56 protein-coding genes and 1 pseudogene are annotated in these 56,892 nt (G+C 60.6%); 17 read left to right on the plus strand and 40 right to left on the minus strand.

Annotation, left to right across the window (positions count from 1 at the left end; translation table 11 throughout):
- Positions 1-115: 115 nt before the first annotated feature.
- Together LB533_RS30155 and LB533_RS14910 are read right to left on the minus strand one after the other, a co-directional pair.
- Positions 116-769: pseudogene (locus LB533_RS30155) on the minus strand (MFS transporter); the annotation flags it as partial.
- Positions 770-900: 131 nt separating this feature from the next.
- The gene (locus tag LB533_RS14910; protein WP_224677535.1) at positions 901-1,305 is read right to left on the minus strand and encodes a YybH family protein; all 405 of its coding nucleotides are present in this window, start codon (positions 1,303-1,305) and stop codon (positions 901-903) included.
- A gap of 493 nt (positions 1,306-1,798) precedes the next feature.
- Here LB533_RS14910 and LB533_RS14915 point away from each other — a divergent pair, with 493 nt between their 5' ends.
- A complete protein-coding gene (locus LB533_RS14915) occupies positions 1,799-3,328 on the plus strand; it encodes a cation:proton antiporter (protein ID WP_224677536.1) in 1,530 nt (509 codons plus the stop codon).
- Positions 3,329-3,657: 329 nt separating this feature from the next.
- On the opposite strand, the gene LB533_RS14920 is transcribed toward LB533_RS14915, so the two are convergent.
- Both LB533_RS14920 and LB533_RS14925 read right to left on the minus strand, forming a co-directional pair.
- Positions 3,658-3,975, minus strand: a complete 318-nt coding sequence (locus LB533_RS14920; protein WP_224677537.1) for a c-type cytochrome — start codon at positions 3,973-3,975, stop codon at positions 3,658-3,660.
- Positions 3,976-4,086: 111 nt separating this feature from the next.
- Positions 4,087-4,317: a hypothetical protein gene (locus tag LB533_RS14925; RefSeq protein WP_224677538.1), complete on the minus strand. Its 231-nt coding sequence runs from the start codon at positions 4,315-4,317 to the stop codon at positions 4,087-4,089.
- Positions 4,318-5,140: 823 nt separating this feature from the next.
- On the opposite strand from LB533_RS14925, the gene ileS reads away from it, so the two are divergent.
- Positions 5,141-8,053, plus strand: a complete 2,913-nt coding sequence (gene ileS / locus LB533_RS14930) for an isoleucine--tRNA ligase (protein WP_224677539.1) — start codon at positions 5,141-5,143, stop codon at positions 8,051-8,053.
- A gap of 17 nt (positions 8,054-8,070) precedes the next feature.
- Here ileS and LB533_RS14935 read toward each other — a convergent pair whose 3' ends face one another.
- Positions 8,071-8,259, minus strand: coding sequence for a hypothetical protein (locus tag LB533_RS14935; RefSeq protein ID WP_224677540.1), 189 nt, complete (start codon positions 8,257-8,259; stop codon positions 8,071-8,073).
- 256 nt (positions 8,260-8,515) lie between these two features.
- Between LB533_RS14935 and LB533_RS14940 the strand changes: the two genes are divergently transcribed.
- Positions 8,516-9,469, plus strand: a complete 954-nt coding sequence (locus LB533_RS14940) for an AraC family transcriptional regulator (RefSeq protein WP_224677541.1) — start codon at positions 8,516-8,518, stop codon at positions 9,467-9,469.
- 188 nt (positions 9,470-9,657) lie between these two features.
- Here LB533_RS14940 and LB533_RS14945 read toward each other — a convergent pair whose 3' ends face one another.
- From LB533_RS14945 to msrB, 4 genes are all read right to left on the minus strand, one after another.
- Positions 9,658-10,686 carry a transaldolase gene (locus LB533_RS14945; RefSeq protein ID WP_224677542.1) on the minus strand — a complete coding sequence of 343 codons (1,029 nt, stop codon included), beginning with the start codon at positions 10,684-10,686 and terminating at the stop codon, positions 9,658-9,660.
- Between the two features lie 124 nt (positions 10,687-10,810).
- Positions 10,811-11,065: a DUF2171 domain-containing protein gene (locus LB533_RS14950; RefSeq protein ID WP_224672362.1), complete on the minus strand. Its 255-nt coding sequence runs from the start codon at positions 11,063-11,065 to the stop codon at positions 10,811-10,813.
- Positions 11,066-11,201: 136 nt separating this feature from the next.
- Complete coding sequence (gene msrA, locus LB533_RS14955; protein ID WP_224677543.1) at positions 11,202-11,714, minus strand: peptide-methionine (S)-S-oxide reductase MsrA; 513 nt, start codon at positions 11,712-11,714, stop codon at positions 11,202-11,204.
- Between the two features lie 2 nt (positions 11,715-11,716).
- Complete coding sequence (gene msrB / locus LB533_RS14960; protein ID WP_224677544.1) at positions 11,717-12,169, minus strand: peptide-methionine (R)-S-oxide reductase MsrB; 453 nt, start codon at positions 12,167-12,169, stop codon at positions 11,717-11,719.
- 157 nt (positions 12,170-12,326) lie between these two features.
- On the opposite strand from msrB, the gene LB533_RS14965 reads away from it, so the two are divergent.
- Entirely contained in the window at positions 12,327-12,602 is a 276-nt protein-coding gene (locus LB533_RS14965; RefSeq protein WP_224677545.1) for a hypothetical protein, read from the plus strand.
- A gap of 58 nt (positions 12,603-12,660) precedes the next feature.
- On the opposite strand, the gene LB533_RS14970 is transcribed toward LB533_RS14965, so the two are convergent.
- The 4 genes from LB533_RS14970 to LB533_RS14985 all read right to left on the minus strand — a co-directional run bounded on the left by LB533_RS14970 (position 12,661) and on the right by LB533_RS14985 (position 16,187).
- On the minus strand, positions 12,661-13,323 hold the full coding sequence (locus LB533_RS14970; protein WP_224677546.1) for a peroxiredoxin-like family protein: 663 nt from the start codon (positions 13,321-13,323) through the stop codon (positions 12,661-12,663).
- 13 nt (positions 13,324-13,336) lie between these two features.
- A complete protein-coding gene (locus tag LB533_RS14975) occupies positions 13,337-14,281 on the minus strand; it encodes a LysR family transcriptional regulator (protein WP_224677548.1) in 945 nt (314 codons plus the stop codon).
- 175 nt (positions 14,282-14,456) lie between these two features.
- The gene (locus LB533_RS14980) at positions 14,457-15,110 is read right to left on the minus strand and encodes a peroxiredoxin-like family protein (RefSeq protein ID WP_224677549.1); all 654 of its coding nucleotides are present in this window, start codon (positions 15,108-15,110) and stop codon (positions 14,457-14,459) included.
- A gap of 129 nt (positions 15,111-15,239) precedes the next feature.
- On the minus strand, positions 15,240-16,187 hold the full coding sequence (locus tag LB533_RS14985; RefSeq protein WP_224677551.1) for a LysR family transcriptional regulator: 948 nt from the start codon (positions 16,185-16,187) through the stop codon (positions 15,240-15,242).
- A gap of 117 nt (positions 16,188-16,304) precedes the next feature.
- On the opposite strand from LB533_RS14985, the gene LB533_RS14990 reads away from it, so the two are divergent.
- Positions 16,305-16,850: a carboxymuconolactone decarboxylase family protein gene (locus tag LB533_RS14990; protein WP_224677552.1), complete on the plus strand. Its 546-nt coding sequence runs from the start codon at positions 16,305-16,307 to the stop codon at positions 16,848-16,850.
- Positions 16,851-16,973: 123 nt separating this feature from the next.
- Here the strand turns inward: LB533_RS14990 and LB533_RS14995 are convergent, their stop codons facing one another.
- From LB533_RS14995 to LB533_RS15025, 7 genes are all read right to left on the minus strand, one after another.
- Positions 16,974-17,471 carry an OsmC family protein gene (locus LB533_RS14995; RefSeq protein ID WP_224677553.1) on the minus strand — a complete coding sequence of 166 codons (498 nt, stop codon included), beginning with the start codon at positions 17,469-17,471 and terminating at the stop codon, positions 16,974-16,976.
- Between the two features lie 89 nt (positions 17,472-17,560).
- Positions 17,561-18,247 (minus strand): antibiotic biosynthesis monooxygenase family protein, encoded by a 687-nt coding sequence (locus LB533_RS15000; RefSeq protein ID WP_224677554.1) that lies wholly within the window; start codon positions 18,245-18,247, stop codon positions 17,561-17,563.
- A gap of 165 nt (positions 18,248-18,412) precedes the next feature.
- Positions 18,413-19,159 carry a ferredoxin reductase gene (locus LB533_RS15005; protein ID WP_224677555.1) on the minus strand — a complete coding sequence of 249 codons (747 nt, stop codon included), beginning with the start codon at positions 19,157-19,159 and terminating at the stop codon, positions 18,413-18,415.
- Positions 19,152-19,757: a sulfite oxidase-like oxidoreductase gene (locus LB533_RS15010; RefSeq protein ID WP_140551807.1), complete on the minus strand. Its 606-nt coding sequence runs from the start codon at positions 19,755-19,757 to the stop codon at positions 19,152-19,154. The genes LB533_RS15005 and LB533_RS15010 overlap by 8 nt, the downstream gene beginning before the upstream one ends.
- A 152-nt stretch (positions 19,758-19,909) precedes the next feature.
- Positions 19,910-20,464, minus strand: coding sequence for a DUF1003 domain-containing protein (locus LB533_RS15015; protein WP_224677556.1), 555 nt, complete (start codon positions 20,462-20,464; stop codon positions 19,910-19,912).
- A gap of 71 nt (positions 20,465-20,535) precedes the next feature.
- Positions 20,536-21,132, minus strand: a complete 597-nt coding sequence (gene wrbA, locus LB533_RS15020; RefSeq protein WP_224677557.1) for an NAD(P)H:quinone oxidoreductase — start codon at positions 21,130-21,132, stop codon at positions 20,536-20,538.
- Positions 21,133-21,352: 220 nt separating this feature from the next.
- Complete coding sequence (locus LB533_RS15025; RefSeq protein WP_224677558.1) at positions 21,353-22,237, minus strand: LysR family transcriptional regulator; 885 nt, start codon at positions 22,235-22,237, stop codon at positions 21,353-21,355.
- Between the two features lie 916 nt (positions 22,238-23,153).
- On the opposite strand from LB533_RS15025, the gene LB533_RS15030 reads away from it, so the two are divergent.
- Both LB533_RS15030 and LB533_RS15035 read left to right on the plus strand, forming a co-directional pair.
- Positions 23,154-24,011, plus strand: a complete 858-nt coding sequence (locus tag LB533_RS15030; protein ID WP_224677559.1) for a class I SAM-dependent methyltransferase — start codon at positions 23,154-23,156, stop codon at positions 24,009-24,011.
- A 533-nt stretch (positions 24,012-24,544) separates the two neighbouring features.
- Positions 24,545-27,166: an EAL domain-containing protein gene (locus LB533_RS15035; protein WP_224677560.1), complete on the plus strand. Its 2,622-nt coding sequence runs from the start codon at positions 24,545-24,547 to the stop codon at positions 27,164-27,166.
- Positions 27,167-28,204: 1,038 nt separating this feature from the next.
- Here LB533_RS15035 and LB533_RS15040 read toward each other — a convergent pair.
- From LB533_RS15040 to LB533_RS15050, 3 genes are all read right to left on the minus strand, one after another.
- Entirely contained in the window at positions 28,205-28,906 is a 702-nt protein-coding gene (locus tag LB533_RS15040; RefSeq protein WP_224677561.1) for a response regulator transcription factor, read from the minus strand.
- 135 nt (positions 28,907-29,041) lie between these two features.
- Positions 29,042-30,205, minus strand: a complete 1,164-nt coding sequence (locus tag LB533_RS15045) for a M24 family metallopeptidase (protein ID WP_224677562.1) — start codon at positions 30,203-30,205, stop codon at positions 29,042-29,044.
- A 57-nt stretch (positions 30,206-30,262) separates the two neighbouring features.
- Positions 30,263-31,006: a GntR family transcriptional regulator gene (locus tag LB533_RS15050; protein ID WP_224677563.1), complete on the minus strand. Its 744-nt coding sequence runs from the start codon at positions 31,004-31,006 to the stop codon at positions 30,263-30,265.
- 49 nt (positions 31,007-31,055) lie between these two features.
- Between LB533_RS15050 and ehuB the strand changes: the two genes are divergently transcribed.
- The 7 genes from ehuB (at position 31,056) to LB533_RS15085 (ending at position 37,251) form a co-directional block, all read left to right on the plus strand.
- Positions 31,056-32,057: an ectoine/hydroxyectoine ABC transporter substrate-binding protein EhuB gene (gene ehuB, locus LB533_RS15055; protein WP_224677564.1), complete on the plus strand. Its 1,002-nt coding sequence runs from the start codon at positions 31,056-31,058 to the stop codon at positions 32,055-32,057.
- Positions 32,058-32,180: 123 nt separating this feature from the next.
- On the plus strand, positions 32,181-32,840 hold the full coding sequence (locus tag LB533_RS15060; protein WP_224677565.1) for an amino acid ABC transporter permease: 660 nt from the start codon (positions 32,181-32,183) through the stop codon (positions 32,838-32,840).
- Positions 32,830-33,489: an amino acid ABC transporter permease gene (locus tag LB533_RS15065; RefSeq protein WP_224677566.1), complete on the plus strand. Its 660-nt coding sequence runs from the start codon at positions 32,830-32,832 to the stop codon at positions 33,487-33,489. Before LB533_RS15060 ends, LB533_RS15065 begins: the two co-directional genes overlap by 11 nt.
- On the plus strand, positions 33,486-34,301 hold the full coding sequence (locus LB533_RS15070; protein ID WP_224677567.1) for an amino acid ABC transporter ATP-binding protein: 816 nt from the start codon (positions 33,486-33,488) through the stop codon (positions 34,299-34,301). Before LB533_RS15065 ends, LB533_RS15070 begins: the two co-directional genes overlap by 4 nt.
- A 17-nt stretch (positions 34,302-34,318) precedes the next feature.
- Entirely contained in the window at positions 34,319-35,353 is a 1,035-nt protein-coding gene (locus LB533_RS15075; RefSeq protein ID WP_224677568.1) for a succinylglutamate desuccinylase/aspartoacylase family protein, read from the plus strand.
- 25 nt (positions 35,354-35,378) lie between these two features.
- Positions 35,379-36,512: a pyridoxal-phosphate dependent enzyme gene (locus LB533_RS15080; protein ID WP_224677569.1), complete on the plus strand. Its 1,134-nt coding sequence runs from the start codon at positions 35,379-35,381 to the stop codon at positions 36,510-36,512.
- 298 nt (positions 36,513-36,810) lie between these two features.
- Positions 36,811-37,251: a MucR family transcriptional regulator gene (locus LB533_RS15085; protein ID WP_140640732.1), complete on the plus strand. Its 441-nt coding sequence runs from the start codon at positions 36,811-36,813 to the stop codon at positions 37,249-37,251.
- 129 nt (positions 37,252-37,380) lie between these two features.
- Here LB533_RS15085 and LB533_RS15090 read toward each other — a convergent pair whose 3' ends face one another.
- From LB533_RS15090 to LB533_RS15115, 6 genes are all read right to left on the minus strand, one after another.
- Positions 37,381-38,727, minus strand: coding sequence for an MmgE/PrpD family protein (locus LB533_RS15090; RefSeq protein ID WP_224677570.1), 1,347 nt, complete (start codon positions 38,725-38,727; stop codon positions 37,381-37,383).
- 75 nt (positions 38,728-38,802) lie between these two features.
- Positions 38,803-39,420 (minus strand): GNAT family N-acetyltransferase, encoded by a 618-nt coding sequence (locus tag LB533_RS15095; RefSeq protein WP_224677571.1) that lies wholly within the window; start codon positions 39,418-39,420, stop codon positions 38,803-38,805.
- A complete protein-coding gene (locus LB533_RS15100) occupies positions 39,377-40,669 on the minus strand; it encodes an MFS transporter (protein ID WP_224677572.1) in 1,293 nt (430 codons plus the stop codon). Before LB533_RS15100 ends, LB533_RS15095 begins: the two co-directional genes overlap by 44 nt.
- A 136-nt stretch (positions 40,670-40,805) precedes the next feature.
- On the minus strand, positions 40,806-41,861 hold the full coding sequence (locus LB533_RS15105; RefSeq protein ID WP_224677573.1) for a pyridoxal-phosphate dependent enzyme: 1,056 nt from the start codon (positions 41,859-41,861) through the stop codon (positions 40,806-40,808).
- A gap of 25 nt (positions 41,862-41,886) precedes the next feature.
- Positions 41,887-42,744, minus strand: a complete 858-nt coding sequence (locus LB533_RS15110) for a GHMP kinase (protein ID WP_224677574.1) — start codon at positions 42,742-42,744, stop codon at positions 41,887-41,889.
- A 264-nt stretch (positions 42,745-43,008) separates the two neighbouring features.
- Complete coding sequence (locus LB533_RS15115) at positions 43,009-43,710, minus strand: response regulator transcription factor (protein ID WP_224677575.1); 702 nt, start codon at positions 43,708-43,710, stop codon at positions 43,009-43,011.
- Positions 43,711-44,017: 307 nt separating this feature from the next.
- Between LB533_RS15115 and LB533_RS15120 the strand changes: the two genes are divergently transcribed.
- Entirely contained in the window at positions 44,018-44,926 is a 909-nt protein-coding gene (locus tag LB533_RS15120; RefSeq protein WP_224677576.1) for a nucleotidyltransferase and HEPN domain-containing protein, read from the plus strand.
- 310 nt (positions 44,927-45,236) lie between these two features.
- Here the strand turns inward: LB533_RS15120 and LB533_RS15125 are convergent, their stop codons facing one another.
- The 11 genes from LB533_RS15125 to LB533_RS15175 form a co-directional block, all read right to left on the minus strand.
- Positions 45,237-46,070, minus strand: coding sequence for a MarR family transcriptional regulator (locus LB533_RS15125; protein WP_224677578.1), 834 nt, complete (start codon positions 46,068-46,070; stop codon positions 45,237-45,239).
- A complete protein-coding gene (locus LB533_RS15130; RefSeq protein ID WP_224677579.1) occupies positions 46,070-46,717 on the minus strand; it encodes a hypothetical protein in 648 nt (215 codons plus the stop codon). The genes LB533_RS15125 and LB533_RS15130 overlap by 1 nt, the downstream gene beginning before the upstream one ends.
- Positions 46,710-46,955, minus strand: a complete 246-nt coding sequence (locus tag LB533_RS15135; protein WP_224677580.1) for a hypothetical protein — start codon at positions 46,953-46,955, stop codon at positions 46,710-46,712. The genes LB533_RS15130 and LB533_RS15135 overlap by 8 nt, the downstream gene beginning before the upstream one ends.
- A gap of 33 nt (positions 46,956-46,988) precedes the next feature.
- The gene (locus LB533_RS15140; protein WP_224677581.1) at positions 46,989-47,765 is read right to left on the minus strand and encodes a hypothetical protein; all 777 of its coding nucleotides are present in this window, start codon (positions 47,763-47,765) and stop codon (positions 46,989-46,991) included.
- A complete protein-coding gene (locus tag LB533_RS15145) occupies positions 47,689-48,219 on the minus strand; it encodes a DUF488 family protein (RefSeq protein ID WP_224677582.1) in 531 nt (176 codons plus the stop codon). The genes LB533_RS15140 and LB533_RS15145 overlap by 77 nt, the downstream gene beginning before the upstream one ends.
- 153 nt (positions 48,220-48,372) lie before the next feature.
- A complete protein-coding gene (locus tag LB533_RS15150; protein WP_224677583.1) occupies positions 48,373-49,047 on the minus strand; it encodes a hypothetical protein in 675 nt (224 codons plus the stop codon).
- Positions 49,048-49,170: 123 nt separating this feature from the next.
- Positions 49,171-50,163: a hypothetical protein gene (locus tag LB533_RS15155; protein ID WP_224677584.1), complete on the minus strand. Its 993-nt coding sequence runs from the start codon at positions 50,161-50,163 to the stop codon at positions 49,171-49,173.
- 285 nt (positions 50,164-50,448) lie between these two features.
- A complete protein-coding gene (locus LB533_RS15160) occupies positions 50,449-51,861 on the minus strand; it encodes an argonaute/piwi family protein (RefSeq protein WP_224677585.1) in 1,413 nt (470 codons plus the stop codon).
- Positions 51,858-53,618: an SIR2 family protein gene (locus tag LB533_RS15165; RefSeq protein ID WP_224677586.1), complete on the minus strand. Its 1,761-nt coding sequence runs from the start codon at positions 53,616-53,618 to the stop codon at positions 51,858-51,860. The genes LB533_RS15160 and LB533_RS15165 overlap by 4 nt, the downstream gene beginning before the upstream one ends.
- A 222-nt stretch (positions 53,619-53,840) precedes the next feature.
- The gene (locus LB533_RS15170) at positions 53,841-54,575 is read right to left on the minus strand and encodes a reverse transcriptase domain-containing protein (RefSeq protein ID WP_224677587.1); all 735 of its coding nucleotides are present in this window, start codon (positions 54,573-54,575) and stop codon (positions 53,841-53,843) included.
- A complete protein-coding gene (locus LB533_RS15175) occupies positions 54,553-54,771 on the minus strand; it encodes a hypothetical protein (protein WP_224677588.1) in 219 nt (72 codons plus the stop codon). Before LB533_RS15175 ends, LB533_RS15170 begins: the two co-directional genes overlap by 23 nt.
- Before the next feature lie 586 nt (positions 54,772-55,357).
- On the opposite strand from LB533_RS15175, the gene LB533_RS15180 reads away from it, so the two are divergent.
- Both LB533_RS15180 and LB533_RS15190 read left to right on the plus strand, forming a co-directional pair.
- Positions 55,358-55,954, plus strand: coding sequence for a hypothetical protein (locus tag LB533_RS15180; RefSeq protein WP_224677589.1), 597 nt, complete (start codon positions 55,358-55,360; stop codon positions 55,952-55,954).
- 635 nt (positions 55,955-56,589) lie between these two features.
- Positions 56,590-56,775 carry a hypothetical protein gene (locus LB533_RS15190; protein WP_224677590.1) on the plus strand — a complete coding sequence of 62 codons (186 nt, stop codon included), beginning with the start codon at positions 56,590-56,592 and terminating at the stop codon, positions 56,773-56,775.
- Positions 56,776-56,892: the final 117 nt, after the last annotated feature.

A 56,892-nucleotide genomic window follows, 5' to 3' on the forward strand; every position in this document is an offset into this window, starting at 1 on the left:
GAGCGGGCTGCGGGTGTGGAGTTGATCTTCGACCAGCGCAGAAGGCTCCGGTCGCCCAGGTGGCCAGGAACACTGCTGCCGCGACAGGGAGCAGATGCCTGACCCGGGCCGGTACGTGGACCCGGGGCTGCAGCGATCGCCAAGCACCCGGCGTCGGAGTCGCTGTTTCGGGGCTGATGGCGATGAGTGCGGCAGCCAGTAACAGGAGGCCGATGCAAACCAGGTAGATGAGCTCGCGTGGCCAGGGGCCGAACTGGACCAGAGCGCCGGCGGCGATGGCGCCGACGGTGAGGCCGAGCATCGGTCCCTGGCTGGAGGCGACGGAGGCCAACCATTCTGGCCTGCTGGGCGCGGCGTCGACGATGTAGGAGGTCAGGCTGCTGCTGGCCAACCCGGTACCGACGCCCACCACGAGCCGACCGGCCAGCAGGGTGCCGATGTCATGCACATTCAGCAACAGCAGACAGCCCAGCAGGAGCAGGCCCAGGCTAGCGATCGCAGTGAGCCGTCGGCCCAGATGATTGGACAGTCGTCCCAGCACCAACAGCGCGGCGATCGTGCCGACGGCATAGGCGACGACGGCCATCGAAATGCCGGCGTTGGTGAACCCGTCCTCCGCTCGGTAGATGTTGTACAGGGGGATCGGCGCGGCCGCCGCGGCAAACGAGGCCACCACGGAGACTACCGCAGATAAGAATGCCAGCCGGAGCATTCCGTCCCGGTGAGCCTGGTTGATCACTGGTGCCACATTTTGCATCGAGCCTTGCATCTTTCGTCTCCCGGGAATTCGGGCTCACAGGTCCAAGATCTCCGACCAGGTAGTTTCACCAAGTTGCGGTAATCGTCGACGCCAGGCCCAAGAGTGGCTCCACCGCCGAGAGCTGCCGTGGCGATCCTATGTCAGGCGGGCTGTCGCACTGCCGTCCCTTGATTGTTGTCGATAATATAGCGCCAGAACCCATCCGCGCCGCGGCGCATGATGTCGCTCGCGGTGCCATGCAAGTGTACGTGCTTGCCGTCGGGACCTGTGCCATCAATTGACCAGTCCAACACGATCTGGGCGGTATCGCCGGCAACGAACACATGGCGCACATTTGCCTTCAGTGGCAGGCCGAGCCTGATATCGTGCTCGATTATGGCAGTGATCTCTGCGCGATCAGTGATGGTTCGCCCGTCGTTCGCAACGAACACGGCCTCCGGGGCGTACATGGCCATCTGATTGCTGACCTCGCCCGAGTTAAACCGCTTAACCAGCGACGGGATAATGTCTTCGGGTTCAGTTGGGAGTGGAAAGGTCTCGGACATCAGGGGTCTCCTGTTTTGAGCTGGGCGCTATTCGATGAGATTTGCGAATGTCGCAGTTGCTGATCGCAGCGTCGGACAAACTTTTCCAATAGCCGGCCCATATGGTTTCCATAGTAGTGGGGAATAGCGCGACGGAAGTCCTCGCTAGCCTTCGCAAATCAAGCCAGGTAACGCCGGCCGCCGCGTCACGCCGGGCGATAACAATCGTCTATCGGTTCAATGGCGAGAGGTGATTTCCTCGCCAAAGGTTCCACCTCCATGGTGTTTAAGCGTGCCGTGTGCAGTGCGGATAGTTCTATCGATGCTGTTCGGAATTCCAGGCAAAGCCGGGTTGGGTAAGCACGCTCGTAGAGATTCGGTGCGCGGTCGAATTGAGACGCGAGGATGATTTGCCGACGGCCGAGGTCTGGGGGAATGAGACGAGCCAATCTCCGTTGTTTAGCTCGCGCCTGGCACCTCGGCCCGGTCTCCGCGGCCAGTAGGGATAGTGTCAGTGGAGATTGCAGAAGCTATCTTTCCGATATTGGTGATACTGGCCCTGGGCATCGCGACCGCCGTCTTGTCGCGCATGGTCAAAGTGAACCCGATCGTTGGTTACCTGTTCCTCGGCATGGTCGTGTCCGCCGTTCGCCCCGAGCTTCTTTCGGCTGGAGGAACGGTTCACCTGCTCGCCGAGCTCGGAGTTGTTTTCCTGCTCTTCGATATCGGCCTTCATTTCTCTGCGGCGCACGTCCGCCGCGAGGCGGGCGACATTTTCGGATTCGGGCCGCTTCAGGTCGGTGCGTCGGCGATTCTCATCGGTGGCTGCGCATGGGCGCTCGGCTTGTCGGCGATCGCTGCGCTCGTTGTCGGCACTACACTGGCGCTTTCATCGACCGCGATCGTAGCGGGAGTCATTGCCGACCGTCGGCAGCAAAACTGTCCGGTCGCACTCACGGCTATAGCGATCCTGATCTTTCAGGATGTCGCCGCAATCTTTCTTCTCATCTTGACGTCGACGCCGGCGAATAGCTCCGCATTCCCGGCCATGCTCGCGGCCTTGGTGAAGACGGTTGTAGCGATCGCGGTGGCGCTGCTCTCGGCCCGCTTCATCGTCCGCCCGCTCTTCGCCATCCTCTCGCGGCACGGAGGCGAGGAGGTCTTCACCGCCACAGCCCTGCTGATCGCGCTCGCCGCCGGCTGGTCGGCTGCCATGGTCGGCCTGTCGATGACACTCGGCGCCTTCCTGGGTGGGATGATGGTGGCGGAGAGTCCGTTCAAGGCGAGCGTGCGCTCGGAAATCGGCCCTTTCCGAGGTCTCCTGGTCAGCTTCTTTTTCCTGTCGACCGGCGCTTCGCTGGATCGCGCCGTGATCACGAGCGCCTGGGCCGGGATCGTCGTCATGGCGGTCGGGATCATCGCGCTGAAGTCGGCCGGCAACATCCTCGCGAGCCTGGCCTTCCGATGGTCTGTGCCCGGCTCGATCCAATTGGGGGTATTGATGGCAGGCGGCTCGGAATTCGCGTTCGTGGTGTTTGCGATGCCCGGCGTTCGCGCGCGCGTCGGCGACGCTACGGTCGCGCAGCTCATCGCAGCCGTTGCTCTCACGCTCGCCGCAACCCCGGCGCTTGCCTATATCGGCCGGAACATTGCCGGACGTTTGCGGACGCGCGCGACACGCAAGATGCAAACCGAGATGGTACCACAGGGAAAGATCAACCCGGTCATCATCGTCGGCATGGGAGATGTCGGGCGGACGATCGCGGACGCGCTTGAGGAGTTTGACATCGGCTATGACGCTGTCGAACGCGATGGCCCCCGACTTCGCGACGCCATAGCCGACGGCTACAATGCTTCGTTCGGGGATGCGTCGGATGCGAGGCTTTGGCGTGCCTTCGACCTGGGCGGCCGACAGTTCAGCGTGATGACGGCCTCCTCGATCGCGGCTGCCCGGGACTGGACACCGTCGTCTCTGGCGCTCTACCCCGGACCTTCACCGGCTCTGGGTGACACGCACCGACGACGAGGCCGCGCAGCTCAATGAGCTTGGACTCGAAGCAGTGGTCTCGCCCGACGAATCTCACGGCCTTGAAGCGGCTCAAGCGCTGCTTACCGCGTTCGGAATCGCACCTGACGCCGTCTCCGCCTGGGCGGACCGGCAACGGGCCCGGATCGCGAGCCCCTTGGCCGCGTAATACGGGCGCTGCCGTCTATTCCACCGGCACGATCGGTCGTCTACTGCGGATGATGTGCCGAACTTGGTCCGCTGCCTCAAATCTTCGGCAAAGTACTGAGGACCAGATTCCGCGATCGGCTCGCTAGCGTCGATGGCGTGCTCTTCTGCACGATAATGTAATCGTGGGCTTCTCGCCGTTACTTCAACGTAGCAAGATAGGCAACGAGGTCCGCCCGATCCGTCGCGTTCTTCAGCCCTGCGTAGGGCATCCTGTTTCCGGGAACTACCTTCTGTGGCGATGCCAGATACGCATCGAGGATCTTCGCATCCCAGACCATCCCGAACGTCTTCATCGCGTTACTGTAACGGAAGCCGGGAACCGCACCCGCTTTCCTGCCGATGATTCCTCCCAGGCCCGGTCCGACGCGATTGGCATGATCCGTCGCATGGCATGCCGCGCAGGCTTTGAAGATGGTTTTTCCGTGCTCGGCGTCCTGCGCGTAGCCATGATTCACGGTTGCTCCTGCAAGAACGAGTACCGCGACAAACGCACCTATCTTTCCTGGGCCTTTCATTGGGAACGTCCTTTCTTTTAATCGCACTCAGAGGTGGCGCGGCCGCGGCGGTCAGTCCCGCGGGTGTGAGCGGCAATTGGTAGCCCAGTTGAGGCTTACCCTCTCGCCAGGGGCCGCGCGTATAAAGGCGCGCCCCCTTGCCGAAACCACCTGCCAGTTGTCGGTCGCCGCAAGGCCGCAATCGACGCCGCCGGGTGTCAGTGCATCCGCAGGACCCATCACGTTGATCAGGACCTCGACGAAGCCGGCTTCGTCCGGACCGAAGGACAGATAGCTGGACATGGGCGGCGGCAACTTGACGGCGATAGTACTCGCGGAAGCATCCACGGGGGAGGGGGCCGGTTCGGATGCTTCCGCGAGAGCCGCGGTCGTCGCGGTGGTTCCTACCAGGACAGCCGGTGCCAGCGAAGCAGCGCCCGTGGCAGCGGCAACGCCGAGAAAGCCTCGACGGCTCGGATGGAAGGTTTTGTCGCTCTGGTCATTGGTCATCGGAGTTGCAGTCCACTTTTTTGTCGCGCCATAATCGTGTGATCATTGATGCGCGGCGGCCCCTCCGCCCCGGCCGAAGCATTGATCGCTTCCTGCCGAGATCAGGATCGAACGCAGCGGACGAAATTAGAAATTCCCTTTGGACATGCATTCGATTGCCCGAAGTATCGTCGGAAAAAGCGCGCGCGCCGACGTCCCGTCAGCCTGCGGTCAGCCATAGAGGAGCGCGCCGCGCGCGGGGTGCCGGACGGCGTAGAAAGAACATGAAGGGGCACTTTGCGATCACTCTTTCCCGGTCGCGTTCGCAACGCTTCGCGGCCGTCTTCGACCTTTTGGCAGGCAACTGCGAGCACGCCGTCGCGGAAAGACATTTCAAGCCGGCTCATGGCTGGATTGTCCGGATAGAGCCGCGGCGAGCCCTGTGTCTGGACGAACGGCGACGGATTGTGGATTCGCGGTGCGATCCGCGGACTTACCTTTTCCGCTGCGGCGGCGTGCAGCCTGCGGCGCTCCCGTTTGGGCCTGGAACTCGTCGCCCTGGAATTGAGGGCCGTTGTCGGTTCAGATTTCGCGGATTCCGCGGCTGAAAATCCGGTGGGCACCACATGGCGAAACAATGACCAAGACCGCTGAGAAGATCGACTACTCCAAGACGCTTTACCTGCCGCAGACGGATTTCCCGATGCGTGCCGGTTTGCCCGAGAAGGAACCGGTGCTGGTCAAGCGCTGGCAGGAGATGGATCTCTACCGCAAGCTGCGCGAGGCCTCCGCCGGTCGCCCGAAATACGTGCTGCATGACGGTCCGCCCTATGCCAACGGCAACATCCATATCGGCCATGCGCTGAACAAGATCCTCAAGGACGTCATCAACCGCTCCTTCCAGATGCGCGGCCGCGACGCCAATTACGTGCCCGGCTGGGACTGCCACGGCCTGCCAATCGAATGGAAGATCGAGGAGCAGTACCGCGCCAAGGGCAAGAACAAGGATGAGGTGCCGGTCAACGAGTTCCGCAAGGAATGCCGGGATTTTGCGCAGCACTGGATCGATGTGCAGACGGAGGAGTTCAAGCGTCTCGGCATCGAGGGCGACTTCGACAATCCTTACGCGACAATGAACTTCCACGCTGAAGCGAGGATTGCCGGTGAGCTCCTGAAATTCGCCATGTCGGGCCAGCTCTATCGCGGCTCCAAGCCGGTGATGTGGAGCGTCGTCGAGCGCACCGGACTGGCCGAGGCCGAGGTCGAGTATCAGGACTATGAGAGCGATATGATTTGGGTGAAGTTTCCGGTGGCCGGCGAGACGGCGCAACTCGCCGACGCCTTTGTCGTCATCTGGACGACTACGCCGTGGACGATGCCTGGCAACCGCGCAATCTCTTATTCTGCCAAGATCAGCTACGGCCTTTACGAGGTCACCGGTGCCCAGAACGACTTTGGCCCGCAGCTCGGCGAGAAGATGATCTTCGCCGATACACTGGCCGAAGAGGCTTCGGCCAAGGCCAAAGTCACCTTGAATCGTCTTCGCAGCGTATCGGCGCAAGAGCTTGGAAGTCTTACGCTTTCGCATCCCTTCAAGGGTCTTGAAGGCGGCTATGAGTTTCCGGTGCCCATGCTTGCCGGCGACCATGTCACCGATGATGCGGGCACCGGGTTCGTTCACACGGCGCCGGGCCATGGCCGCGAGGATTTCGACGCCTGGATGGACGCGGCCCCGGACCTGCGCGCACGCGGCGTCGACACCGCCATCCCCTTCACTGTCGACGATGCCGGCTTCTTCACGTTGGAAGCGCCTGGCTTCGGTCCGGATCGACCGGGCGGCGCTGCGCGCGTCATCGACGACAACGGCAAGAAGGGCAATGCCAACAAGGCGGTTATCGACGCCCTGATCGAGAACAACATGCTCTTCGCACGGGGCCGGCTAAAGCATGCCTATCCGCATAGCTGGCGCTCGAAAAAGCCGGTGATCTTTCGCAACACGCCGCAATGGTTCATCTATATGGACAAGGAGCTGGGCGACGGCACAACGCTGCGTTCGCGCGCGCTCGCCGCGATCGAGGCCACGCGCTTCGTGCCGTCCGGGGGACACAATCGCCTGCGCGCCATGATAGAGGAGCGCCCGGATTGGGTCTTATCGCGCCAGCGCGCCTGGGGTGTGCCGATCTGCGTTTTCGCGGATGAGGACGGCAATGTCCTGAAGGACGAGGTGGTCAACGTCCGCATAGTCGAGGCCTTCGAGAAGGAAGGAGCCGACGCCTGGTTCGCCGAAGGCGCGCGCGAGCGCTTCCTTGGAAACCGCGCCAACGAGAACTGGGCGATGGTCAAGGACATCCTCGACGTGTGGTTCGATTCAGGCTCGACCCACACCTTCACGCTTGAAGACCGGCCGGACTTGAAATGGCCGGCCGATGTCTATCTCGAAGGCTCCGACCAGCATCGCGGCTGGTTCCAGTCCTCGCTGCTGGAAAGCTGCGGTACCAGGGGCAGGGCGCCTTACGACACCGTCGTCACCCATGGCTTCACCATAGACGAGGAGGGTCGCAAGATGTCGAAATCGCTCGGCAACACCGTCGTCCCGCAGGACGTGATCAAGCAGTCCGGCGCGGACATCCTGCGCCTGTGGGTGGTGACGACCGACTATTGGGAAGACCAGCGGCTCGGCAAGAACGTGCTGCAGACCAACATCGACGCCTACCGCAAGCTGCGCAACACCATCCGCTGGATGCTGGGCACGCTCGCCCATGACGATGGCGAGGAGGTGCCGCTGGAAGGGATGCCGGAGCTGGAACGGCTGATGCTGCATCGCCTCGCCGAACTCGATGAGGTGGTGCGCCAGGGCTACGATGCGTTCGAGTTCAAGCGCATCACCCGTGCGCTCCTCGATTTCATGGTGGTCGAGCTGTCGGCCTTCTATTTCGACATCCGCAAGGACGCGCTCTACTGCGATGCGCCGTCGAGCGCGAAGCGCAAGGCCTCGGTGCAGGTGGTGCGCCACCTGTTCGACTGCCTGGTGAGATGGCTGGCGCCGATGCTGCCCTTCACCATGGAGGAAGCCTGGCTGGAGCGTCATCCCGAGGCGGCGTCCGTCCATCTCGAGCAATTCCGGAGCGTTCCTGCAAAATGGCGCGACGAGAAGCTGGCGGAGAAGTGGCGGAAAGTGCGGCAGGTTCGACGCGTTGTGACGGCATCGCTGGAGATCGAGCGTGCAAAAAAGACGATAGGCTCCTCGCTGGAAGCGGCGCCCGTGGTCAACATCACCGATCTCGAGCTGCGCGCCGCGATTGAGGGCGTCGATATGGCCGAGATCTGCATCACCAGCGGCATCGACATCCGCGCCGAGGAGCCGCCCGCCGGCGCTTTCACGCTGGAGGACGTCAAGGGTGTCGCGGTCGTCTTCGCCAGGGCAAAAGGGCGAAGATGCGCCCGCTCCTGGCGCCATACCGACGATGTCGGCTCCGAGCCGGAATTTCCCGATGTCTCCGCGCGCGACGCGGCGGCCTTGCGGGAACTAAGGGAACTCGGGCGGCTATAAATCAGCCGCCTTTCAATTCACTCATGCAACTCGAACGGATTGACCACCGGCGCTCCAGTCGGCGCATAGTGCCTGATGTTGCGCGCCTCCCGTTCACGCGCGTCGGCCTGCGTTCGGGTGAATTCACAGAGCTTCGCCGGGTCGCTGAGACGCTCAGCCGGTTTATTCATGTTGCTGCTGAATTTATCAAATTCAGCAGCAACCACTACCCGATCGACCGCAACTGGGCGATTGTCCAGCGTCTTCAGTTGAAGGCTACGAAGACCGAACCGATCAAGAGCCCAGATCAGGTTGGAGTGCGCAAGGCCCCATCACCCAGTCGCGTAGGCTGGTCGCCTGCGTGAGATGGCATCGTCCCGCTGTCCCAAAGCCGAGCTGATGTGGGCCTGAGCACCATAAAGGCTTCTGGACGTGGCAGGCGAGCCGTTCCGGCGTATATCGCGACAAGACCTGGACAAATTGATGACCACCTTGGACGTCACATTCGTCAGGCTGTCGGAGTGCACGCTTGCGGCGGGCACGCATTTAGCGCTCGCCCGCACCGACGCCTCCACCATCTATTATTGTCTTCGAGGCGCCGGATTCATCCTCCTCGACAACGAAACACCTATACGCCTGACGCCGCACACGCTGGTGATCGTTCCGCCGAGGCGATCGATGACGATCGCCGCGACGCAGCGCGCGACCGCACCGCGGCACGCCAGTAACTACAACAATTGCGGCTTCACACCGGGGTCGTCGCAGCGGCACACCGTCGGCAACGGCGAGCCGGCGCTGGTGCTTGCGTGCGGGTCCTTTCGCGCCAACTACGGTCCAGCACTCGACTTGTTCGCCTCCCTTGCAACGCCCATCGTCGAGACGTTCGACGTGCACGACCAGCTCGACCGGGTGATGGCCTATGCAATGACCGAGCTCGCAGCCCAGGATGTCGGTGGAGGGCCGATGTCGGCGGCGCTGCTGAAACTCGTTGTGCTCGCATTGCTCCGGCGCTGCCTGGTCTCGACGAACGCGTGGGTGGAGCGGTTTTCGATCTTGAGCGATCCGCCGATCGCACGGGCTTTCGCCGAAATGGCCTCGCGCCCGTCCGTGCCGCACACCGTCCAGAGCCTGTCGCACGCCGTCGGTCTCAGCCGCTCGGCTTTCATGGCGCGGTTTGCCGCCGCCTTCGGAGAGTCTCCGATGTCGTTGCTCCGCCGGGTCAGGATGCGCCACGCAGCAGACCTGCTCGCCGCCAATGCGCTGTCTGTCGACCAGGTTGCCTTGAACGCCGGCTATCAGAGCCGGAGCAGCTTCACGCGCACTTTCCGCAGGTACTACGACAGCGACCCGTCGGAATACCGTGCCAGGGCGCGGCGCGACTCGTCTCACAGCGCCACGCCGACCGAAGACGCGATCGAGGAATCCAATGCAGCCTGACGCCGGCATTCACTCCGCGAGAGCATAGGCGCCGCTCGCGCGCGACCGTGGCAAGGCGTGCTGGACGCGACTGGAAAGGGTGCCTCAGGTTTCGAGGTTTGGACGGCGCGAACGGTCCGTCCACCGGCCTGCAACTCTGCGACGAAACTTGGCTGTGTTTGCTGTCGATCGTGGCGACGTCGCGGGACTCACTGGAGGCGTTCGGCGATCCTGTGGCGGAGCGTCTGGAGATCGTGGGCGAACACGCGGATGCCTTCGGCCAGCTTCTCGGTCGCCATCGCGTCCTCGTTCATGATCCACCGGAAGGTTGTCTCGTCGATCGGGTCGGCAGGGTCCGGGTGCTTTATGTCGACAGCGTCTTCGCTCACGAACCAATGGCAGATCCCGTCTTCGGCCGTTCGAAGGGAGCGTGGCTCCGCGGCGGCCGGAGCCAAGGCGCGTTTGAGCTCGCCCTCCTCGGAGGCAAGGGCGGCCATGAGCGCTGGCGCGATCGTAAGCCGATCGCATCCGGCCAGCGCCTCGATCTGGCCGGTGTTGCGGAACGACGCGCCCATGACGATCGTCTGTATCCCATTCGACTTGTAGTACCCGTAGATGTCCCGCACGGAGCGGACGCCGGGATCCTCGTGGGCGGCGAATTCCTTTCCAGTGGACTTTTTATGCCAGTCGTAGATGCGGCCTACAAAGGGTGAGATCAGGAAGGCGCCAGCCTCAGCGCTCGCGACCGCCTGGGCCCTGTTCAGCAGCAACGTCATGTTGCACTTCACGCCCTCGCGTTGGAGGATCTCTGCAGCGCGTATTCCCTCCCACGTCGAAGCGAGTTTGATGAGCACGCGCTCGGGCGGGATGCCTCGCTGCTTATAGGCGTCGATAATCTGCCGCGCTCGCGCGACCGATGCTCGGATGTTGAAGGACAGGTTGGCGTCCACCTCGGTGGAAACATACCCTGGCACGAGTCGCAAGAGCTCGACCCCGAGGGAGATTGCGAGCCGGTCTGCCGTCGCGGCGGCGACGCGTACATCATCGCCGCTCTGTTTGCGTCCCCATGCCAACGCCTCGTCTACGACATCCCTGTACTCGGGAGTGTCGACCGCCTTCAGGATGAGCGTGGGATTCGTCGTGCAGTCCACCGGTTTGAAACGCGCCAGCGCTGCGGGATCGCCGGTGTCCGCCACGATCGTAGTCATTGCGCGTAGTTGATCCAGCTTCGACGCCAAGGCCTTTTCCTCTTGATGTCGGCCACGCCCCTTTATGCGGCACGGGGTGCGAGCCTGCCTTCTTGTCGCCGGCTCGCACTGTTCTATGCCTTGCGCGTGGTCAGGGTCATCGGACCGTCCTTCTTCAGACGGGCTTTCCCGACTGCTCTTCCTCGAATGTCACCGCCACAGCCGCGTTCGCGGAAAGGCGAACCCTCTGCCCCTCGACGTCGGCGACCAGTCCAAGAGCGATGAAGTGCGCGTGGCCCTTGTGCTGGCCCTCGCCGCTGTCGCGCTTCGCGAGCTTGATGCGACCGTTGGCGACGCCGTCGACGGTGCCGACATGGACGCCATCCGCACCGATCACTTCCATGTTCTGAACGATCTTGTCCGTGGTCATTTCGTCTCTCCTGTGGGTCTGCCGATCATTGCGCAGCGATGCGTCCGCCGGCAAGCGAGGACGCATCGCAATCTTCATTTATGCAAGCGAGGTAGGCCGCGTCCGCCGCCGCCGCCGACACGTCCCAAGGCCGCCCTCAGGCGGCGCTTCTGTGCGGAAGCTTCCACTGCGGACGGACGAAGTGGCAAGTATAGCCATTCGGGTGGCGCTCCAAATAGTCCTGGTGCTCGGGTTCAGCCTCCCAGAAATCGCCGGCGGGAGAGAGCTCGGTCACCACCTTGCCGGGCCACAGCCCCGAGGCTTCGACGTCGGCGATCGTGTCTTGCGCGACGCGGTGCTGCTCCTCGCTGGCATAGAAGATCGCAGACCTGTAGCTGGCGCCGCGGTCGTTTCCCTGGCGGTTGGGAGTCGTCGGGTCGTGGATCTGGAAGAAGAACTCCAGCAGATCGCGGAAGCTCGTCTTGCTCGGATCGAACGTTATCTCGATCGCTTCCGCATGCGTGCCGTGGTTGCGGTAGGTCGCATTCTTGACGTCGCCGCCGGAGTATCCGACCCGCGTCGCCACGACGCCGGGAAGGCGCCGCACCAGCTGCTGCATTCCCCAGAAGCAACCCCCTGCCAGGATCGCGCGCTCTGTAGTCGCTGCCATCGTCACACCTCCTGCTTTGCAAAGAGCTTTGCATACTCGCCGTAACCTTCGCTCTCCAGTTGGTCACGGTGGATGAAACGCAGAGAGGCTGAGTTCATGCAGTATCTCAACCCGCCCTTGTCGCGCGGCCCGTCCGGGAAAAGGTGGCCCAAGTGGCTGTCGCCGTGCTTGGAGCGGACCTCGGTCCGTCTCATGCCGTGCGAGCTGTCCACGTTCTCGACGACGTTCGCGGCTTCAAGAGGCCGGGTGAAACTCGGCCAACCCGTGCCACTGTCAAACTTGTCGGTCGACGCAAAGAGCGGCTCGCCCGATACCACGTCGACGTAGAGGCCGGGCTCCTTGTTGTCCCAGTATTCGTTGGCGAAGGGGCGCTCGGTCCCGTCAGTCTGTGTTACGCGGTACTGCTCGGGGGTCAACTTTGAGACCGCCTCGGAGTTTTTCCTGTAAGTAGGCATCGCGCTACTCCCTTTAGTCGTGCGCCAAAGATAGGCACGGGGCTGGTGAGCGTCCAATCACCTGCGGCTATCGAAACGATGCCACGCGGATCGCCGCCCGAGGTGTTTCTATCTGGCGGGAACGGATGCACTTGCCCCCGAACCGGAGGGTCAGACATTGCTAGAACGAGATTTTGAATCGGCACTCGCCGCGATTCCGTGCGGGTACGGTGAAGGCCTGTATGAGGGGCTGCGGTACGGCGTCACCGTCCGGAGGTCTTGCGACGGAAAGCGGAGCAGCCTGTTCGCGCGAGCGCTCGGCGGCGGCGACGTGGTCAGCTTCAACCTTTACCGGCTGAGGTCCGGCGAGAGCTCCTTGCGGCCCTGCGAAATGCCGGTCGAGAAGGTCATCGCGTTCGTCCTCGGATATGTTCCAGACGGCTTCCAGGCTTGAGACGTATCGCCGGTCCATGCGTTGCGCGTTGCCGTTCTGGGATGGCGGGCCCTTCCAGCTAAGATGTGGAGGCGGCCTGGCGCAGCGAGGCCAAGATTTGTGCCGGCTCTGCCCGTATCGTGAAATCGGGCTCGACGAACGCGCTGCGGATCAGGCCTGCCGCGTCGATCACGTAGGTCGCGGGAATGGGCAGCATCCAGACCGACGACCCGTGCCGGGCGCCGAGGTCGAAGCCTAGCCCGGAATAGTGCGCCTTGGTCTCGTCGGGCATCCGAAACAGTACGCCATACGACATGGCAACGCCGTAGTCGACATCGGCGAGTACCTTCAGGTCCAAGCCCAGGCTCTGCTTGAGCTGCCGCGGGAAATCCCTGGTCTCGGGTGTGACGACCGCGAGGGTCGCGCCGACGCTCTCGAACTCGTCCCTCGCGGCCTGGAGGGCGCACAGCTCAGCGGTGCAGAACGGACACCAGCCGCCTCGGAAGAAACTCAGGACGAGGGGTCCGTTGCGGCGCAGCTCCTCGGAGGAGTGGAGATGGCCGTCGGCGTCCGGCAGGAGGAAGTCCGGCGCGGCGTCTCCGACCTTCAACGCATGCGATGCCACGCCTGTATCGCGCAGCCACCCCACGAGGTGGTTGTATGACTCCCAATCCGCGGCGCTGAACGTCGTCAACAGCTCTGTGCGAATCTGGGCAAGTGTTTTGTCGGTCTGGTTTGGCATCGGTGAGGCGTCGTCAGGCTGCGGATCGATTGGCTGGAAGCGATTGGCCGGCGGCGTGCGTGTCGTTGCCCGGGTCGGGGATTTCGACCGACCAGTCGCGAAGCCGCGCGACCTTGACGAACGCGTCCAGCGCCGGCGAGTAGCGGCGCCCCTGCACTGCCAGCAACCGCACCTGCCGCGAAACCGGGTCGCCTTCGAGCGGAATGGTCTTGAGTGCCGGAAGGCGCGGCATGTGCTCGGGCGCGAGTATCACGCCAAAGCCAGCCGCGGCCATGTGCTGGAGGTGCAAGTCGTGACCGCTGCAGTGGCCGAGATGCGGCGGTTCCTCGGGGAAATACGACCGTTGGATCTTCGGGGCGACGTCGCATCCGGTGCGTTCCAGCAAGATGGTCTCGCGGAGGTCGTCGATGCCGATCGACGGACGGTTTGCGAGCTGGTGTGTCGGCGCGAGAACTGCGACGTAGCGCTCCTCGAACAGCGACCAGCCGTCGATGCGGTCGGGGATGTCCTGTACGTCCCCGACCATTGCGGCGTTGATCTCCCCCTCAAGCAAGAGGTCGACGAGTTTTTCCGCTGCGCCCTCGCGCAGTTCGACTTGAAGTCCAGGGACGAACTTTGCAATCTCCGCGATCGGATCGAGGACGAGCGACGCAGAGATGGACGGGGCGAGGCCGATCTTCAGTGGCGCAACCTCCTTGCGTTGGAACTCTTGGGCTCTGCGGCGCACCGCCTCTGCCGAGGCCAGCGTGCGCTCCAGCATCGGAAGGACTTCCTTCCCAAGATCAGTGAGCTGCGTCAATTGGCGCTCGCGGTAGATCAACTGGCCGCCGAGCTCCCGCTCGAGCTTCTGCACCCCCTTGGTCAGGGCGGGCTGCGTGACATTGCACTGCTCGGCAGCGCGGGTAAAATTGAGCGTGGCCGCTACGGCGAGGAAGTAGCGAACTTGATGAAGCTCCATAGGTTGTTCTCCGTCAAGTTGCTGCCGACTATGCTGACGAGGCTCTGCACTCGACGGCGTGACGAGGCACGCCGCACTCATGGCGTATGGATGCCACTTGCAGGACCACGTTGGAAAGGCCCGCTTCTACCGGTTTGGACGCACGGACACGCTTTCTGGAGCCTCTGAAGGCGGGCTAGTGCGCGGCGAGGTGGGCGAGGACCGGGATCAGTTCGGACGGGTCGCCACGCCGCGTGTAGTCGACGCTGATGTCGGCGTATGCGATCGTCCCGTCGGGCGCCACGACGTACCGGGCCGGCATGGTCAACGTCCAGCTCCGATCGCCATTGAAGGCCGCGAGATCCATGTCGCCACCCTCCTCGACGGCACGCAGTTCGTCGGAGACCTTCCAGCGCAGGCCGAAAGCGTGCGCGACCTCGCCTCCCGCGTCGGCCAGGCTCGCGAACGACAGCCCGTTACGCCTCTGCGTCTCCAGGCTGTTGTCAGGCGTCTGCTGCGAGACGGCGACCAGCGACGCGCCGAGGCTGCGTATGTCGTGGGAGACCGACTCGATCGCTCGCAGGTCGATGTTGCAGTAGGGGCACCATCTCCCCCGGTAGAACACGAGGACGATCGGGCCGCGACGCAGCGCCTCGCGCGACGAGAACGCCCCGCCGTAGCCGTCACGCAGCAGGAAGGCGGGGGCTTGCTCCCCGGCGTGCGCAGCTCGCTCGGCCAATCCGGATGCGGCAAGCGCTTCCATCGCCCGTTGTCGAACCAGCGTCACTTTCGGTGGGGTCGTGGCGAGACGCTCGGCTTTCAGAGCGTCCAGTTCGTCTTGGAGTAACATTTTCGGCTCGTCGCGCGCGGCCCGGCTTGCCGGCAGGATAATCGCTTATCCAGTGCGGCGGCGCTAGTCTCGCTGCGCGAGTTTGAGTTATTCTTGTCATGCATGAATGATCGCCCGCGAGTGAGAAGGCTATTTCTTCTTTTCGGGGCTGGTCTTGGGCGCAGAGAGCTTGGCCAGGTCGGCCGCCAGAGATTTGCGCAACCGAGACGCGGCGAACTCCGTGAAGCACCGCAGCTTGAGCGGCAGGATCGCCTGTCCCGGATGCACCAGATGCACCGGGATCGGGTCGGGCTCATAGTCCTCCAGGATGAGCCTGAGCTGCCCGGCGGCCACCACCCGTGCGACCTGGTAGGAGAGCACGTTCGTCACGCCGACGCCCGCGATCGCCGCGTCGATGGCGGCCTCGGCCGTGTTGATCTTCAGCCGGCAGAAGGGGCGCACGCCCTTGGTCGCTTTGCCGCGCGGGTTGAAGATCCACGTCATGCCAGATGCCAGGGCCGTGAACGTCACGCACATGTGGTGGGCCAGGTCTTCGGGCATTTTCGGGACGCCGTGGGCGGCGAAGTAGTCGGGGCTGCCGCACACCACGCGCCTGATCTCGCCCACCTTCGTGGCGACGAGCGTGCTGTCGGGCAGCGCACCGACACGGACGGCCAGGTCGATGTGCTCGTCGACAATGTTGATCGTGTGGTCGGAGAGCGTCAGGTGAACATTAATCTGCGGGAAGCGCGCGAGGAACTCGTTCACGACCGGTACGACGTGGAGGCGTCCGAAGACGATCGGCGCCGTCATCGTCAGCGTGCCGCGCGGGACGGTGTACTCCCCGGCGGCATGCGACTCCGCCTCCTCGACCTGCTCCAGGATGCGCTTGCAGGCGGCTACGTAAGCGAGCCCCGTCTCGGTCAGCGATAGCTTCCGTGTCGAGCGGACCAGCAACTGTGTGTTGAGGTGGGCCTCCAGGTCAGCGACCTTGCGGCTGATGGTCGGTAGGGGGACGCCCAGCTGCCGTCCCGCCGCAGAGAAACTGCCGGCCTCGGCCGAGGCTACCAAAATCGACATCGCTTCAAAACGGTCCATCTTCTCTCACATTTCGAGAGGCCATTTCTCACGATTACCGGATTATGCCCCGGCACGGTAGGGGCTACCTCGACCGTATGAAGGTCGAGCCGGCCGGAGTCCGACGGAGAGAAGACAATGTCCCGCATCGCTATCCCAGGCCGCGACGACGCGCCCGCCGGATCCCAGGCAATTCTCGACAACATCAACAAGATGCTTGGCTTCGTGCCCAATCATTATCGCCTCATGTCCATCAGCCCGAACGCCCTCGGCGGTTGGGCGGGTCTGATGGGGCCGGTGTCCAAGACCCTCGACCTGAAGACCCGGGAGGGGATCGCGCTCGCAATCTCGGAGGCTAACGGCTGCGACTACTGCCTTGCCGCGCACAGCTACGTCTCGACGAACTTGGCGAAGATACCCCCAGAGGAGATCGCGCTGAATCGGCAAGGCCGGTCGAGCGACCCGAAGCGGCAAGCTGCGGTGGCCTTCGCGAAAGCCCTCATCGAGACGCGCGGTAAGGTTTCCGATGCCCAGTTCGCGTCGGTCAAGGACGCTGGATGGACCGACGCCAACATCGTCGAGATGATCGCGCTAACTGCCCAGTTCCTGTTGACCAACTTCATGAACAACGCGGTGCAGACTCCGATCGATTTTCCAGAGGTCGATCCGGCGAAGGCGGGCTAGCGCGAGGTGTCTTCCTTTGGGAAGGGGAGGGCTGCGGAATCCAATGTCTCGAGGGGTGCTTACGGCCTGCTACGACACCAAGCGCAACAACGCCTTGGCGCTCGCGGACTACCTGGCGGCACTCTAGTCGGGGTCGATGTTCGGGATCGGAAGCTCACTCAAGTCGTCGTCATAGCTTGCTGCCCGCCCGCCGCTGACGTTGTCGTTCGTGCGGATATCGGCGCTGAGGCCGAGCGTCCTCCCGACGGGACACATGTTCGCGGCCTGCATCAATTGGGCGCGCTCCTCGTGGCCAAGGTTTCCTTCGAGACTGATGGAGCGCTCGAAGGAGTCGCGCCCGCCATCGCCGCCATGGTGGTACGACACGGCCACCTCGACGTGGGAGAGCGGGATTTTCCGCCTTCGCGCCTGCAGCCGTATCGTCATCGCGGTGCACGCGGCGAGCGAAGCGCTCAGCAATTCGTAGGGGTTCGCCCCCGCCGCCGTGCCGCCCCTGCCGCCGGGGCCGCCGATCGAGAACTCCGATGCACCGGCACGGCCGTTGAGCGTGCCGTCGCTGTCAAGGTCGCCGGCCACCACAGCCTGTGGGCGGGAAGCGCCGTCGTCATTCGAATTCGCCATCGTATCTTCCTTTCAGATTTTGACAGGGCTCCCCTCCACGGCTCGCGCTTGGGCGAACGCAGGGTCAGCCCTTCCCGACAGGTGTGGTGTCAGGCGTGGAGGGTCTCGCCGCCCTTGGCGTCTGCGTAGTACTGAGGCGCCTCGCGACGGTCGTATTTCCCATAGTCCCGCACGATCCGCACCCTGCGGACTCTCGCCTTGTCATTCGGCAAGGAAGCATCCTCGTAGGCCTGCGCCGCAGCGGCGTCCTTCCAGGATATGAGCAGAATCAGGTCGCCGGGCGTGAGTACGGCGTCGAAGATGTCCCAGGACGTGCTGTCTGCGGCCCACGGGTTCAGCCCGAGCCGCTCGGCGCAATCGTACGGGTTGTTAGTCTGCTTCCACTCCGCGGGGCGAGTCGCGTTGATCAGCGTCACCGCCGTTGCCTCGCCGACTTCGGTCTCGTCGAGCCGTTGCTCGGTGAGCGTGTACCCGGTCGGCACCCGATCGTCGGCGGTGATCTGGCCGACACGTAGGTGGTAGTCTGCGAGGATTTCGTCGCGACCCTTCTGCTGGACCTCGTGATGGCACCTGCGGGTGCGCCAGCGCACGAGCGACTTCTCGTCCCGCCAGTTCGAAAGCGAAAGGATCCAACCCTCGCGGGTCAGGCTCTTGTAGCGGATGTTGTCGACGAAGCCTGCTTCCTGCTCCAGCTCGGAGCGCAGCATCTTGGCGTTGTCGAGGTAGTCGTCATAGTTCTCCTTATTGGGGAGGACCTCAAAAATCACTGAAAACATGTTCGTATCCTGCTTCTGGAGTGCGCCCTGGACAGCACATGTGTGGCTTCCGTTTCCTTCACCGACACGTCCCCTTGCACCGGTATGACCGTCACTGGCTAGGGCTAAGTGGATAATCCGGCGTTCGCGAAAACTATACTCTCTCAAAGCGAGAGGGATCGTCTCTCAAGCGCCGTAGCGTTCGGTCTTGATCGCCTTGGCGTTCAGTCCCAAAGCGAGCGCCGCGTTCGCTGCGATGTCGACGAAGGCGTTCGACCCGCACACGAAGGCGCAGCCGGGGGACACAGGCAGCCGTGCCGCGACGTCAGCGACCATCCTGGCGTCGATTCGCCTGCTGAAGTCGTTGCGGCGCGTCGCCGGCTCGCGTGTCAGCGCCAAGGCGAACGCGAAATCGGGAAGCGACCTCTCGAGCTCGAGGAGTTCGTCCCTGAACAGCACGTCGCGCCAGGTCCTGGAGGAGAGCACCAGCGCGACAGGCACGGGTTCGGCGCTGGCCTTCCGATACCGGATCATGGCCATGAGCGGCGCGACCCCGGAGCCGGCGCCGATCAACAGCACTGGTTTGTTGGAAGGTCCCGGCCAGAGAAAGTGTCCGCCAAGCGGCCCCCGAAGCTCGATCGTGTCGCCTATCTGGGCGACGTCGTGGAAGAACGGGGAGACCTCGCCGTCCACCAGGCGCTCGATCGCCAGCTCGATCACCTTGGATTCGCTCGGGGCCGAGGCGATCGAGTAGCTGCGCATGGCAATGTAGCCGTTGGGCGCAGTCAGCCGCACGTCGACGTGCTGTCCAGCCGTATAGTCGAACGTTTCGGAGAGGCGGAGAAAGAAGCTCTTGATAGCCGGCGTTCTCGTCGTGATCTCGACAATCGCGCAGCTCTGCCATCGCACGGTTGCGGCAATCGCTTCAGTCATTCGTGTATCGCTGCTCACGCCACGGATCGCCGTACTTGTGGTATCCGCGCAGTTCCCAGAAACCGGCCTCGTCGCGCTCCGTGAATTGAAGCCCATTCACCCACTTCGCCGACTTCCAGAAGTAGAGATGCGGCACGAGCAGGCGCGCCGGCCCCCCGTGGTCGCGCGGCAGCGGCTGGCCTTCGTACTTCAGCGCGACCATCGCCTTCCCCACCGCGAGATCCGCGAGTGGCACGTTGGTCGAGTATCCGTCGTAGCAATGTGCGAGCGCGAACGGTGTGGGCGCGCTAAGGCCGGCGTCGGCGAGGATATCGTCGACGGCCACGCCTTCCCAGGCGGTGTTGAGCTTCGACCACGAGGTGACGCAGTGGATATCGCGCGTCATCCTGGTTCGCGGGAGTGCGTTGAACTCCGACCAGCTCCACGCTTTGACCGGACGAGGACCGACCTTCAGCGTGAAAGTCCAGTCCGCGGCCTCGATCCGCGGCGTGGGGCCGGCGGTAAGCACCGGGAAGCTGTCGACGACATGCTGTCCCGGGGGGATCCGGTCCGATAGTTCTGATCCGGATTGGCGGCCTGTGAACCCGCGAGTGACCATAGCGGAGTTCCTCCGTCGGCTGGTGAATGGGAGTGTCATCCCGCGCAATACGCTAAGCTGTCGTGCGCCAGATGAGCAAGGTACCGGCCAAGCATGGAATTCCGCCCCGCGAATGGGAAATGACGTCACGCCATGAAGTCGATAGCCGCGCGTTATGATGGCCGTCCACCTTCCGCATCGGACCCGCGTGCAGCCGACGCCGACTGCTCCAACAGCTCGGTCAGCATCCTGACGGCCTCCGTTAGATTGAGGACTTCGCACTCACGCAGTCGGTCGATCTTCTCATGCAGCAACTCTATCTCGAGTTCCGCCTTCACATTGATCCGGTAGTCGTTCTCCGCAGCCTTGCGATCGATGTCCTGCTGCCGGTTCTGGCTCATCATGAGGACCGGCGCGGCGTAGGCCGCCTGGAACGAAAGCGCGAGATTGAGAAGAATGAACGGATAGGGGTCCCAGCCCCTGATCGCGCCGACCAGATTGGCGGTTATCCAGACGAACAGGATCGCGCTCTGGACGATGATGAAACTCCACGATCCCATGACTGTGGCGACCGCATCGGCTATCCTTTGCCCCGACGTCAGGCGCACAACCACCGGGGGCTCATCCATGTCCTGGAGGCGAAGTGAGCGGCGCGCTCGCCTGAGATCGGCGAGCAGGTCGTGCTCGGCCTGTTCCATGCCGTCTTGGTCTTGAGCCTTCTCTTCCACGTTCCCAGCACCGTTCCGCTTGGTTGCGCGGGCGGCGCGGCCAGCGCCTTGCCGCCTGCTGCTTGTGTCGTTTAGCCGTGGAGCTTCGCGGCGGTCTCCGCGATGGCGCGTCCCTGGTATCGGGCGCCGGCAAGCTCGTTCTCGCTCGGCTGTCGCTGCGCGTCCGTCCCGGCGATCGTCGTCGCGCCGTAAGGTGCGCCGCCGGTGATCTCGTCAACTTTCATCTGCCCGGCGAACCCGTAATTCAGCCCGACCACCGTCATACCGAAGTGGCGGAGATTGGTGATGATGGTGAACAGCGTCGTCTCCTGGCCGCCGTGCTGCGTCGCCGACGAGGCGAAGGCGCCGCCTACCTTGCCATGGAGGGCTCTCTTCGCCCATAGGCCGCCAGCCTGGTCGAGGAAGCTTGCCATTTGGGACATCCTGCCGAAGCGTGTGCCTGTGCCTACGACGATGGCGTCGTAATCGGCGAGGTCGTCGATGCGGGCGACCGGGGCGGTCTGATCGAGCTCATTGTTGGCTGCCTTGGCGGCTTCCGGAGATAGAAGTTCAGGCACCCGCTTCACGTCCGCGGACGCCCCTGCCTCGCGCGCGCCCGCTGCGATTTCGTGTGCGCGCTTTTCGACGTGTCCATACGAGGAGTAGTAGAGCACGAGTACTTTGGTCATGGGAGCCTTCATCAGGTCGGGCGCGGGCCCGATTACACTTTGGGATATTTCGCTTCACTCCCGCACACGGCACCGAAACGCCTGGAGAACCTCCAGCGCGGCGGCGGACGTTTGGGGTTGCGTTTTGCCAGCGTTAGGTTTCGCCGGGGGTGGGGTAAAGGTATTGTATCAATAACTCCGGGGAATGCCGCTGTCAGGGCGAGCCCTGGCCGGAGCCGCCCTAGGCAGCACGGAACTCCCTGAGAAGGAAGTCGGTAAATGCCCGTGCGGAAGGCTTTATGGTCTTTCCGCTGACGAAGAGCGCATTCAGTTCCATCGAGCCGAAATCCCAGTCAGGCAGCACCCGTACGAGCTGCCCTGCCTCGAGCTCCGCCAGCGCGCTGCTTTCGCTTGATGTGGCGATCCCCAGCCCGGCGACGGCGCTTGCGGTGGCTCCTTCGTTGATGGTGATGGAGAGCTGGTTGTCAACGCGCACGGAGGTGACGCGGCCGTCCTTGCGGAAGGAGAAAGTCGGCGAGGGATGCGCCGGACTGATGATCACCGAGTGGTGCGCGAGGTCCGACGGCATCGTGGGCGTGCCGCGCTCCCGTAGGTAGTCCGGGGAGGCCGTGAGTATCCTCGGCTGGTGGATGAGTTTGCGCGCCGTCGCGCTCGAGTCGGGCAGGGCGCCGAACTGGAACGATACGTCGATGCCCTCGGTCACGAGGTCTGGGTAGCGGTCAGTCACCCGCAGCTCGATCTTCAGCGCCGGGTGCTGCTTCATGAACGCGGGAAGCCGTGGGATGATTTCCCTGAGCCCGAGACTTATCGGCGTGCCGACGCGGAGCGAGCCGCGCAACTCTCCCGTTCCGCGCGCCTCGTGATCGGCCTCGTCGAGCGCCGCCAGGATCGCCTCAACGCGCGTCAGGTACATCGCGCCGGCGTCCGTCAGCGTCACCGCTCGCGTGGTGCGGCTGAAGAGTGTCGCGCCGACCTCCTCCTCGAGCGCGGCGATCAGCCGGGATGCCGACGGCTGCGACAGGCCGAGTTCTCGCCCAGCACGCGAGAAGTTGCCGACGCGCGCGGCGCGGACAAACAGTCTGAGTGCGGAGAGGCGGTCGTTCATCGCTCGGTACGCCCGTGGTGTGCTAGAGGGAGGACGCGCGCGGCCAGGGTCGGGTCGACCGAGGCGGCGACCGCCACCGCAAGGGTGATGATCCTAACCCCGATGCGGTCGGCTGAAGCGAAAGTGGCCAACTGCGCTCTCGATCGTGGCTTTCCAGGCATTTGCCGGTCTCCTCAGCGGCTCAATCCAACCCAGTCAAACAGGTAGTGCCTATCGACTTCCAATATAATCTTATATTTGCGAGACATTACCTCTCAAAAAGTGAGAGATATTGTCTCTAGTGCGCCCGGCGCCGCTCTCCGGTGTCGGTGACGAGATCCCGCGAGCAGGACGTGGAAGGTTAGCCGCTCGGCACCAGGCACGTTGCGCGCATCTCGATGGCTGCGAGAGGGGAACGTGGCCTTCCCCTATCTCGATGCGTTCGACGAGGACGAGACAGGCGTGGCAGACTTGAAGCTGCGCTGCCGTCGCGAAGGTCTAGGCGACATGGCAGTGAAGCAACGGCGCGAAGCTCTCTTGCAGGACTTCCATGCCCCGATCCCGGGAGCGCCGCACAATCTATGCCCGTGTTCCGGAATACTTGCTTGACGTTCTGCGAAAGGGGACCAGAAGGGCACAAGTCGTCATGCAGGCCACGTCCCAAGAGGTCCGCGCGGGGTTGGGGCTGTTCCAATTCGACGAGGCGCCTGCGAGGCGGCGAGGCGGGAATGGGGTCCGTTCAGTGCTCAAGCGCCGAAATCGTCCGACCTCGAGGTCCCAGGGCGTTCGTGTCGCGATCCATGTTACCCGGAACCTCCTGGATACGTTCGAGGTCTTGCTTTGGCGCGGCCATCACATTGACGCGCGACCCGTTCGCTGCAAAGATATTAAACACTTGTTTACCAAGCGTCGGTCAGCGCTGGCGATCGGAGGGGGCGTGGAATCGTTTCTGGGTGCGAACCGCCTCAATTGGGATGATCGGGCCGAACTGCATTCGACGGACAAGACCGGCAGCTACCAGATCGAGAATGTGCTGGCAGGCGGATCCAATCTCTATGAGCTGGAAACGCGCGAGGTTGGCAATATTGCCGGCAAGGATATCATCCATCTGCAGTGTCACATTGGGCTCGACACGATCAGCTTGAAAAATCTTGGCGCGCGCAGCGTGACCGGCCTCGACTTTTCACCGACAGCCATCGCGGCCGCGCGGGATTTCGCTGCCAAGGCGGGCGCGGATGTGCGCTTCGTGGAAGCGCCACTGTTCGAGGCGGTCGAAGCGCTTGGCCGGACCTTTGACGTCGCTTACGTCACCTGGGGTTCGGTAAACTGGCTGGACGACGTCGGTCGATGGGCGCGAGTAATTGCCGATCTCCTGCGACCCGGCGGCCGGCTCTATATGGCTGAGGGTCATCCCTTAATGTTCCAGTGTGATCGCAAGGCCGCGGCGCTGGAATTGAAGCACGACTGGCGAACCCCAATAGCTCAGCCGCTCGCCTGGAACGAAGAACTTACCTATACCGGCGACGACCGACGCTTGAAGCACCCCAGATACTACGAGTGGATCCATCCGATTAGTGACGTGGTGAACGCCCTGATTTCAGCTGGGCTCACACTCGATTTTCTGAATGAGCATGACACGGTCTCGTGGCAGCACTTTTCATTTGCCGTAAGGGCTGGCAAGGATATGTATGGCTTGCCAGAGAACTTTCCAAAGATCCCGATGGCCTATTCCATCGGCGCGACCAAGCGCAGTGTCGGCACGATCCCATATCTTGCTGCGCCTAAAGCGATGTGACGGCACCGGTCCGACTTAACCGCCTGTCGTCACCTGTGCTCATGATCCGTGCCGAGCTCACGGTCCTTGCAGGGACGTTTGCTGGCTAAGCGTAGCGCCTCTTCCGAGCACCGGCTCGTCGGAGCTTTGCATGTCCATCCGCCTCGACAGGGCGAAGGGCCCACGTTGAGCATCGCCGTCTGCTCATCTCGTGTATGGGGCAGCGTCGTGTGGCGCGGTCTCCAATGGCTCGGCAGCAGCCTTGTTTAGCTGCGGCTTACCCTTTGTGCGGCGATTTTTCTCGTTCATTGCGGTCACGCCAACAAAGGTGGCGACGCTGGTCGACGAATCTCCTTCGATATCAGGGGCGTAAGGAGCGTGAAATTGTCGTGCCAGCCCGCAATGAGATCAGCATGGGAAGTGCAAAGTTTTCAGGACTGTGAAGTTCAAAATTAATTAATGAAAGCTAATGTCCCTGCACGGGTCGACATGAAAGCCTGAGCAACATAGGGAATTTCACGCCAGTGGCTCTTTTCGGCGCTAGGTTGGCCGGGATGAAGGATGCCGTTTTTTCTTCGGTGAATGTTCCGGCCGCCGTGGCAGTTTTGGTCATTGCCTTCAGCGCGGCGTATGCGGACCATCAAAACAAGATCGTCTCGGACCAAGTGGCCCGCGCGGACGTGCTGGCCAAGGTCAATCTGATCCGCGCCAAGCTGGAAGGAAACATCAACGGAAACCTTCAACTTGTGCATGGACTGGTCGCGACGATCGTAACTGAACCCTATATGGGACAACAGCGCTTTGCGTCCCTCGCCAGTAACCTGTTCGGCGAAAATTCGCAATTGAACAATATTGCCGGCGCGCCCGATCTGGTCGTCTCCTTGATGTACCCGCTGAAAGGCAACGAGAAAGCGATGGGGCTCGATTACCGCAAGGATGATCGGCAGCGCAAGGCCGCGCTCAGGGCGCGCGACGAGCGCAAGTTGATTCTTGCCGGTCCCGTCGACCTGAAGCAGGGAGGCCAAGGCTTCATCGGCCGTTTTCCTGTATTCGTGGCGAGTGCGGGCAACAGTGAAAGGTTTTGGGGCATCATATCTGCCGTCGTCGACGTGCAGCGTCTGTATAAGGCGAGCGGCCTGCTCGACGACAATTTGGGAATCGATATCGCGCTCATCGGTAAAGATGCGCTTGGCCCAGGCGGAGTTCAATTCTTCGGCTCCGAGGACGTCCGCAAAGACAATCCAGTGACGGCCGAAGTTCTGCTACCGTCCGGTTCGTGGCAGATCGCAGCCATCCCCAAGAACGGCTGGCCCTCGACGCCCAGCAACGCCTGGGTCTTGCGCGCCATTATGGCCGCGGCCGGGGCTTTGGTCGTGATCCCATTCCTGGTAGCGGGTCGGCTGATCGGCGAGAGGCAGCGCAATTACGCCGAACTGCATCGCTTGTCGAGACGACTGGAACTTGCCTTGGAGGCGTCAGCGATCGGCGTTTGGGAACACGATCTCGCGACCAACGACCTGTCATGGGACGATCGTGTCAACGAAATATACGGCAAACCCAGCGATGGCGGTCCTCGCGGCTATTCGGATTGGGCGGGCGCGATTCACCCCCTGGATCTGGCCCGCGCCAACGCAGATTTCGACAGTGCCGTGGCCAGCCGCGGAACATACTCGTCGGAGTACCGGATTATTCGTCCGGATGGTGAAATTCGTTATGTCCGGTCCAGGGCCACCACCTACGAGGCGCCAAACGAGACGCCCAAGATGATTGGCGCGGAATGGGACGTGACGGCCGACGTCCTCTTAAACAGCGATCTGGTTCGCGCACGACAGCTGTCTGAGTCGAAAAATGCAGAACTTGAGGCGACCAAGGCGCGCATAGAGCATATCGCGCTCCATGATTCGCTGACCGGTTTGGCCAACCGTCGTTACCTCGACCAAGTGCTGAAAGAGTACACAACAAACGCCAGGCGCGATCGTGCGCATGTGGGCCTGCTTCACATCGACCTCGACCGCTTCAAGCACATCAACGATACGCTTGGCCACGCGGCGGGCGACGCGATGCTGGTTCACGCGTCTACAGTGCTGCGATCCACGGTGGAAGAGGGAGGATTTGTCGCTCGAATCGGCGGCGACGAATTCGTGGTCCTGTGCACCGTGCAGGATATCAAGAAATTGGCTCTGCTGGCTGACAACATCATCAGCCAGATGAGCGAACCTGTCTATTACCACGGCCACCGCTGCCGCTTTGGCGCTAGCGTGGGGATTGCGGTCGACAACGAAAATGACATCGAAGCCAGGCACCTGTTGGTGAATGCTGACATTGCGCTTTACCAGGCAAAGACGCGTGGGCGCAATCGATACGAATTCTTCACCGAGGCAATGCAAAGCGAAGTGGTCGACACAAAGCGGATTGCCGACGAAATTCTCGGCGGCCTTGAGCGCAACGAGTTCGTAGCTTTCTACCAGCCCCAGTTTAGCGCAAAAACCCTCGAGATTGTCGGCGTCGAGGCGCTTGCGCGATGGAAACACCCACAGCAGGGTATTTTAGCGCCGGACGTCTTCCTAAGGATTGCTGACGAGTTAAATGTTGTCGCTATGATCGATCGAGCGATACTCAATCAGTCACTTTCCGATTTTGCAGAGTGGTCGACTGCGAACCTCCATATACCGCGCGTATCGGTCAACGTTTCCGCACGACGTCTTCAAGACGAAGAACTCATAAAGAGCTTAAGAGCGCTGAACATCAAGAGGGGAACGGTTTCGTTCGAGCTCGTCGAGTCTATTTTCCTCGATGGGAGCGACGATTTGATTGCTTGGAACGTCAATCAAATAAAGGAACTCGGCATTGATATAGAGATAGATGATTTCGGTACGGGCTATGCCTCTATAGTGAGCCTGCTCAAGCTGCAGCCCCGCCGATTGAAGATAGATCGGCAGCTGATCATCCCAATTGTCAAATCGCCGCAACGAAGGCAGATCGTTTCGTCGATCATTGAAATCGGCAAGTCCTTGGGTATCGAGATTATTGCAGAAGGTGTCGAGACGATGGAGCACGCACGGATACTCGAAGGTCTGGGATGCGACATACTGCAAGGCTATGCCTTCGGCCATGCGTTGGATTCGGAGGGACTAAAGCGCTTTGTTCAATCTCGGCGCCTGCGCGCCGTCAGCTAAGTGTCAGACTCGGTGCTCGACTGGCCTATTGGCGGGGGTGCGCGAACCCGCCGGCCGGAACTCCATTCAACTGACGAAAAGCTCGGCTATCGCTCGCGAGAAGGACTGTCTCGCGAAGGCGCAGGAGGAGGGGCCTTGGTATCTGGGCAACCAAGGTTTGACAATTGTGCACATGGAGAGGGCTCATCGCCGTCGCCGCCATAACGCTCCACAAGTTTTGCGAATCCGTAGGCGAAGGCGAAAAGGACCACCAGGATAATCGCCATTCGAACGGCCATATGGGACTATAGCAGGGATCCCATATAGTCGATGCAGTTCAGCTAGCATCACTGCCCTACTGACGGACGCACGACAGATCACCCTGGGTGCTACTATTAAGTCTACCCCATCCTTGGAATAGGGACTAAGGAGACCGTTTTTCCAAATCGCGAGCCTTACGAATGGACATGATGAGCTCGCCGACACGGTCTGCCGGCCCGACCGATGCCTTCGTGCGGCCCCCGAGCGAGCGAGCCCCCAACCGCTTATCATAAATGCGCGTCAGCAGTTCGCAGGCCACTTTGGCGCGCTGCCGAGTACGGCCAATAAGGGAACAGCCTCCCAATCTCGCAGGCGCGTTGTTGAGATCATCCCACACCATCCATGTACCCGATGGCTCGAGACGACAGTGGAACCTGGCCTTGACCTGACCTTTCATGGTTCCACAACGGGAGACAGGTGCCATCGGTTCGAGCTTGGGTGGGCAAGTGGTTAACGCCACCCCGGCTTTATCGGTCCTGCGCTGTCCTACCAAGGACCATTCGACGTGTGCCAGGTGAGCTCGCACGGTGGGGGTTTCTGTTCTGGAGGTTCTTTTGACGCAGCACCGGGCGGTGCAAGCATTGTCCGACAGCATTTGTCCGGCCACTGCGGCAAGGTAGACTTGCACGGCTCCCTCTTGGTCCGCGCTTGGGCCTCCCAAGTGGGTTTCAGGGGACGCCCGCGCACTGGCCATTCGAGCGAACCGGACGGGTTGGTCCGCCTTCGTGTTGGTACTTTCTAGACCTCCGGTGCTTCCAACGCATACCCGCCCAGCCTCACGGTGCGTATAACATCATGGTGTGGAGACTGTTTGATCGATCTTCTTAGCCGGCTGATATGAACGTCGACCGTGCGCGGGCCGACATAGACATTGCCGGGCCAAGCGGCCTCGATCAGCTCTTCGCGGCTCAGCACTTTCCCCGGGTTTTCGAGCATATGACGCAGCATGTTGAACTCAATCGGCCCGAGTTGGATTTCCCTGCCGTTGCAACGCACGTGATGCGTATCGATCTGCATTTCGATGTCGCCATGATTTAGCGACAGACTGCTTTCCGGCCGCGATCCGTTGTGTCGCTCGAATCCAAGCCTGGAATTCAGGAAATCCAGCAGCTTGCCTGGCGCCAGAGGCCTGACGAAACCTTCGTCTATACCGGCCTTCAGCAATGCGATGTGTTGGGTCTCTGCACCAGGCGCGATCAGCGCGACCAGGGGCAGGGTGCTGGTGCGGGCATCCTGTCTGAGCCGGCCGCAGCCGCTGGCCATCTGGTTGTCAGGCCCGCAGTCCAGCACCACTGCACCAATCGGCATTGCGGCAGCCAAGTCCAGGACTTCACCGATGTCGCTGGCTAGCGCACTGGTGAAGCCATCCACGACAAGAATGTGACTGAGGACCAGATAGAATTCGGCGTCATCGGAGCATATGACGATCAATGGCTTCATGGCCTCGCTCACGTTTCGGCAGGCGGTACAGCCGGTCGTCTCGCGCGCACTGCTTCATTCGGCCAGTTGCCTGGGTGCGGGAGCATTCGGCAGCCTCCTTGATCTGGCAGCACCTGCTGGCCCACTCAGATCGACTCAGTTGATGACGGGCAACTGCTCTGGAGAGAGATCGCTCAAGAACTCGATGCCCTCGTCGCGAACAAAGATGACCTCCTCGAACTGAAAGACGGCGCCGTCGATCTCCAGCTTGGGTTCCAGGTGCAGGATCATGCCTGATCTTATGATTTCTGGACTGCCCTTGGAGAGGGATGGAGGCTCGGTCACGTCCAGGCCTCCTCCGTGTCCGATGCGGGAAACAAGCCCATAGGCCGGCGGCAGGCCGGCGTCGCTCCACAGTTGTTCAAAGGCACGGAAAACGTCGCCGCACGTCATTCCGGGCCGAACGCCATTGGCGAGGGCGCATGTCAGTGCGCGAGTGCTTTCATAGGCGTCGATCTCCCACCCTTCAGGCGGACCACCGCGGGCGATGCGATTTCTATCCGCGGGATAGCCGCCATAGGTGGAACGAAAATCCGTCCAGACATATTGGCCGGCCTTCAACGCCTCGAGGCCGGGTGGGCGGCCGTAATTGAACTCACCCCTGCAGAACGTCATGGCGATTGGATCGGCCCGCTCGGCGCCATTCATGATGATGCGCGCCTGGATCTCCCGACAAAGCTCGATCTCGGTAATGCCAAGACGCGCCTGCGAAACGGCGCCGTCGAACGCTGCATTGACGATCTCGAAGGAGACGCGCTTGAGACCTGCTTCGAATGCCGATTTGATCATGCGTGTTCGCCACAGCAAATCGGTTGCGCTCTCCAAACTATCCCCTTGCGCCCGCAAACCATCGACGACCTCCAGCGAGCCGCGACCAGCCATATCCTGTCCGTAGTCGATTGCGGCTCGTCGCATGCAGGCCGGATCACGAGCGCGAACTTCGTCGACGATGGTGCGTGCGCCTTCCGCAAGATATCCTGAGTAGTAGACAATCGAAAAAGGTCGTTGTCGCGCTTCGAGGTTTCTGGATTCGATCTTGTTGGCGATGACGAGAATCTCGTCCTGGTCGATCACCAGGAACAAGGGGCGCGAGTGATAGCCCCAGCACAATGTTCTGTAGTCGGTAAAATACTCGACATTTTTTTGATCGGTGAGCACCAGGACGTCAATATCATCGTGTGCCATCTCACGTCGCACCGCAGCCAGCCGCCTGGCCAGCTCGGTCACAGGCACATCGGGTGATGGTGAGACTGGAAGCATGATTGTCCGCTCCTGGATTTCCAACACTGTTTTGGCGCCAGTCGCCCCGGCCCGGTGCTATTTTCCCCGCCTGGGGGCCTTTTGAGCGGCATCGAGTTCCACAACGCAGGCCAGCCGGTCGAAAGGAGATTCGGTTACTCCGAACACTGAGAAGGATTCCTCGCTCGTGCTCAGTCGATACAGGCGACGCAGCGTTGGGTATCCGTTCGGAATGGAGAAGGTCTGCTGCGCGTCCTCCGAGGCCAGTGCGGCATCGATCAGCAGTTTGGTCTTGGTGAATTGGGTTCCGTGATCGCGCAATACGTCGCTGATGAATTTCTCTCTAAACTCCTCGAGCACCTGATCGCTCACCGCGTGAGGCAGATAGGATGTGTCGTACATGATGGGCGTATCGTCGGCAAAGATCACCTTGCGCACGCACAACATCAGCCCTGTTGGCGGTTTGAGCACGTCGAAGGCTGGATCGTGTATTTTTTCCCGCGTGAACGAGATGAGGTGAATGGAGGGCTTCAGGCCAAGCCGTAACGCGTCGTCATAGGAGGTAAGAGAAAAATCGAGATCGCGAATGAACCTTCGTTGCTCTCTGACAAAGGTTCCCAGCCCACGCACCGATCTCAGGATCCCGGCGGACTGCAGATCGCGCAGCGCCCGCTTGACCGTGATTTTGCTGACGCCAAAATCCTCCGCCAGGCTGGCGGCGGAGGGCAAGGATTGACCAATGCCGTACTCCGCACTGCGCACACGACGCGTGATCTCCTGCCGCACGGTCTCATGTAAAGCAGTCCCGATCTGTCCAGCCATTCCTCACCCCGCAAAGTATACCAGGAATACCTACCGCACCGGCTGAAGAATGTCCATCCCTCCTTCGTTCGTTCATGATCGTTTAACAGGGCTCAAACATTCCCTTCATAAAATCTTGACATACCTGGTATACCTGGTCTATCACCTCGTCATCAACGAGGACTATCGCATGGCCAGCAAGGTTGGACTGCTCAAGACAATGGCCGCCGCGGCGACCGCTTTTGCCATCCTGTTTATCAGCGCAGCCTCGTTGCGAGCCGAAACGACTGGGCAGCGGGTGTTGCGACAAGGCAAGATCGCCATTGGCATATCCAATGGCGCGCCCTGGGGTTTTCGCGGCGTGGACGGTGAGCCCGAGGGCTTTCATCCGGACCTGATCAAGGCGGCTTTCAAGGACCTCGGTGTCAACCAGGTGGAACTGGTGGTCACCGAGTTCGGTGCCTTGATACCTGGGCTGATGGCGCAGCGCTTCGATGCCATTGCAGCCGGCCTTTACATTACCCCAGAGCGGTGTGAACTCGTCGCCTTCAGCGACCCCGACCTGAAGCTTGCCGACGCTGCCCTGGTCGCCAAGGGCAACCCGAAGAATGTTCACAGTTACGCGCAGATCGCGGCGAACCCCGAGATAAAATTTGGCGTGGGGCGGGGCAGCGCGACGGCCAAGAACGCCGCCGCCGCCGGCGTTGCCGATATCAACATGCTGCTGTTCCCGGACATCCAGTCGAATGTTTCGGCCTTGCTCACCGGCAGGATCGATGTCGCCGCGTTTTCGGCGCCGACGGTTGCGCGCATCCTGTCCGACAACAATGTCCAGGGTATCGAACGCGCATTGCCTTTCGAGGGCCTGCAAGACCGGGGGAAGGAACGCTACGGTTATTCAGCGATTGCCTTTCGCAAGGAGGATGGCGATCTTCGCGACATGTACAATTCCCGTCTGAAGCTACTGAAAAGCGACGGCAGGTTGGCAAGCATCATGGCCAAGAACGGCTTCAGTGATCAGGAAGCCGCGCCGGATCTGACCAGCGAGCAGATCTGCGCCGGGCAGGACTGAGCGGCGTCGGAATGGAGCCGCGATGGACAGGCTGGCGGCTGGATCAGCGGCGACAGCCAGGCCGCAGGGCGCGGCAATCAGGCTCTCAGGATGCGGGTCGGCCAAGAGCGAGGATGTTCAGGCGTGAGCATTGTTGAGATATTCGTGGGAATTTTCGCAGGGTTCCACACTACGGCAACGGTCACTGCATTGGGTTTACTGTTTGCCGTGCCATTCGCCTTGATCTTCGGCGTGGCGCAGTACTTGACAAGAGGCCTGGCCCGGGTCGCCGTCAGCGCGGTCATCGAGTTCTGGCGCAGTTCGGCGGTGATCATACTGCTCTTCGTCTTCTACTACGTGCTGCCGATCATCGGCATTCAGCTGTCAGCGACTGTCGTCAGCGCGATGGTGCTGGGGCTGAATGCGGGAGGATATGGGAGCCAGGCCGTCAGAGCGGGCCTCCAGTCGCTCGATCGAGGACAGATCGAAGCTGCTGCTGCGCTGGGCCTGCCGCGACGACATGTGCTGGCGCTGATCGAGTTGCCTCAGGCCCTGACCAGGATGGCGCCGACCTTCATAAACCAGTTCATCCAGCTGATTAAGGGAACGGCCCTGGTTTCGCTTGTCACCCTGACGGACATGACCTTTCGGGCAAAGGAGATCGCCGAGCTCGAATACAATCCCGTCGGCGTCTACACATCGCTTCTGCTCGCCTATTTCGTGGTCTGCTATCCTGTCGCATTGTTTGGCCGCTGGGTCGAGCATCGGACAGGCGTCGGCGCGAGGTTGACAAATGAACTTTAACCTCGAATTCGCCGTCTCGACCGTTCCCACGATCCTGAGCGTGATGGGAACCACGATCGGCATTGCGTTGGCCGGTTGCGCCGGCGCCTCGGTCCTGGGCTTTTGCTTTGAGATCACACGGCGAGCGGCATCCGCGCCCGGCTATCTGATGCGCTTCGTGATTGACTTCATTCGCTCCACGCCGGTGCTGGCGTGGCTCTATTTTCTTTACTTCGTCCTGCCGCATTACGGTGTCACGTTGCCCGCGCTGCTTGTCGGCATATTGGGCTTGAGCATCTATTTCAGCGGCTATCTCGCCGAGGTCTTCAAGGCTGGCATCGACGCCATCCCCCAAGGCCAGGCTGAAGCCGCCAAAGCCTTGGGATTGCGGCGGACCGACGTCGTGTTGTTCATCCTGGCTCCCCAGATGCTGCGCAACGTCGCTGCCCCGGTCGGGAACTATTTCGTCTCGATCCTGAAGGCAACGCCCTACCTGGCCGTGATCGCCGTCCCGGAAATGCTGGGCAAGGCGTTCGATATCGCCTCCGACACCTACCGTTACGCCGAACCCCTGACCGTCGTCGGCCTCGTCTTTCTTCTCCTGGCGCTGACGATCGCGCGGCTGGTGACGTTGGTTGAACGCAAGCTGCTGGAGCCAGCAAAACGATGAATGAGGCGCCACGCACCATGCGCCAAGCTGGTTGTGCAGCCATAGAGGTCGGACAAGCCGGCACCGCGCCTGCCGGGCAAGCGCCAGCCCTGGAAACGGTTGGGCTCAACAAATGGTTCGGCGGCTTCCACGCTTTGAAAGACATTGATCTTGCGGTGGCGCAGGGCGCCCGGATCGTGATCTGCGGCCCGTCCGGATCGGGAAAGTCGACTTTCGTCAGATGCCTGAACGGGTTGGAAACGTTCCAGCAAGGCGTCGTTCGTGTCGATGGCGACGAACTGAGCCGGGAGCCCAAGCGGTTGCAGCGAATGCGGCGCGGAATCGGGATGGTGTTTCAACAGTTCAATCTGTTTCCGCATCTGACTGTCATGGCCAACTGCACCTTGGCTTTGAGGCGCGTGCTTGGCAAATCGAAGACCGAGGCGGCAGGGATGGCGCTTCATTATCTCGAACGGGTCGGGGTAGCCGACCAGGCGCACAAATATCCCGCCCAGCTGTCAGGCGGCCAGCAGCAGCGCGTCGCGATAGCCCGTGCCCTGAGCATGCATCCCAAGATCATGCTGTTTGACGAGCCGACATCGTCGCTCGATCCCGAGATGGTCAAGGAAGTGCTCGATGTCATGGTCGAGCTCGCCAGTGATGGCATCACGATGCTTTGCGTGACGCACGAAATGGGCTTTGCACGTGAGGTCGCCGATCACGTGGTGTTCATGGACCAGGGGCGCGTCATCGAGACCGCATCACCGGCCACCTTCTTCTCCGCGCCAAGGCAGGAGCGGACGCGGCGCTTCCTGGACACAATGCTTCGCTGAAATGGAGTGGGTGGAACATGACCGGTCAGACGCGCATCTGGACCCCGATCGACTATGATGCCGACGGCAAGCAGTCGGACTGTCTGCGGCTACCGCATTCGACCGACCTGTCCGCCTATGGCTGGGTGCCCATCCCGCTGGCCTGCATCAAGAACGGCAGCGGCCCGACGGCGCTGCTCATAGCCGGCAATCATGGAGACGAGTACGAGGGCCAGATCGCGCTTTGCAAACTGGCACGGGAGATCCGGCACGACCAGGTTTCTGGGCGCCTTATCATCCTACCGGGCCTCAACTCTCCGGCCGTGGCTGCTGGCCGCCGCGTTTCGCCCCTCGATGAGGGCAATCTCAATCGGTCGTTTCCAGGAGATGCCGCCGGCTCGCCGACGCAGATGATCGCCCACTACGTCTGCCAGGTGCTGATCCCGATGGCCGACATTGTGGTTGATCTTCACTCCGGGGGACGTTCCCTCGACTATGCGGTGAGCGCGCTGGTGCGGCCAGGTCGGACCGTCGAGGAGCATGAAAAGCTGCTGCGCCTGCTGCGCCTGTTCGGCGCCCCGATCAGCTTTGTCAGTGATGGGACTGGCGGTGGCGGACTGACCACCCTGGCAGCGGCTGCGCAGCAACAGGGCGCGCTTGTGCTAACGACGGAGCTTGGCGGTGGTGCGACCTTGCGCAAAGAAGGATTGGCGCTCGCCGAAGCTGGATTGAAGCGCATCCTGAAGGACCAGGGCATTCTGCGCGATCTCGCGACACAACCGGCTTCGCCGACGCGGTTCATGACGGTCAAGGGCCATGACGCGTTCGTCTATGCCCACAGCCGGGGCATTTTCGAACCGGCCGCCGACATTGGTGATGAGGTGGTTGGCGGCCAGATCGCCGGGCACATCCACTTTCCGGATCTGCCGACGCGCGAGCCGGAAACCCTGTTCTTCGCAACGTCAGGGCTGGTCGCGTGTCGCAGGGCACCGTCGCTCACCGAGCGTGGCGATTGCCTGTTCAAGGTAATGGAAGATATCGATATCGGGCCAGATCGGGCATCGCATGCCTAGTTCAGGCCGCAGGCTCAATCCGCGCGTGAGCGGCCTGCGCTGTATTCGTTGCCGGTGCGTTTTTCCCGTCGCGGACTACTTTGAAGGATGCCCGAGCTGCTTCAGCCGCAATATGCCGACGAGCCTGGCGACCGAGTATGAGGCGTTTCCCAATTCGCTCGAGCGCGTCGCCGACTGGCAGATCTACCCGGCCTGCCCAACACTGGGGGAGGGCAACACACCTTTAGTTCGGCTGGATGGGCTTGCCGAAGAGCTCGGCGTGCGCGCGCTCCATCTCAAGAACGAGGGCGCCAATCCGACGGGGTCGCACAAGGACCGCATGAGCAGATTTGTCGTGCAGCGTGCCTTGCAGATCGGCGCTTCGACGGTTGCCGCGGCCTCCAGCGGCAATGCCGGCGTCTCTCTGGCCGCCTACGCGGCTCACGCCGGGCTGAATTGCGTGATCGTCACCACGCCCGACATGAACCCGAACTGGCGACGAGCGATCGAGATGCATGGGGCGACCTTGCTGGCTGCGCCCACGCCGCAACGCCGCTGGCAGGTGCTCGCCGAGAAGATCCACGCCGGCGAATGGTACCCGGCCACCAACTTCATCCTTCCGGCAGTGGGAAGCAATCCGTTCGGTGTGGATGGCTACAGGGCGCTTGCGTTCGAGCTCTTTCTCCAGCTTGGGCCCGAGGCATGCACCGATATCGTCGTTCCGACATCAAGAGCGGATCTGCTTTGGGGCATCGCGCGCGGCTATCGCGATCTGGAGACGGCAGGGTTCATCGACAAACGGCCCCGCATCCATGCGGTCGAGCCCTTCGGACGCATTTCACGGGTGCTTGCAGGGGCTGATTATCGCGGCCATTTCGAAGGCCATTCGGCCTTGACGTCAATTGGCGGTTCGACGGTGACCTATCAGGCCCTCGAGGCGATTGCCTCTGGCGGAGGGTCGGCGGTCGTGGTTGAAGACGAAATGACCTGCGCCGATCAAAAGCGGCTGGCGCGCTGCGGCATTTATCTGGAACTGTCGAGCGCGGCGGCTTTGACCGGCCTGCGCAAGCTCGTCTGCGAAGGCGCGGCTGGCCCGGATGCTGTGGTCGTGTTGGTCGGCACCTCGAGCGGCGTTTCCGAATACCAGGCCTACTCACATCCGATTACCCCGATAGAGTAACGGTCCGGGCTTTGGTCCATCGGTCTTGCGAGGCGTCGACAGCTTTGCAAATGGCAGGCGCTGGCATCGCCCACGGGTACAACCCGGTCGGCCATGACGCGGGACCGCCACCCCCAACGCAGTCCATATGCGACTGGCAGTTTTGGATCGTTGATTGCCAAACTTAGCATCGGGAGCCAGGTTGCCGACGCATGTCGTTGATGATCCACTTGCCTATCTGAAGCTCGGTGTTGCAAGCCCAAGATTTCCGCAATAGGAAGGGGATCGAGGGGCAATACAGGCAATACAGGAGTCACAATTGGACAAGATCGACAGCGGCGAACTCATCAGTTTGACTGCCGACGTGGTGGCCGCTTACGTTCAAAACAATCCGCTGCCGACAACGGGCCTGCCCGATCTGATCACCAGCGTGCATGCGGCGTTGTCGAAGCTCAAGCAGCCGGCGGTCGCACCTGAACCCGAACCCGTCCCCGCCGTAAATCCAAGGAAGTCTGTGTTCCCTGACTACATCATTAGTTTGGAAAACGGTCGAAAGTTCAAGTCGATGAAGCGTCACTTGGGCTTGCTTGGCCTGACGCCGGACGCATACAGGGCGAAATGGGGCTTGGCCAGAGATTATCCGATGGTGGCGCCAAGCTATGCCGCGCAACGGTCAGCCTTGGCGAAAGCGAGCGGGCTCGGCCGCAAGGCGGCTCCTCCAGCAAAAGCGGTGAGAGCGAAGCGCAAGGCAAACGCATAGCCCGGCGGGCTGCTCAACGTTCAGCGGCAATACCGCGGTATCCGTCAGCGGCGACACCCTGCGGCCGCGCGTGGTCATCCACCCGACAGTCGCAGATTGCTCCAACAGTTCGATGCAGATGCACCCGGTTCAAGACGCGTGAGCGTGGGCAACCGGTTCAGCTCTAAGGCATGTGAGCAGGGGAGCAACCTCTCGCTCCTTAAGCAACGTTATGGACTGGATGACTTGTCCGAGCCTAGCCTGCGAAAGCGTGTCGCGGCCGAGGTCGTACAGCTTCTGCTCCACGGCTGATCGGTCCATGGGATTGCCGGCATCGCCCAAGGGCCGCAGCACATCTGCGACACGTTCGCGCCCGTCAATAACCATCGTAACCCGCGCCGGGGTACGCTGCGGGAAGATAGCGGACAGTTCGTCGGGATAGCGGAGTTCGACTTTCGCCGCGAGTGCCACCACGTCGGGGTCGCGAAGCGAGCAGGGCCGCAAGGGGCGGAAAGCCTCGGCGCCTCGCAATGCGGCAAGTGCCGCGGCAAAGGGCACGGAAAACTGTCCGCCTTCCAGCGAATTCGGCGCGATTTCGTTGGGCAGCTTTCGCGCTTCGGGAAAAATTTCGACGACAAGGCGCTCGATCGGCTCGCCATGGCTACGATCTCCAACCAGTGTGAGCACCGCATCGATAACCGGATGCGTGTAGCGGCAGGCGGCATAGGGTTTGAGATAGGTCTCGGCGATCAACCAGCGACTGCCAAGGTCGGCGGTGATGGCGCCGACGTTATAGGCATGGGGACGGTCCAGCATGTCGACCGATCCGCTCATACCGACTCCGGCCCGTTCGACGGCGAACAGGGCTGTGACGGTCGACCAGGGGCTGCTGCCCTTGACTGAACTCGCCTGGCAATCTCCCTGCGGCAGGTTTTGCGGCGCTTCGGCACCTGCAATGGCGATTGCGTGTGCAATCTGGTCGGCTTGCATCCTGCGAAGCCAGCCGATTGCGGCCGCGACGCCAAAGCCGGTCCATTGACCACTGGCAAAGCTCATGGTGTCGGTGAAGCACCGGGCGGCGGCGATACGCAAGGCAACATCATAGCCGAGGGCCGTAGCAGTGAGCACATCATGGCCATCGCTGCGGAGGCGCGCTGCCTCCATCAGCACGGCAGGAACAATGGCCGCGCCGGGATGACCCGCTGCAAGGCAATGGCCGTCATCGATGTCGAGGGAACTTGCCGCCGCGCAATTGGCAAACAGGGCGGCCAGCGGATGCAACCCGGCCTCGGCGAACCAGGCATGGGCTGAACCCGGCCCGAGGCAGGTCCGCGCGGCGGCGCGAGAGAGCCGCGCATTTTCGGTCGGCACGCCGCCGACAAGTGCTGCGATCGTGTCGAGAATGGCACGCTCGGTCTTCTCAACCACCGAATCCGGGAGATTCTGGTAGCCGGCGTTGCAGGCAAATTCGGCCAATTGTTGCGTCACAAACTGCATCGCGTCCCTCCCGATTTGATATACCTAGTATACCTTAGCGATTGGAATGAAAAGACCGCGCTTTGCAAAATTGCCTCAGCCGAGGTCGCGCCGGATGTGCGCGGTGAGGATGTTTTGATCGCCGATCGGGCCATGGAAGATCTCTCCGGTGTCGCTGAAATCCGCTTTGAGATACACCGACTTCGCCGCCGCGTTGCGGCCGTTGACCGCAAGCATCAGCTGTCTCACGTCGGGGCGCTGCCGCCGCAGCCAGGAGGTCGCGAGATCCACGCCGGCCCGGCCATAGCCCTTGCCCTGCAAAGCGCGGCAGATGCGGAAACTGTGCAAGGTGACTGCATCTGCCGGCGCCCACGGCGGCAATGCCTGCTTCTCGCGCAGGATGAAGAAGCCGACCGTCTTCCCGGAGGCGACAATTGCAAAGGGGTGTTCGAGCTCTGGATGGCGGCTGTTTTGCAGCTGGTCGAAAACGACGTCTACCGATCCAGCGAACTGTTCCTGTTCGGGGTCGAGTACCAGCTTCTTGATGGCGACCCGATCGCAGACCCCTACGCGGCGCAGGCTGACGCCGCTCAGGCGGGACCTGATCGGCGGCGAGTTCGCAAATGCTGCCTCGGCGGATTTCGATTGTGTCGGCATAGGCTTCTTTTTTTCAGATAGCCGGGCCAGCGGAGGGGTGGGCTGCATCCACAGCATGACTGAGCGCGTGCTCAGCTCGAGATTGGCGCCATTGCATCCAAACAATCCCGCAGCTGGCGCAGGCAAACAGGCCGGCAAGACCGAGGAAGATGTGGCGAGCAGGAACACTCGGCATAAGACTGGGCAGAAGATAAATTAGGACTGCCACAAGTCCGATCGCGGCGTCGATATTGCTGCGGACGCGGCCAACCATCCCGCTTGGCGTGGCCTTGAGTATCGTCACGTCGCTGCCGGCACGAACCATCATGAAGGACAGGCCGATGAGACCCTGCCAAAGCACAGCCGCGGCCAGGGTTCGGGAGGTCGAGAAGACAGCGGTGGCGCCGGCGAGCAGTAGGGTTCCCGTACCAATGAGGAGCCTTTCCCTCGCCATGCCGGAAAGCCAGGCGAGGCTTAGGCTTCCGATCAAACCACCGCCTGAATACATAGCGGCAAGCCATCCATAGTGGCTGGAGGGAAGCTTCAGCTCATAGCGTGCGAAGCCGGCCAGAAGCGCGTTAGAGGCATGCGCCGATGCGTAGACCAGCAACAGGGCAACGCCCGCCAATCTCAGACGAGGACTTGCCACGGTCTCGCGAAGACCTGCGATCAAGTCCGGCGCGTGCAGACCGGGATGCATCGTGCCAGTGGCATCCTTGTCATCGAGAAGGCTGGCGAACACGGCAGCCAGAATGGACGAGGCCGCGCAAACGGTCAGGCCGCCGGTCACGCCGACAAGCCCGAGGCAGAGCCCAGCAATTGCCGCGCCGACAATGTTGCCGATCTGGCTGGAGAAAATGCCGGTGGACACGACGCGCATCAGCGCCCGTGCGCCGGCCAGCTGTATCAGCCCCTGGCTGCTGGGATAGGAGAGCAGTGAACCGACAGAGATGAAGCAGGCGGTGGCGTAAAGGAGGGAGATCGGCGTGTGTTGAGGAGAATAGGTCCAGGTGACCAAGGCTAGCAGGCCCACACCGGCGCCATGGACAGTCTCGCCAATCACGAACACTCTGCGCCGGCGCGAGCGGTCGATCAGCGGCCCGAGCAACGGTCCCACCGTGAAAGCCAGCAATTGCCAGCAGATCAAGACCCTCCCGACCGAAGCGATTTCGCCGGTGATCTGCAGCGCGAGCCAGGAGACCAGGACAATGTACATGCTGCGTGCGCACTGCATGGCGAGAAGCATGGCGTAGATCGGCAGGGTGGACTGGGTCCGGCACAGCACCCTGGGATAAAGAGATTTTGGTGCCTGACTAGGAAATTTCATGGCGCAGCTCCTTGATCGCCTGAACGGTCCGCCGCCCATGTTCACTAACGGTTGCGTGCACACGCCCGTCACGCGCCTGAACTAGCCACTTGCCCGATCGATCTGCGGGCTTGCGAGACCGTTTACAAAGTGTGCGCTAGGCTCCCGCTAGTCGTGCCGGTCGCGGGGACTGGGCAAGTACCTCGTCCAGCGTCCTGCGTCTCCACGCAAAGCGCGACCATGCCGACATCAGCTCGGTTGGTGCACCCACCGTGACGGGACTGGCTGGGGATAGGCCCGGCCAACCGGCAATGGTCTCCAGCCATTGCTGGTCGTAGACGGTTTCGACATACCGGTGTCCCTCGTCGGGGAACATCACCACCACCATCTTGTCGGGGTTGTTGCGCGACCACCACTCGGCGACCCTGTAGGCCGCGCCGCTGGTCGGCCCCATGAAAAGCCCATGTTCACGATGCAGCTGATGGGTCGCGTGAAAGACCTCTGCCGGGGTGAGCCAGTGCACCTCGTCAAACTGGCTGTGATCGACATTGCCGGGAAGGATGTTGCCGCCAAGGCCACTGAGATTGAGCTTGCCACTGGGCTGGCCGAACAGCACGCTGCCCGGCGTGTCGACGCCGATGGCGTGCAGGTCGGGAAACAGCGTCCTCAGGTAGCGGGATGTCCCACTCATGGAACCACCCGATCCGACCGGACCAACCAGACAGTCCAGCTTTCCGACCCGGTCTATCAACTGTTCGGCAACCTTGCCGTAGGAGAGGGAGTTGTCGCGATTGTAGTACTGCGAAGGCCAATAGCTGCCCCTAATGTCGCGCAGATACACATGCAGGCGATCGAGCCGCGACTGCTGCAGCCCGCCGCAGGGCGCCGGACTATCCACAATCGTCACCTCGGCGCCCAGTTCGACGAGACGTTGATGGAGATGGCGATCGAGCGCCCAGTCGCTGACCAGGATCAGCCGGTAGCCCTGCTGAACCGCCAGCATGGCCAGGGCCAGGCCAAAGGTTCCCGACGAAGATTCGCAGATTGTCGCTCCCGGTCTCAAAAGCCCCTGATCCACGGCCCGTTCGAGCATGAACCGGGCTGGCAGCAGCTTCATGAGAAAGAAACTCGCGCCAAAGAGATTTGCGCTAATCGGAACGAGGCGCGGCCCCTCGAAATCCTCCAGTTTGCGCATCAGCGTATGGATCGACATCAATTTGCTCCTTCACGCCCGGGCATCAGTGGCGGAAGATTGCCGGTTCGAAACCGGAGGATCGTAACGCATCTGTCGCGCCGTCGATGTTCATGGGCGCGTTCGGATCGAGTGCATCGAACATCAACCCGACGACAGTGCCGCTATGGGCGACCTGGACGCCTATGGCATTGAACCGGCCGCCTATGGTTTCGATCTCGTCCAGCCCTGGCTTTGGCAAGAAGCGCTCGTTGATCCGCGTGCTTGCGGTCGCAACCCTGCCAAGCATGCGCGCGTCAGCGTGCCTGATGGCCGACCGCAGCAGGCTGCGCAGCGGCCGAAAGGTCTCGATCTCCAGGGCATCATAGCGCGCCGGCTCGTAGGCGAGCGTATCGACCGTCACCTCCGGCGTCGTATCGATGCTGATCAGATCGATGGGCGGCAGCGGCCGGCGGAACGCTTCCATGACGATTCCTTCACGATGCGCAAACAGCACGGCCAGCCGTTTGAACAGGGTGGAGTCGCAGGCCGTTTCCGCGCTGACTGCGATGCGCATGACTTCGTCCGACGCCGCCTCGATCTGCATGCAATCCAGCACCGCCTGGATGCTCGCCAGGACGTCAGCCGTTGACGATCCCATGCCGCGGCCGACGGGGATGTTGCTGTCTATGACGAGCTCGCCGCCAGTTCCGGGGCGAGCGAACCGTGCGATCGTCAATTCGGCGGCGCGCCTTGCCTTCTCGCATGAGCCCGGCAGGACATCGACGTGATCGCTGTCGCTTGTGTTGAAGCGGGCCCTGGATTTCAGCTGACGGCAGGGCAGGGAGACCAGCGCGCGCCGCAGGCGGGCGCCGTCGTCTTCGAACAGGCCTTGGACCAGCTCGCCATGGTGGCCGATGGCCACGCCACATCCCGCCCTCGCTGGCATGAACATTCCCTCGCGAAACAACGTATTAGTTGATACTGATGTAATTCAAAGCGTATGCTGTCAGGAGGGGGGTGCATGGCGCAAGGGTAAACATAACAATCTTTTGTGCTATATACATCGCGCCCGCTTTAATCTATTATTGGCTGACGTTATACATAGGTGCAAAGGCGTCAATCCCAAAAGATCTGCATGAGGGAGCGGTCGTCACCGGCGACACTTGGAACGGAACTGGAGGGATGATCAGGATGGCGTGCGCGCCAGCGCGTATCCGGCGAGCCTGACGGTACGGATCGCGGCGGCGCGCGAGCACTGGCTGAGCAGCTTTCGCAGCTGACTGATGTGGACATCGACCGTGCGCGCGCTAACGCCGCGGCTGCTGGCCCAGGCAACGCCAATCAGCTCGTCGCGGCTGAGCACCTTCTCCGGGTTCTCCAGCATGTGGCGCAGCAACTTGAACTCGATCGGTCCGAGCGCGATCGCCTTGCCGGCGCAGCGAACGCGATGCGTGTCGAGCCGCATTTCAACATCGCAGTATATGAGCGGTTTGGCGCCCTCGGGCGCTGATCCCAGCCCCTGGCCGATGGCGAGGCGCGAGCGCAGGTACTGGAGCAGCTTGGCCGGCGCGAAGGGCCGGATAAAGCACTCGTCGACGCCGGACTGCAAGAGCTGGATGTGCTGCGCCTCCGCGCTGGCGTGGACCAACGCCACACAGGAGAGGGCGCCCGCGGGAGCGTGCTGCTTGATCCGGGCACTCTGTGCCGCCAGATGATTGCCGACCCGACAATCCAGCAACACCGCCTGGAGCGGCCTTTCGGAGGCAAGGGACAGCACGTCCTCGATGGAGGAGGCCAAGGTGCAGGCAAAACCGTCGACCTCCAGGATGTGGCTGAGGAGCAGATAGAAATCCGCATCCTGCGAGCAGATCGCGATCAATGGCTTCATACGGGCAGCTCAGAGTTTTGGCTGCGTTCCAGGTCGGTTGCGCGGATCGGTTCCGTCGCGACGCAATCAAGAATGGCAGATCGGGTCAGGGATGACAACAAAGCCGCGGTGAATGCTCGGATCACGTCAGCCTCTGCCAGCGAAGTGTCTTGCGCCGGCTTTTCTGCGCGACCATATGAATTTGTGGAGCGAATCTACTCATGCTAGAATCTGACCCAGCCGGCGCCCCGACAGCCTCCTCCCTATGTTGAAGCCTGCTTCAAGCACGCTTCTAGCCCCCAAGTTCACAACCCTCGAACCGGCCAGGATGAAGACCAGCATCAATCATTTACCGGAGCACAAGCAGGAAGAGCTGGCCCGCGTGGTCGAAATCCTGCATGCCGAGTTCGAGGACGCGCTGGCCGAAAGCAGCGCGGACTGGAAGAAGAGCGGCCGTATCCTGAAGATTATCCTGTTCGGCTCCTATGCCCGCGGCGACTGGGTGGACGAGCCGCTGACGATGAAGGGATATCGCAGTGATTTCGATCTGTTGGTGGTCGTCAACAACAACAAGCTGTCCGACTTCGCCTACTGGTACAAGGCCAAGGATCGGCTGGAACGCGACCGCGCCATCAAGACACCGACCAGCTTCATCGTGCACAGCCGCCGCTTCGTGAACACGGCGTTGCGCCAGGGGCAGTACTTTTTCACCGACATTCGCCGCGATGGCATTGTCCTCTACGAACTCGATGAAGAGCCACTGGCCGAACCCAAGCCGCTTACGCCGGAAGCGGTGTATGAGACGGCCAAAGAACATTTTGAATCCCGCTTTGCTGGGGCCAAAGTGTTTGCTAAGGGGGCTCAGTTCTATCTGACCGAGGGCGATTACAACCATTCTGCGTTCGAGCTGCACCAGGCGATAGAGCATGCCTACGCAACATTGCTCCTGGTACTCACTAACTACAGCCCACCTTCCCACAAACTGAGTTTTCTCAGAGGACTCGCCGAGGATCAGGATCGACGGTTAGCAGAGGTGTGGCCCCGAGAACAGCAGCGTCATCGCGCTTGGTTCAACACTTTAAACGAGGCATATGTGAAGGCCCGCTACTCTAAATACTACGCTATCAGTGATGAGGCTCTCGTCTGGCTAGGTGGGCGCACGGCAGAACTCCACAAATGCGCCGAAGAGATTTGCCTGGAATATTTAGCAAGAATGAGGGAAGCAGCAGGCGGCTAACAATTATTTTATAAACTCCTACGGCGATCCCAAAAGGCGTCCGAGAAGTTTGCTGAATCGACAGTCCGCTTAGTGCCTCCTCTCAGCCGTTCGATGCATTGAGTGAGCAGCCTGGAAGCGGCCGTTCGAAGAGGTCGCCTCTGCTCCAAAGAATGGCTCGTCAGACAGAGAAGGCTCTCCTGAAGCATCGCAATCAATCGCGATTTCAGATGATCCGAACTCTAAATTGCTCCGAAGGCAGAGGTCGGTGGTTCGAATCCCGCTCTCTCCGCCAGCTGCTTCGATAACATATTGAAAGCGCTCGACAATATCAACGGTTAGGGATGTTACCCCACGCTTTACCCCACATTTTCTGCTGGACGTCTCTGGACCGCGTCGGACTTGCGCATCTCGATTGCGGGCTATAATGGGCTTCGCGAACGTAGCGCGGCTGAGCAATGATCTCGCCCGAAAGGGTTAGAGACCTACAGGCTCCACTAAGCCCAGCAACGAAGAACGTGGCGACTCCTAGCCGCTGAAGAGCTGAGGCTGTTTCGTTGAACAGAGACCGATATCGCGGGAAGTCGGGCAGCGCGATTGCAACCTGTGCTGTCGGATGAGCCGACTGCATCCGCAGCGCCTTCAACAGGGCATGAGCAAACCAATGCTGTGCCTGCAGCGAAGGATTCGTCGGCTTCGTTTCGCTGCTCCGATTCGGATCGCGGTAGCCACGAGAAGGGTAACCCTTGACCTCAATCATGATCTCTCTTTTGAGACGGACGGCATGAATGTCCAAACCTCGCTCTTTTTTGCCGGTGTCAGCTAGGGAGATGATCGACCAGCCTTGCTGGAGCAGATAACTCGCAACAGCATTGGCGACATTGCCTTCCCAAAACCACTCCGCGGTGGCGTCAACAGCGCCGTTGGACTGCATTTGCTCCTTGGCTTGCCCTGAAGGAAGTGGATCGCCCTGAATTCCCGAGGGATAGTTTGCTAGTTTGCCGCTCGCATTCGGACGTCTCTCCACCACCCCTGCGTTAGCCAACTCGCGGCAAATCTGATTCACAGTTTGGCGCGGAGTGATCTTGAGGGCCGTCGAGATCTGATCGTCGTCCCTTCCCGGGAAACGCATGATAAAGTTGGCGATGCGCGCTCGGTTGTCCATCAGGCCGAACCTTTGGCCTTCTTTTTCCGGGCCGCCGCGATAATCCTCTTGGTGTTGGCTGCGCTTTGCTTCAGCATCTTTTCACGCTCGGCGAAGGCTCGTTCGAGGACAGGCCTCGGATCGTATCGGCTGTAGTCGCGCATCGGTATGCCGAACTTGCCCCGGAGTTCCGTCGCAAGGTCGAGGGCAGCGATGCCGAGCGTTCCGAATTGGAAGGCGCGTTCCTCGTACCATTCCTCGTAGTCGGGAGGGCACGCGATGTGCTGCCCGACGAAACCCATCGACTGCCGTGCTGACGCGATTTCATTAGGTAACGTCAGGATGCGGTACATCAGGCCACTGTCGATGCTTTTCCAGTTAACGTCAGCAGGGAATGCCAGTTCTGGCGCGTTCACGTCGGAGTGGCGGTAGCCCTCTGCGTCCGACGAACCCTTGTCGGCGACGACGTCGCAGCATGCATACACGAAAGGATCCAACACCGCGACGATACGAACGGCAAGGTATGCGGCATGCCTGTCGCGGTCCTCCTTCTTGAGTTTTGTCTCTCTCCCGAGCGCAAGCCAGCTGCCGAAATAAGTCACGGCAAGCGTACCAAACGCGGTGGCTCCAACCGTAAGAAGCGTCACCCAGACGTTCGGATCAGCCACGCTTATCACCTTTGTAGAGGGCGGTGTTGTAGCGATATGATGCCCACGCCACCGCCACTGAGGTGACCACCGTCGACAGCGAGAGCATCTGGTAAGCGGCTGCGATCTTGTTCCCGCAGCTTCCTAAGCATGTCGGCTCGAACGCGGCGTAAAGGGTGGCAAGCGCCGACTGCAGGAGCCACAGCGCGAGACAGAACACCCCCACGGGAATGATCGTCGCCCATTTGATCTTGCTCACGTTGTCCCTCTTGAATGTGCGTCCAGGTGGATTTTAGAACAGCCGCTGCTGAGCCTTCTCGAATTCAGTGAGTTCGTCGAGCCGGATCACGCCCAGCAGCTGCCATACCTGTGGCCGTTTGGCTTGGTTTCCCACGGCGAATGCCATGCCTTTGGCGGGATATTTGACGTTGAACGTTTCATCCATCCATTGGAGTACTTCCGCCTCCGACTTTTTCCGACGGCCGTTGTAGAACATCGCATGGGCCTCCCAGTCGCCGTTTGCGTAGGTGTGTTCCGCCTCTTGGTCCCTGAACTTGAACTTAAATTCGAAGGGGGACGGCTCAAGCGTCTCCAGCTCCTTGTCGAGAAGTGAGCCCTGCCGGGCAGCCTTGGCGTATGCCTCGCGCTCTTCGGCGAGTTCGGCAGCGGATTTTCGCTTCCAGAAGAACCGCGGCCGGATTGGCCTAATCAGCGCGAGAGAGCGGCCTCGGCGCGCGGCCTCAGCGACGGACGGAAGTATCAGAGGGTCGAACGTCCGCGACCGCTCCTTTTCTGGAAGGCTGCCAACGACCTTGATGGAATCTTCGTGGACGTGGCAGCTCTCCTCGCGCTTGTCTTGACTAGGCGTGGAGTGCCGGAATTCGACTTGATCCCAGCGTTTGAAGCTGCTGTTTCCGGCGAGATGTCGAAACCGAATGGGATAGAGACGTTTCCAGTGTCCGTCGGAAGTTACCCCGGCGCAGCAGACAGTCTCACCGTAGCGTTTGCTGGGCTGCGGCAGCGCCTTTACGAGGATTGTGACGCGGCACGCTTGAGGCGTTACGGACATAGCGTTCAGGGTCGTCTCCGTAGAGATTCATGACCTTGAAATCGTCCGACACCGTCATTGCCTCCACGACGATTGACCTGTGGCAGGTCACCGGATCGCGTTCGAAGCACAGTAGGCACGTCGGCTTTTCCCCCGCCACGTCCACCAGCTCCTTGAGGGACGACTGTGCGTCGTCGGTATCAAGGTGTGCCGAATAGATAGCACGGAATTTATTGAAGAGTCCTGCGCGAGCTGCGTCCCTCCCCGGCTTTGGATCGCCGAGATCGATGAAGTGCATGTATTCGATGCCCGCTTCTTCTAGGCGGGACGAGAGAGCCTTCTTGGAAAAACCCTTTTTGCGAGACAGGGCAACTGCGCGAACGTCCGCAACACACTTCACGCCGACGGCCTTGAGGGTTGAGACGAAACGGTCAATGTCTGTGCCCTCGTATCCGATCGTGTAGACGACGCTCATCATGACTTCCCTAGTTCCATGAACGCATACTTGCATCCGGAGCTTGCGTCGACCTGTCAGGGCAGTGATCGTGCGTCACAGATTGTTTCATGGTCTCTCCGGCAGCTCAAGGCGTGAACAGCAATCCACCTGGCTTTAACGGAGTCACGGTCGTCAGATGGGCGGCCCCGTCCACGGGTCGCACTGCTCTTCAATATGGCTCACCAGTTCCACCGAACTGTCCCGCATCCGGACAATGTACTCGGAGTTTATCTCCGAAAGGATGCGGCCCAAGTTATCCTTACCGTCTCGATGGACGCAGTGGTGCCGGTCGATCATGCACTGTTTCAGGATTGCGCTCGACGACTGATCAGCGAGCATGTCGAACCCCAGCGCCGCCTTGTAGAGGTCGGCGACCAGTTCGAGTTCGTGATAAAGAACGCTTTTCAGATGGGTTGTGATCTTATCTGCCACCAGATTCGGATTTCCTACGAAGGCTTCCAGCGGGTACTTTTGAGTTTTGAGCGTAGGGTGGTTGAGTACCAGTGCCTGCGGCAGATGTGGCTTGCTGGTAACAAGCGTGATCAGGCGGTCGGCCAGGTAAGCTTCTAGGATGGCGACGTGCTGTACCAACATCATCCGGTGAAACATCGGATAGTCGGCTAGGTGGCGCGAGTTTTCCGCTATCTCGTCCAGCCTCTCAATTGAATTGTTGTATCTCGCATATGGTTCGTGGGGCACGTATGACTTGAGGAAGTGGAGGTACTGGTACTCATCGTAATCGCTGATACCTGCTGCTTCCATTTCCTCCTGAATCGCCTCTAAGTAGAGCTCTTTCACCTTGCCCATAGCAGCATCTCCCAGCCATACGTCGTTGCGCGAAGGTAAAGACCTTTGCCCCTGATGAAGCGAGTTCGTGCCCATCACCCCTGACATCGCCGATCCAGGTGGCTGACGATTTGCTACCTGTGGCTACTGTTCCTTTGTTCGAAAATCTAGAACCGCCGATCTAATCCTCGGTCGCAACACATTCACGAACGTGTTTACACGGTCTGCCAACCACTCAAACGCTCTCTTGCGCACATCTGGTTGATCGAGAGAGCCGGGCGTAAGAGAATCGCGGATCGTTGGTCGTCCGTCCCTTTCAACGATACGCGCAGTTTTCCCCAATTCCGGTTTTATTTCGTCCCACTGATCTGTCACGACTTTCATTGCATATTCACCGGCGCTGTTTCGCGATGACGACAGGAATACTCCCACTTCGTTTTTATGAGCATCGCGGTAGGCGGTCAGCCAGCTGCTTCCGTTCGGGGCGGGGAACATAAACGAAAGATGCCCAGCACGACCGGGCTTAGGAATTGACTGCTCCGGATCATCCAAATGAAAATCAGAGAGGAATTCAGCCCAAAAACGTTGGCGGGCATCACCGAGTATGGAAACGGCGGCGTCGACCTCTTCATCGGACGATCCGCCGGATGATTCAGCGACATGATAGCCTTCTGGGATTGCCAAGACCTCGCGAGTTATCACTTCGGTGCGAGCCAGGATGCGAGGAACTACCAGCCTGCTACCGTCGGGCAAAACATAGATTGGAAGTTCGACCAAGCCCATCGAGAAATGAAGCCCGGCATGAGCTAGCAGATATTCTGTGATCGCCTCCACGCCCTCTCTTATCCCGTCTCCAACGATCAGAAGTAGGAACCGCCCCAGTCTGAGATTTTTTGTGAGAGCATCGTTGAATTCGATTTCGTCGATGTCGCTTTTGGCCTGCCTCAGCAGGTCTAAAAGGGGGTTGCCATCTCGCTTTAGGTTCCGCCTAACCTCTCGCTGCAGATCGGACGATGACCAGCGCGTTATTTCTTTCGCGTAGTCGAGGATTTGGCCAACCACCTCACGCCTGCCCTCTGGATTGCGCCAAAGTTTGCATTCCACGATGACGGGCAGCCCCGAGGCAGTCATCAGCATATTGTCGATCGGTCCAGCCGAGGTTACTAGCTCTCTGCAGATCGGAATCGCTCCGACAAACACTGGGTCAATTTCTGCGATTGGAAGAACGTCAGGATGCGAGTGTATCAGGGCCTGAATTTCTGCCTCGATTACGGCGTCTTGGCCGCTTCCCAGGCCTAGCGGGTGAACCCGTTTGCTCGGTCCGCCACTCACCGGCACAAATATTGGAATTCCTTGTTGTCTGGCCATTTGGAACGGGTTCTTTTGGAATGCTTTTAATCGGATGTCGAAGCGTTAGCACGGCTACATGAAGCTGCGGAAATCGTACACGTTATCTACGATTTGCGGGTTCTGTTGGATGATGTCCGCGAAGGTCTTCGAGTACACGAGGGTGACCGGGAGCTTTTTGTAAAGCGTGTTGTTGTTCCAGTCCATCTTTGTAAGGCCAATGATACCGGCACACGTATCGTGCCATCCTCCACTGCCAGCAAATCTGCGGACAAGGACAGGGGACGGGGTGGGCTTCAGCGCACCCTCCTTGTAAATGTCGTACGCGGAATTTTTAAGGTTCACGCCGCGCACGCTGCCCTGCGTCCATAGAAGAGCCTCGTCTTTCTCGACGGGAATGTACGTTCCTCGGCTGACCGGGTATCCGAACGGCAGTGGGGGCCTAGCAGTGTTAAATCTGATGCCCTTCCAACTTACGCCCTTGACGATCTGGACAAGCTCAACCTCGGTGCCGTCGCGAAAGCTGTCGAGGGCCCCGAGAATCTCCTCTTCCTTAAACTCCGTGTTTTTGTGAATGGTGATCTTCTTCGGCAACCTGCCAAAATAGCCGCGCTGATAGATTTCAAGGCTTCGCGAGAGCACTGACTGCATCTCGTAGTAGGACAGATATGGATTCTTGCTTCTGTCCTGCGTAAACTCGCGAGCATCGTAGGCGACAAACTGGAACCCTGTGCCATCGGGGTCAAACACTTGACTGCAGCAGGTGCTATATTCCGTGCCGGAAGCGAGCCGCTTAAGGGCGTAACTAATGCCAATGAATGCCTCATCCGGGTTCAACCCCGTGAGTTTCCATGGTACCCCACCTGCCTTGGAGTAGATGGCGACGCTTAGACCCCACATCACGTTTGACCGGCAGGTGCGGTCAAAACTTGCCTGCCGCAGAATCTGAACCGGGATGCTAGAGGGCGCGCAAAACGCCTTCAGATAGTCATGGAAATCAAAACCCTCATCCTCGAAGCATGCAGCCCAGGACGGCGGAAGGTAGATCAGCGCAACGTCAAAGCGCGAGCGGACGGGACGAAGCTGCGCGATGCATTGGAAGAGGCTGCGCGCAAGAGCACGCTTGTCCTGCCTTTGAGCGTGAGCGTCGAGCTCATCCGAGAATGCGAAGACTAGATCGTCATCCACAGGCGCAATCGGAACCCGGAAGACTTTCTCAAATCCGGGATAGTCGGGGTAATATGCGGGCACCTCGCGTGTCTTCGCGCCATTACCCAGCTCTGCTACAAGCCCGCGCAACTGGCCCACCTTCCCGCCCGGCGCGAGCAAGGCGAAGCGGACCGACGTTGGGGTGCCGTATTTCAAGCCGTATGGCCCGTGGTCAATCAGTCCCCGCAGCGGGTGTTTGTCGAGCCCGCCCTGCGCGAACATAAGGTCCGGTTCAGGAATCGTCGTGTATCCTGGGAGCTCACTGCTATTTGCCGTCATGATGCCAGCCTGCGCGTGTATGCTGTTCGCGGCTGAAGTATGAAGACCGGCGTTTCGAGGGTCGTGCCACCTTCATAAGCGGCGACGGTGAAAGCTGCCTTACGATCATGGTCGCCAAGAAGCACCGAAAGCCAGCCATCGAGGATGTCATTGTAGAGTTTGTTGTATCGGTCCCCACGCCGCTTGTCGAGAAAGCCTGCGGCTAGCGGGCGGGCTCGGGTTGGCCAAACCCAGATATCCGGGTCGAGCAGGAGCCAGTTTCTCCCATCTATTGTCTGAATCGAAACACGAACGGATTCCGCCCAGAAGACCTTTTCCAGTTCCGAATTCTCCTCGTCAACAAGCGTGAACAGCCCAGCAATCTGCCCGGTCGTCCTTCCAACGACACTTTGCAGCGGAGCAAGTGCCGATTGATCGGCGCTGTGCGCATCTGCTATCAAGTTCGAGCCCGATTTGTTCGTTCGGGTTAGCAGCGGCCTTCTGCGTGCTAGCGCCCGGCAGACAGCCTCTTCAAGGAACTGCTTCAGGTAGAGGTGATTGCTCAGATCGGCAATCTTGGACGAAATATCGTGAGGGGACACGGACACGACATCCGGAAAGTGACTGCGGATAAGTGCTTCTTCACCCCAGCACAATGTCGTGTCAGATTTGGTGAAAATCAGCCTGCCTTCATTCGCGCTCGCCGCGGAACGCAGGTCTTGCCACTCTTTCAGGCCTTTGAACTCCACCGCCTGGCATTCCATCGGCAAGCTGATCGGCAGGGCATTCATTCTTACGATTTGCCCGCCGCCGGCAGCGGGCAAAGGAATGTTGACGCTCGCGCGATGAGTCTTTTGAACCTTCGCGCTCATCTCCGGCTCTTTGCCATCCATGTTGCGCCATAGACGCAACATCAATGCATCGAAGGTATCGACTTCGACGAACGATGCCTTTACCCCGACGCGCGCCGCCTCTTCAAGCAAGCGGTCGACAGCCGGCAGTACAGGCGCGTTTTTCATGCCCGTCCAATAAAGACCGTGAGGAAATGGATTCGGCGTCGCCAATGCGGAATGGAGGAGAGACATAACGCTCGCATCGCGCCCACTGTAACCCGAGACAATGAGACCAAAGCGATTTGCCGCATTCAGCAGGGCCTTGGACAAATCGTCATTTTGAGAGGCGAGGTCGCTGCGCAGGTTCTTGATGCTGTCGTGGCGGAAGTCGCCGTGCAGCTTGCAGTAAAATGGAAACTCTTCATTGCTGACGGCGCTGTTTGCCGATGCAGCGCCTTCGAGATGATAGGCCGAGAGGGATTTGCCGCTCACTTCTGCGACAGCCCGTTCAACGACGCTATCGAAGTTGGTCGTAAAGACGGCTCGGGCGCGCCCTGTGGCTAGAAGCGCCCCGAGGACCCGATTGCCAACGGAAAGCGTAACCTTGTCTTCTGAAAGAATGCCCATCAGATACTGGCGCTGGCGCTCTTTATCCTCTCCGAAGATATTCTCGAAATACGTCGTGTATTCTGTCGGGTCGCCTTCAGGCGGAAAGCCTTTCGATTCCAAATAACTCTGGATGCGTGTCCTTATCGCTCTTAGTTGAACATCCTGTCGGGATATCTCCTGGTTCTCTTCCCGGCAATATTGCCGTCGCTTCAAGTCCCAGATGATGTCCCAAGCTGTGGGCAGGCCGGCCACTGCGGATGTTCCTGCTCCGATGAACCAGGCAAATTGTTGGGGCTTTGCACAGAAAATGCTCGTGAGCTCATATTGGTCGGTCACATCTGCTCTTTCTGGCTGAGCGATTCGCCAGCCGCGCGCCTAAATAACAAACAGAACAGAAAAGATAGGCGCTGTCGCGCAGGCCAGATGGAGCACACAGGCAATCCACAACCAAGAACTCCGCCTCCTTCTGAAGGAACGCCAGAATATCCGGCAGCACTTTCACCTACTGGGCTTCGCGCGTCGAAACCCACACTTGGGGAGGAAGTGAGCCCTCACAAGCTAGGCGGTCGCTACCGGCGGCTTTACCTGCTTCTTGCTCGCCTCGTAGGCCTTTCTGCGACGCCGCTTGGACTCGCCAATGCGCCAGGTCTTGGATTTTACGATATCGCAGTAGGTCTCGAACGACTGTATCGCAGCGGGCTCCAAATCTTCGCTGGCATAAAACTCGGCTATCCGCTCGGGCAGGACCGCAGTGCTGCCGTTCCCAAGCGAACAGTTGAAAATGTCGATCTGCTCGGCGGGTTCTCGCGTCTTGTCCGTGTTCAGAACGAACCCCGCCTCCGCAACGGCGGCGACGAGGTCGTCGAACGCGGATTTCAGCTCAGCCTGGTCCGAGCCGGACAGGCACAGGTCATCCATATAGACGGACGGCGTGATGCTACCGGGCAAAGCGCGCAGGAAAACGCCTATGGGAGATTCAGCAAGTACGAGCGTTGCCAAGATAGGAGACTGTACGAAGCCATAGGGCAGGACGTAGCCGCCGCCCTCAAACGGATTTTTCACCGTTGACCATTTCGCATAGTGTTCAGACTTAGAGACGCCGATGCTTTTCAGGATGCGTTTCACGCGGTTGCGTTTGACGCTGTAGAAGAAGCGACTGATGTCGACCCGGCAGAAGAATTTGTTCTTCCTGTGTCGGTGGAGGGCAGCGACATGAGAGCCCTCCTTGAAATGGTAAATGAACTTGTCGAAGCTATACTTTGCGTTGATTTTACGCTTGAGCCGCTTGCCCAATTCCGAGCTGAACGCGTTCGGAACGAATATGGGTTTTCCGTTCTTCCAATAGGAATGCCGGAAGTTTTCGAAGGTCTCGGGCATAGTTGACCACCTTGCTGATCAGTTCAATGATGGCTTCGGCATTCTGCAGCAGCAGAAGCGTGACCGTCAGGACTGATTCAGCAAGGTGAAGGCGCTTCAGATGTTTTTTCATCGGCGTTCTCCATTGCTAGACCTCGGCCGACCTGCAACCTCATCATCACGATGGAGTTGTCAACTGAGAGAGGGTATCTCGAAGTCCAGTCCCCGGGTGCTTCCCGAAGGTCCCACCAAGTCACATGGACCAGCGCGAGGGTGCAGCCTAACGCCGAAGTCACGCGAGAGATATTGATAATGTCTCCGCAATTCAATGGCGCTAATCCGTAGTGCGTCAAATTTTTACGAGCAAGCGAGACAGCGCCCGGAACAGGAATACCCTTCTTAGGAATCGGCTCGAAGCAAATACGACGATGTGCTACCAATTCAGCGTGTCACTGTAGGATTTGTGTCGGTTTCGTAATGGCCCGCTGGCGAGGTTCCCATAGCACGAAAATGGAAAGTTCCTTTTTGTTCCATTTATAGCGAGTAGCTTGGAGCGACTGTTGAAAACTACGATCATACGGTCGCATGTCACGGAGCCGAAGCAGCAACGCTTCCAAGGAGCTACCAGGCGAGACGCCGAGAGAGCCGCACGACACGAATTCGGCCATTGGCTATCAGCCAAGCGTGCCGGCTTCGAAACGCACGGGATCTCATTGACAATGATCGGCTACTACGACCACTACAAAGGCCACGTGGAGATGACTTTGCAAGAGGACCTAAGGTCCGTCGATTCTATCACTGACTATGCCCGCCGCCGCATTATGGTCCTGCTTAGCGGGGCAATGTCGGAATGGCTAAAAGAGGGGAAAGTCGATGAGGGCTATGCTCAGCGAGAGCTCCAGCCCGGAGGGCGTGCTGTCAATGACATGAAGGGCGTGAGCGAATTGGTGCGGATAATCCGCAATGCGACGTACTCGGTGAGCCAAGACGCAGAGGAACATCAAAAACAGTTGGACGACATCTACAAACCCATTTGGAGGGAAACCGTCGCCTTCATAGAGGCGGAGCACGAACTAATTACGAACATGGGTTTGTCGATCTCGGAACGGGGGCAAATACTTGAAAGAACCCTTTGGAATGTCAGAGCAGGAATTACTTGCGATCGCAGCTATCCAAGCATGGCAAGCTCGGCAAGTGACGCCGCAAGCCTAGACTTTGATCGACTGGCTTGCATCGTTCGAGATATCACGAAGGCATTGAGGCACGGCAGGGTATGCCCTGATGTGACGTCACAAGACACCGCAGCGCCCATGTAACAGCTGGGTTCACACTGACTATTTGTGACAAAGTAGCCTCGGGCCTAAACCTTGAGGTGACACCTATGAGCCGCATTGGCTATGCTCGCGTCACGAATGCGAGGCTTCGTAGACTAGCAACCGTTTTAGACTCCCTCCGTCCTCGTGACTTGTCGCCACGCGTTTGGACCGGCCCCGTCGCGACACGCGCGGCGCTCTCAACTTGATCCACGAGTGCGAACAGCGGGAAGCCTTCGTGACCGTCCTGGACCCTCACCGGGGAGAGATGGGTCACATTGTCCTGACGGTGTTGGGGATGGTCGTTCAGATGTAGCGCCGGTTCATCAAGAGCGGCAGCGGGATGGCATTGAAATCCGGCGCGCTGCTCCGCAACGTGGCCATCAATCTGGCTTAAAGAGAAGAGCTGCCAAGGCACGGGAGAAAAGCGCCGCCGGTGGATCGGCGTGGGCGACGAGCAGGCGATCTCCACGCAGAGTTTTTGGCCTCACCTGAAAGTATCCGAGGCGTGAAGTGGAGGATGCCCTCTAGTGGGTACAGACGCGATCCAGCGCGATGGCTCGAGTTTTGCCGACGTGCCCTCGGTCGTGGCATGGTAGGCCCCAAGACCACCTTCGTTACCTCGCAGGAGCCGCAGTATGGACAAGAAGGAAGCCGCACAGGAGATAATGCAGATCGTAAGAGGTGAGCTGGCGAGCGCCAGGAGCGCGGCAGAGGGGCACCAATCTTGGCGAAAAATCAATGACGCGATGATCAAACTAAGGAGAATCGCTTCCATTTTGGACTACGACAGGGAGCCCTCAAAACCTGTCAATCATATTTGATATTCTTGCGACGACCGAGATCGGTGGAACTTTATATTTTGGATCGGTCGGCGCGGACGAGCAACGTGCTCCAGGACTGCGCGGTCGCAAATAGCTTGTGCGCCGCGCTGTCCGTCC

This window comes from Mesorhizobium sp. BR1-1-13 (genome assembly GCF_020165515.1).
In the GTDB taxonomy this organism is placed as follows: Bacteria; Pseudomonadota; Alphaproteobacteria; order Rhizobiales; family Rhizobiaceae; genus Mesorhizobium.

Bases quoted from the DNA above. Each gene is read 5' to 3' on its own strand.
- LB533_RS14910 (WP_224677535.1), bottom strand. From the start codon at position 1,305: ATGTCCGAGACCTTTCCACTCCCAACTGAACCCGAAGACATTATCCCG.
- LB533_RS14925 (WP_224677538.1), bottom strand. From the start codon at position 4,317: ATGTCCAGCTATCTGTCCTTCGGTCCGGACGAAGCCGGCTTCGTCGAG.
- ileS (WP_224677539.1), top strand. From the start codon at position 5,141: ATGACCAAGACCGCTGAGAAGATCGACTACTCCAAGACGCTTTACCTG.
- LB533_RS14940 (WP_224677541.1), top strand. From the start codon at position 8,516: ATGACCACCTTGGACGTCACATTCGTCAGGCTGTCGGAGTGCACGCTT.
- LB533_RS14950 (WP_224672362.1), bottom strand. From the start codon at position 11,065: ATGACCACGGACAAGATCGTTCAGAACATGGAAGTGATCGGTGCGGAT.
- msrA (WP_224677543.1), bottom strand. From the start codon at position 11,714: ATGGCAGCGACTACAGAGCGCGCGATCCTGGCAGGGGGTTGCTTCTGG.
- msrB (WP_224677544.1), bottom strand. From the start codon at position 12,169: ATGCCTACTTACAGGAAAAACTCCGAGGCGGTCTCAAAGTTGACCCCC.
- LB533_RS14970 (WP_224677546.1), bottom strand. From the start codon at position 13,323: ATGCCAAACCAGACCGACAAAACACTTGCCCAGATTCGCACAGAGCTG.
- LB533_RS14975 (WP_224677548.1), bottom strand. From the start codon at position 14,281: ATGGAGCTTCATCAAGTTCGCTACTTCCTCGCCGTAGCGGCCACGCTC.
- LB533_RS14980 (WP_224677549.1), bottom strand. From the start codon at position 15,110: ATGTTACTCCAAGACGAACTGGACGCTCTGAAAGCCGAGCGTCTCGCC.
- LB533_RS14985 (WP_224677551.1), bottom strand. From the start codon at position 16,187: ATGGACCGTTTTGAAGCGATGTCGATTTTGGTAGCCTCGGCCGAGGCC.
- LB533_RS14990 (WP_224677552.1), top strand. From the start codon at position 16,305: ATGTCCCGCATCGCTATCCCAGGCCGCGACGACGCGCCCGCCGGATCC.
- LB533_RS14995 (WP_224677553.1), bottom strand. From the start codon at position 17,471: ATGGCGAATTCGAATGACGACGGCGCTTCCCGCCCACAGGCTGTGGTG.
- LB533_RS15000 (WP_224677554.1), bottom strand. From the start codon at position 18,247: ATGTTTTCAGTGATTTTTGAGGTCCTCCCCAATAAGGAGAACTATGAC.
- LB533_RS15005 (WP_224677555.1), bottom strand. From the start codon at position 19,159: ATGACTGAAGCGATTGCCGCAACCGTGCGATGGCAGAGCTGCGCGATT.
- LB533_RS15010 (WP_140551807.1), bottom strand. From the start codon at position 19,757: ATGGTCACTCGCGGGTTCACAGGCCGCCAATCCGGATCAGAACTATCG.
- wrbA (WP_224677557.1), bottom strand. From the start codon at position 21,132: ATGACCAAAGTACTCGTGCTCTACTACTCCTCGTATGGACACGTCGAA.
- LB533_RS15025 (WP_224677558.1), bottom strand. From the start codon at position 22,237: ATGAACGACCGCCTCTCCGCACTCAGACTGTTTGTCCGCGCCGCGCGC.
- LB533_RS15035 (WP_224677560.1), top strand. From the start codon at position 24,545: ATGAAGGATGCCGTTTTTTCTTCGGTGAATGTTCCGGCCGCCGTGGCA.
- LB533_RS15040 (WP_224677561.1), bottom strand. From the start codon at position 28,906: ATGAAGCCATTGATCGTCATATGCTCCGATGACGCCGAATTCTATCTG.
- LB533_RS15045 (WP_224677562.1), bottom strand. From the start codon at position 30,205: ATGCTTCCAGTCTCACCATCACCCGATGTGCCTGTGACCGAGCTGGCC.
- LB533_RS15050 (WP_224677563.1), bottom strand. From the start codon at position 31,006: ATGGCTGGACAGATCGGGACTGCTTTACATGAGACCGTGCGGCAGGAG.
- ehuB (WP_224677564.1), top strand. From the start codon at position 31,056: ATGTCCATCCCTCCTTCGTTCGTTCATGATCGTTTAACAGGGCTCAAA.
- LB533_RS15065 (WP_224677566.1), top strand. From the start codon at position 32,830: ATGAACTTTAACCTCGAATTCGCCGTCTCGACCGTTCCCACGATCCTG.
- LB533_RS15070 (WP_224677567.1), top strand. From the start codon at position 33,486: ATGAATGAGGCGCCACGCACCATGCGCCAAGCTGGTTGTGCAGCCATA.
- LB533_RS15075 (WP_224677568.1), top strand. From the start codon at position 34,319: ATGACCGGTCAGACGCGCATCTGGACCCCGATCGACTATGATGCCGAC.
- LB533_RS15090 (WP_224677570.1), bottom strand. From the start codon at position 38,727: ATGCAGTTTGTGACGCAACAATTGGCCGAATTTGCCTGCAACGCCGGC.
- LB533_RS15095 (WP_224677571.1), bottom strand. From the start codon at position 39,420: ATGCTGTGGATGCAGCCCACCCCTCCGCTGGCCCGGCTATCTGAAAAA.
- LB533_RS15100 (WP_224677572.1), bottom strand. From the start codon at position 40,669: ATGAAATTTCCTAGTCAGGCACCAAAATCTCTTTATCCCAGGGTGCTG.
- LB533_RS15105 (WP_224677573.1), bottom strand. From the start codon at position 41,861: ATGTCGATCCATACGCTGATGCGCAAACTGGAGGATTTCGAGGGGCCG.
- LB533_RS15115 (WP_224677575.1), bottom strand. From the start codon at position 43,710: ATGAAGCCATTGATCGCGATCTGCTCGCAGGATGCGGATTTCTATCTG.
- LB533_RS15120 (WP_224677576.1), top strand. From the start codon at position 44,018: ATGAAGACCAGCATCAATCATTTACCGGAGCACAAGCAGGAAGAGCTG.
- LB533_RS15125 (WP_224677578.1), bottom strand. From the start codon at position 46,070: ATGGACAACCGAGCGCGCATCGCCAACTTTATCATGCGTTTCCCGGGA.
- LB533_RS15140 (WP_224677581.1), bottom strand. From the start codon at position 47,765: ATGTCCGTAACGCCTCAAGCGTGCCGCGTCACAATCCTCGTAAAGGCG.
- LB533_RS15145 (WP_224677582.1), bottom strand. From the start codon at position 48,219: ATGAGCGTCGTCTACACGATCGGATACGAGGGCACAGACATTGACCGT.
- LB533_RS15150 (WP_224677583.1), bottom strand. From the start codon at position 49,047: ATGGGCAAGGTGAAAGAGCTCTACTTAGAGGCGATTCAGGAGGAAATG.
- LB533_RS15155 (WP_224677584.1), bottom strand. From the start codon at position 50,163: ATGCTGATGACTGCCTCGGGGCTGCCCGTCATCGTGGAATGCAAACTT.
- LB533_RS15160 (WP_224677585.1), bottom strand. From the start codon at position 51,861: ATGACGGCAAATAGCAGTGAGCTCCCAGGATACACGACGATTCCTGAA.
- LB533_RS15175 (WP_224677588.1), bottom strand. From the start codon at position 54,771: ATGAAAAAACATCTGAAGCGCCTTCACCTTGCTGAATCAGTCCTGACG.
- LB533_RS15180 (WP_224677589.1), top strand. From the start codon at position 55,358: ATGATCGGCTACTACGACCACTACAAAGGCCACGTGGAGATGACTTTG.
- LB533_RS15190 (WP_224677590.1), top strand. From the start codon at position 56,590: ATGGACAAGAAGGAAGCCGCACAGGAGATAATGCAGATCGTAAGAGGT.